Annotated in this window: 57 protein-coding genes and 1 pseudogene (1 of these 58 only partly in view); 20 read left to right on the top strand and 38 right to left on the bottom strand. The window is 69.4% G+C overall.

Annotated features, from left to right (window positions below; genetic code table 11):
• Both Q0R13_RS18935 and Q0R13_RS18940 read right to left on the bottom strand, forming a co-directional pair.
• The coding region (locus Q0R13_RS18935) for an adenylate/guanylate cyclase domain-containing protein (RefSeq protein ID WP_293906879.1) at positions 1-555 on the bottom strand (555 nt) is incomplete at its 3' end.
• Between the two features lie 102 nt (positions 556-657).
• Positions 658-2154 (bottom strand): caspase family protein, encoded by a 1497-nt coding sequence (locus Q0R13_RS18940; protein WP_293906881.1) that lies wholly within the window; start codon positions 2152-2154, stop codon positions 658-660.
• A gap of 238 nt (positions 2155-2392) precedes the next feature.
• Between Q0R13_RS18940 and Q0R13_RS18945 the strand changes: the two genes are divergently transcribed.
• Together Q0R13_RS18945 and Q0R13_RS18950 are read left to right on the top strand one after the other, a co-directional pair.
• The gene (locus Q0R13_RS18945) at positions 2393-3028 is read left to right on the top strand and encodes an OmpA family protein (RefSeq protein ID WP_293906883.1); all 636 of its coding nucleotides are present in this window, start codon (positions 2393-2395) and stop codon (positions 3026-3028) included.
• Between the two features lie 57 nt (positions 3029-3085).
• Positions 3086-3859: an enoyl-CoA hydratase gene (locus Q0R13_RS18950; RefSeq protein WP_293906885.1), complete on the top strand. Its 774-nt coding sequence runs from the start codon at positions 3086-3088 to the stop codon at positions 3857-3859.
• 123 nt (positions 3860-3982) lie between these two features.
• Here Q0R13_RS18950 and Q0R13_RS22665 read toward each other — a convergent pair.
• Positions 3983-4537 (bottom strand): annotated as a pseudogene (locus Q0R13_RS22665) (protein kinase); the annotation flags it as partial.
• 147 nt (positions 4538-4684) lie between these two features.
• Here Q0R13_RS22665 and Q0R13_RS18960 point away from each other — a divergent pair.
• Positions 4685-4924, top strand: a complete 240-nt coding sequence (locus tag Q0R13_RS18960) for a hypothetical protein (protein ID WP_293906890.1) — start codon at positions 4685-4687, stop codon at positions 4922-4924.
• A 78-nt stretch (positions 4925-5002) separates the two neighbouring features.
• On the opposite strand, the gene rpmF is transcribed toward Q0R13_RS18960, so the two are convergent.
• Positions 5003-5185, bottom strand: coding sequence for a 50S ribosomal protein L32 (gene rpmF, locus Q0R13_RS18965; protein ID WP_068875442.1), 183 nt, complete (start codon positions 5183-5185; stop codon positions 5003-5005).
• A 149-nt stretch (positions 5186-5334) separates the two neighbouring features.
• Between rpmF and Q0R13_RS18970 the strand changes: the two genes are divergently transcribed.
• Entirely contained in the window at positions 5335-5742 is a 408-nt protein-coding gene (locus Q0R13_RS18970; RefSeq protein WP_293906892.1) for an MAPEG family protein, read from the top strand.
• A 203-nt stretch (positions 5743-5945) separates the two neighbouring features.
• On the opposite strand, the gene Q0R13_RS18975 is transcribed toward Q0R13_RS18970, so the two are convergent.
• The 3 genes from Q0R13_RS18975 to secG all read right to left on the bottom strand — a co-directional run bounded on the left by Q0R13_RS18975 (position 5946) and on the right by secG (position 8417).
• Positions 5946-6245 carry a DUF1330 domain-containing protein gene (locus Q0R13_RS18975; protein WP_293906893.1) on the bottom strand — a complete coding sequence of 100 codons (300 nt, stop codon included), beginning with the start codon at positions 6243-6245 and terminating at the stop codon, positions 5946-5948.
• A gap of 10 nt (positions 6246-6255) precedes the next feature.
• Positions 6256-7896, bottom strand: coding sequence for a CTP synthase (locus tag Q0R13_RS18980; protein ID WP_293906895.1), 1641 nt, complete (start codon positions 7894-7896; stop codon positions 6256-6258).
• Between the two features lie 62 nt (positions 7897-7958).
• Positions 7959-8417 (bottom strand): preprotein translocase subunit SecG, encoded by a 459-nt coding sequence (gene secG / locus Q0R13_RS18985; RefSeq protein WP_293906897.1) that lies wholly within the window; start codon positions 8415-8417, stop codon positions 7959-7961.
• A gap of 44 nt (positions 8418-8461) precedes the next feature.
• On the opposite strand from secG, the gene Q0R13_RS18990 reads away from it, so the two are divergent.
• Together Q0R13_RS18990 and Q0R13_RS18995 are read left to right on the top strand one after the other, a co-directional pair.
• Positions 8462-9076: a GNAT family N-acetyltransferase gene (locus tag Q0R13_RS18990; RefSeq protein WP_293906899.1), complete on the top strand. Its 615-nt coding sequence runs from the start codon at positions 8462-8464 to the stop codon at positions 9074-9076.
• 24 nt (positions 9077-9100) lie between these two features.
• The gene (locus Q0R13_RS18995) at positions 9101-9514 is read left to right on the top strand and encodes a VOC family protein (RefSeq protein WP_293906900.1); all 414 of its coding nucleotides are present in this window, start codon (positions 9101-9103) and stop codon (positions 9512-9514) included.
• A gap of 154 nt (positions 9515-9668) precedes the next feature.
• Here the strand turns inward: Q0R13_RS18995 and tpiA are convergent, their stop codons facing one another.
• The gene (gene tpiA, locus Q0R13_RS19000) at positions 9669-10412 is read right to left on the bottom strand and encodes a triose-phosphate isomerase (RefSeq protein WP_293906901.1); all 744 of its coding nucleotides are present in this window, start codon (positions 10410-10412) and stop codon (positions 9669-9671) included.
• A 128-nt stretch (positions 10413-10540) separates the two neighbouring features.
• Here tpiA and Q0R13_RS19005 point away from each other — a divergent pair, with 128 nt between their 5' ends.
• The 5 genes from Q0R13_RS19005 (at position 10541) to Q0R13_RS19025 (ending at position 15802) form a co-directional block, all read left to right on the top strand.
• Entirely contained in the window at positions 10541-12466 is a 1926-nt protein-coding gene (locus Q0R13_RS19005; protein ID WP_293906902.1) for a peptidylprolyl isomerase, read from the top strand.
• Entirely contained in the window at positions 12463-13995 is a 1533-nt protein-coding gene (gene trpE / locus Q0R13_RS19010) for an anthranilate synthase component I (protein ID WP_293906904.1), read from the top strand. The genes Q0R13_RS19005 and trpE overlap by 4 nt, the downstream gene beginning before the upstream one ends.
• A 101-nt stretch (positions 13996-14096) precedes the next feature.
• Entirely contained in the window at positions 14097-14447 is a 351-nt protein-coding gene (locus Q0R13_RS19015) for a DUF2946 family protein (RefSeq protein WP_293906906.1), read from the top strand.
• 81 nt (positions 14448-14528) lie between these two features.
• Positions 14529-15443 (top strand): hypothetical protein, encoded by a 915-nt coding sequence (locus Q0R13_RS19020; protein ID WP_293906908.1) that lies wholly within the window; start codon positions 14529-14531, stop codon positions 15441-15443.
• A gap of 20 nt (positions 15444-15463) precedes the next feature.
• Positions 15464-15802, top strand: coding sequence for a copper resistance protein CopC (locus tag Q0R13_RS19025; protein WP_293906910.1), 339 nt, complete (start codon positions 15464-15466; stop codon positions 15800-15802).
• A 71-nt stretch (positions 15803-15873) separates the two neighbouring features.
• On the opposite strand, the gene Q0R13_RS19030 is transcribed toward Q0R13_RS19025, so the two are convergent.
• On the bottom strand, positions 15874-16077 hold the full coding sequence (locus Q0R13_RS19030; protein ID WP_293906912.1) for a hypothetical protein: 204 nt from the start codon (positions 16075-16077) through the stop codon (positions 15874-15876).
• 51 nt (positions 16078-16128) lie between these two features.
• Between Q0R13_RS19030 and Q0R13_RS19035 the strand changes: the two genes are divergently transcribed.
• The 4 genes from Q0R13_RS19035 (at position 16129) to lexA (ending at position 19346) form a co-directional block, all read left to right on the top strand.
• Positions 16129-16719 (top strand): aminodeoxychorismate/anthranilate synthase component II, encoded by a 591-nt coding sequence (locus Q0R13_RS19035; RefSeq protein WP_293906914.1) that lies wholly within the window; start codon positions 16129-16131, stop codon positions 16717-16719.
• 13 nt (positions 16720-16732) lie between these two features.
• Positions 16733-17746, top strand: a complete 1014-nt coding sequence (gene trpD / locus Q0R13_RS19040) for an anthranilate phosphoribosyltransferase (protein WP_293906916.1) — start codon at positions 16733-16735, stop codon at positions 17744-17746.
• A complete protein-coding gene (gene trpC, locus Q0R13_RS19045; protein ID WP_293906918.1) occupies positions 17743-18516 on the top strand; it encodes an indole-3-glycerol phosphate synthase TrpC in 774 nt (257 codons plus the stop codon). The genes trpD and trpC overlap by 4 nt, the downstream gene beginning before the upstream one ends.
• A gap of 140 nt (positions 18517-18656) precedes the next feature.
• Entirely contained in the window at positions 18657-19346 is a 690-nt protein-coding gene (gene lexA / locus Q0R13_RS19050; protein ID WP_293906919.1) for a transcriptional repressor LexA, read from the top strand.
• Here the strand turns inward: lexA and Q0R13_RS19055 are convergent.
• Positions 19327-19620 carry an ASCH domain-containing protein gene (locus Q0R13_RS19055; RefSeq protein WP_293906920.1) on the bottom strand — a complete coding sequence of 98 codons (294 nt, stop codon included), beginning with the start codon at positions 19618-19620 and terminating at the stop codon, positions 19327-19329. The two genes, lexA and Q0R13_RS19055, sit on opposite strands and share 20 nt — an antisense overlap.
• Positions 19617-21653 (bottom strand): ComEC/Rec2 family competence protein, encoded by a 2037-nt coding sequence (locus Q0R13_RS19060; RefSeq protein ID WP_293906922.1) that lies wholly within the window; start codon positions 21651-21653, stop codon positions 19617-19619. Before Q0R13_RS19060 ends, Q0R13_RS19055 begins: the two co-directional genes overlap by 4 nt.
• Positions 21654-21816: 163 nt before the next feature.
• Between Q0R13_RS19060 and gltX the strand changes: the two genes are divergently transcribed.
• The gene (gene gltX, locus Q0R13_RS19065) at positions 21817-23223 is read left to right on the top strand and encodes a glutamate--tRNA ligase (RefSeq protein ID WP_293906924.1); all 1407 of its coding nucleotides are present in this window, start codon (positions 21817-21819) and stop codon (positions 23221-23223) included.
• A 52-nt stretch (positions 23224-23275) separates the two neighbouring features.
• Positions 23276-24559, top strand: coding sequence for a citrate synthase (gene gltA, locus Q0R13_RS19070; RefSeq protein ID WP_293906926.1), 1284 nt, complete (start codon positions 23276-23278; stop codon positions 24557-24559).
• On the opposite strand, the gene lpxB is transcribed toward gltA, so the two are convergent.
• From lpxB to rpsB, 15 genes are all read right to left on the bottom strand, one after another.
• Positions 24556-25701 (bottom strand): lipid-A-disaccharide synthase, encoded by a 1146-nt coding sequence (gene lpxB / locus Q0R13_RS19075; RefSeq protein ID WP_293906988.1) that lies wholly within the window; start codon positions 25699-25701, stop codon positions 24556-24558. The two genes, gltA and lpxB, sit on opposite strands and share 4 nt — an antisense overlap.
• A 20-nt stretch (positions 25702-25721) precedes the next feature.
• The gene (gene lpxI / locus Q0R13_RS19080) at positions 25722-26576 is read right to left on the bottom strand and encodes a UDP-2,3-diacylglucosamine diphosphatase LpxI (RefSeq protein WP_293906928.1); all 855 of its coding nucleotides are present in this window, start codon (positions 26574-26576) and stop codon (positions 25722-25724) included.
• Positions 26576-27373, bottom strand: coding sequence for an acyl-ACP--UDP-N-acetylglucosamine O-acyltransferase (gene lpxA / locus Q0R13_RS19085; protein ID WP_293906930.1), 798 nt, complete (start codon positions 27371-27373; stop codon positions 26576-26578). Before lpxA ends, lpxI begins: the two co-directional genes overlap by 1 nt.
• A gap of 4 nt (positions 27374-27377) precedes the next feature.
• A complete protein-coding gene (gene fabZ, locus Q0R13_RS19090; protein WP_293906932.1) occupies positions 27378-27848 on the bottom strand; it encodes a 3-hydroxyacyl-ACP dehydratase FabZ in 471 nt (156 codons plus the stop codon).
• Complete coding sequence (lpxD, locus tag Q0R13_RS19095; RefSeq protein ID WP_293906934.1) at positions 27845-28861, bottom strand: UDP-3-O-(3-hydroxymyristoyl)glucosamine N-acyltransferase; 1017 nt, start codon at positions 28859-28861, stop codon at positions 27845-27847. Before lpxD ends, fabZ begins: the two co-directional genes overlap by 4 nt.
• A gap of 39 nt (positions 28862-28900) precedes the next feature.
• Complete coding sequence (locus Q0R13_RS19100; protein WP_293906936.1) at positions 28901-29560, bottom strand: OmpH family outer membrane protein; 660 nt, start codon at positions 29558-29560, stop codon at positions 28901-28903.
• 2 nt (positions 29561-29562) lie between these two features.
• Complete coding sequence (gene bamA / locus Q0R13_RS19105) at positions 29563-32001, bottom strand: outer membrane protein assembly factor BamA (RefSeq protein WP_293906938.1); 2439 nt, start codon at positions 31999-32001, stop codon at positions 29563-29565.
• A gap of 29 nt (positions 32002-32030) precedes the next feature.
• Entirely contained in the window at positions 32031-33245 is a 1215-nt protein-coding gene (locus Q0R13_RS19110) for an RIP metalloprotease (RefSeq protein WP_293906940.1), read from the bottom strand.
• 17 nt (positions 33246-33262) lie between these two features.
• Positions 33263-34459: a 1-deoxy-D-xylulose-5-phosphate reductoisomerase gene (dxr, locus tag Q0R13_RS19115; RefSeq protein ID WP_293906942.1), complete on the bottom strand. Its 1197-nt coding sequence runs from the start codon at positions 34457-34459 to the stop codon at positions 33263-33265.
• Complete coding sequence (locus Q0R13_RS19120; RefSeq protein WP_293906944.1) at positions 34447-35325, bottom strand: phosphatidate cytidylyltransferase; 879 nt, start codon at positions 35323-35325, stop codon at positions 34447-34449. Before Q0R13_RS19120 ends, dxr begins: the two co-directional genes overlap by 13 nt.
• On the bottom strand, positions 35285-35980 hold the full coding sequence (gene uppS / locus Q0R13_RS19125) for a polyprenyl diphosphate synthase (protein ID WP_293906946.1): 696 nt from the start codon (positions 35978-35980) through the stop codon (positions 35285-35287). Before uppS ends, Q0R13_RS19120 begins: the two co-directional genes overlap by 41 nt.
• Positions 35981-36087: 107 nt before the next feature.
• On the bottom strand, positions 36088-36654 hold the full coding sequence (gene frr, locus Q0R13_RS19130; protein ID WP_293906948.1) for a ribosome recycling factor: 567 nt from the start codon (positions 36652-36654) through the stop codon (positions 36088-36090).
• Between the two features lie 40 nt (positions 36655-36694).
• On the bottom strand, positions 36695-37432 hold the full coding sequence (gene pyrH, locus Q0R13_RS19135; protein ID WP_293906950.1) for a UMP kinase: 738 nt from the start codon (positions 37430-37432) through the stop codon (positions 36695-36697).
• Positions 37433-37523: 91 nt separating this feature from the next.
• The gene (gene tsf, locus Q0R13_RS19140) at positions 37524-38462 is read right to left on the bottom strand and encodes a translation elongation factor Ts (RefSeq protein ID WP_293906952.1); all 939 of its coding nucleotides are present in this window, start codon (positions 38460-38462) and stop codon (positions 37524-37526) included.
• A 104-nt stretch (positions 38463-38566) separates the two neighbouring features.
• Positions 38567-39538, bottom strand: a complete 972-nt coding sequence (gene rpsB, locus Q0R13_RS19145; protein WP_293906954.1) for a 30S ribosomal protein S2 — start codon at positions 39536-39538, stop codon at positions 38567-38569.
• Positions 39539-39757: 219 nt separating this feature from the next.
• On the opposite strand from rpsB, the gene Q0R13_RS19150 reads away from it, so the two are divergent.
• Complete coding sequence (locus Q0R13_RS19150) at positions 39758-40093, top strand: hypothetical protein (RefSeq protein WP_293906956.1); 336 nt, start codon at positions 39758-39760, stop codon at positions 40091-40093.
• On the opposite strand, the gene Q0R13_RS19155 is transcribed toward Q0R13_RS19150, so the two are convergent.
• The 3 genes from Q0R13_RS19155 to sidA all read right to left on the bottom strand — a co-directional run bounded on the left by Q0R13_RS19155 (position 40090) and on the right by sidA (position 44044).
• On the bottom strand, positions 40090-40404 hold the full coding sequence (locus Q0R13_RS19155) for a hypothetical protein (protein ID WP_293906958.1): 315 nt from the start codon (positions 40402-40404) through the stop codon (positions 40090-40092). The genes Q0R13_RS19150 and Q0R13_RS19155 overlap by 4 nt on opposite strands.
• A 77-nt stretch (positions 40405-40481) precedes the next feature.
• Positions 40482-43925, bottom strand: a complete 3444-nt coding sequence (gene dnaE / locus Q0R13_RS19160) for a DNA polymerase III subunit alpha (RefSeq protein WP_293906960.1) — start codon at positions 43923-43925, stop codon at positions 40482-40484.
• Positions 43926-43954: 29 nt separating this feature from the next.
• Positions 43955-44044 (bottom strand): cell division inhibitor SidA, encoded by a 90-nt coding sequence (gene sidA / locus Q0R13_RS19165; RefSeq protein WP_293906962.1) that lies wholly within the window; start codon positions 44042-44044, stop codon positions 43955-43957.
• 378 nt (positions 44045-44422) lie between these two features.
• On the opposite strand from sidA, the gene Q0R13_RS19170 reads away from it, so the two are divergent.
• Positions 44423-45256, top strand: coding sequence for a PEPxxWA-CTERM sorting domain-containing protein (locus Q0R13_RS19170; protein WP_293906964.1), 834 nt, complete (start codon positions 44423-44425; stop codon positions 45254-45256).
• A gap of 111 nt (positions 45257-45367) precedes the next feature.
• Here Q0R13_RS19170 and Q0R13_RS19175 read toward each other — a convergent pair whose 3' ends face one another.
• From Q0R13_RS19175 to Q0R13_RS19200, 6 genes are all read right to left on the bottom strand, one after another.
• Positions 45368-46054, bottom strand: coding sequence for an ABC transporter ATP-binding protein (locus tag Q0R13_RS19175; protein WP_293906965.1), 687 nt, complete (start codon positions 46052-46054; stop codon positions 45368-45370).
• A complete protein-coding gene (locus Q0R13_RS19180) occupies positions 46047-47282 on the bottom strand; it encodes a lipoprotein-releasing ABC transporter permease subunit (RefSeq protein ID WP_293906989.1) in 1236 nt (411 codons plus the stop codon). Before Q0R13_RS19180 ends, Q0R13_RS19175 begins: the two co-directional genes overlap by 8 nt.
• A 56-nt stretch (positions 47283-47338) precedes the next feature.
• On the bottom strand, positions 47339-48655 hold the full coding sequence (proS, locus tag Q0R13_RS19185; protein WP_293906967.1) for a proline--tRNA ligase: 1317 nt from the start codon (positions 48653-48655) through the stop codon (positions 47339-47341).
• A 102-nt stretch (positions 48656-48757) separates the two neighbouring features.
• A complete protein-coding gene (locus Q0R13_RS19190) occupies positions 48758-49018 on the bottom strand; it encodes a DUF1467 family protein (protein ID WP_293906968.1) in 261 nt (86 codons plus the stop codon).
• Positions 49018-49440, bottom strand: coding sequence for a methylmalonyl-CoA epimerase (mce, locus tag Q0R13_RS19195; RefSeq protein ID WP_293906969.1), 423 nt, complete (start codon positions 49438-49440; stop codon positions 49018-49020). Before mce ends, Q0R13_RS19190 begins: the two co-directional genes overlap by 1 nt.
• Before the next feature lie 37 nt (positions 49441-49477).
• Entirely contained in the window at positions 49478-51751 is a 2274-nt protein-coding gene (locus Q0R13_RS19200; protein WP_293906970.1) for a CoA transferase, read from the bottom strand.
• Positions 51752-51981: 230 nt separating this feature from the next.
• On the opposite strand from Q0R13_RS19200, the gene Q0R13_RS19205 reads away from it, so the two are divergent.
• Entirely contained in the window at positions 51982-52965 is a 984-nt protein-coding gene (locus Q0R13_RS19205; protein ID WP_293906971.1) for an aldo/keto reductase, read from the top strand.
• Positions 52966-53012: 47 nt separating this feature from the next.
• Here the strand turns inward: Q0R13_RS19205 and Q0R13_RS19210 are convergent, their stop codons facing one another.
• The 3 genes in view from Q0R13_RS19210 to Q0R13_RS19220 are tightly spaced (at most 1 nt apart) and all read right to left on the bottom strand, a layout consistent with a single transcriptional unit that may run on beyond the window.
• Positions 53013-54695 (bottom strand): ribonuclease J, encoded by a 1683-nt coding sequence (locus tag Q0R13_RS19210; protein WP_293906972.1) that lies wholly within the window; start codon positions 54693-54695, stop codon positions 53013-53015.
• Entirely contained in the window at positions 54696-55475 is a 780-nt protein-coding gene (locus tag Q0R13_RS19215) for a type III pantothenate kinase (protein ID WP_293906974.1), read from the bottom strand. It lies immediately after the preceding gene.
• A gap of 1 nt (position 55476) precedes the next feature.
• Positions 55477-55662, bottom strand: partial view of a biotin--[acetyl-CoA-carboxylase] ligase gene (locus tag Q0R13_RS19220; RefSeq protein WP_293906976.1) — the 3' end only. Its footprint extends 555 nt past the window's final position; 186 of the gene's 741 nt are visible here — the last part of the coding sequence; its start codon lies off the right edge, out of view — the gene reads right to left on this strand; the stop codon is at positions 55477-55479.

Here is a 55662-nt window from a genome sequence, read left to right on the forward strand (position 1 = left end):
CGCGGTGGGAGTCGCGCTGGCCACGGCGGGGACAGCGGGCGGCGGTGGCACATAGGCGAAGGCCCGCACGGGCTCGATGTTCTTGAGCTTCAGCTCCCCCATGTCGCTGAACTGGACCTTCAGCTTGCGCAGGTCCTCCCAGGCGCGCGCCGAGACGCAGATCCCGCCCGGTTCCGCCACCCCCTCCAGCCGCGCGGCGATGATCACGCCGTCACCGAAGACGTCATTGTCGTCGATGATGATGTCGCCGACGTTGATCCCGATCCGCAGGATGATCTGCTTGTCGCCGGCCACGCCGGTGTTGCGCTTGGCGGCCGCCCGCTGCAGCTTGCGCGCGCACTCGAACGCCTCGACCACGCTGGCGAACTCGCCCAGGAAGCCATCGCCCAGGGTCTTGACCACCCGGCCCCGGTGTTCGGTGACGATCGGCCGGATCACGGTCTGGATCAGCGACTTTATCTGGCGGACCGTGCCCTCTTCGTCCCGGCCCATCAGGCGGCTGTAGCCGACCACGTCAGCCGCCATGATCGCGGCAAGGCGCCGCTCAACCCTCATGACCCCTCTCCCCCGCCCACAACCGTCCAGGGCCGAGCTTACGGGATAACGTGGTTTACAGGAAAGGACATGATCCCAGGGGACGTTCGCCCGGGACGGAGATCAGCCCTTGGGGCATGCCTCGATGGGAATATGCCGGATCTGGGCGTCCAGGCCCAGGATCTGGTTGCTGGCCTCGTTCGCCCTGGTCGCCACCGGCGCGAAGGCCTCGAACTGGCTCTTGATCCGGAACACGAAGCCGCTCTGCCGGCCGTTGTATTCCTGGCCCAGCACATTGAGCGCCGATAGATAGGCGATGGCGATCTCGTTGTTGCGGTAGGCCGTGGTGTAGGCCGGCTTGAACACATTGTTCAGATAGTCGATCTCGGCCTCGACCGAGCAGAACTTGGCCGGCAGGGTCAGCACCGGGACCGCCTCCAGCTGCGGCGGCGGCGGCATCACGTTCTCGCCCAGGCTGGCGATGGTGAAATGCATCTCCACGGGCGGCGGCGCGGCGGCGGGCGGCGGGCGCGACAAGGCCGGGCTGGGGGTGACCGAGGCGACCTGCAGCGGTGGGGCGGCGGCTGGCGGAGCTTCCGCTTGCGGCGCGGCGGCTGGCGGCCCGACCGGCGGGGCGGTGACCTGGGCCGGGGGCGCCTGAGCCGTCGGCGCGGTCGGACCGGGCGTCGGGGCCGGCGAGGCCGCTGCCGGGACCGGCAGGGAGCGATAGACGGCGCCCGGCGGCCCGGTGTTGTCCGCCGCGGCCAGTCGCGCCACCTCCGGAGCCGGCGCCGGCGCGGCCTGCACGGGTGGCGGCGCGGCCGCCGCGTAGATGGGGCGCCCGGTGGCGTTGAAGGTGAAGTCCTCCGCCAGGTCGCCGAACCGTTGCGGCGCCTGGCGGTTGGAGGTCTGGGCCCGCACCTCGCGCAGGATGCTCTGGTAGATCTTCTGGATCGAGGCGTCAGGCACCGACAGGGCGTGAGTGAAGGCCACCGCGAACACGCTGTTCTTGCTGGCCCCGCCGCCCGCATCGACGCTGGCGTCCTCTGCCACGTCGCCCGACGACGCCGAGAACAGCACCAGGGCCCCGACCGGCGGGCTGAGCGCATGGGTGCCGGCCACCGCGCCCTTCACCCGCCGCAGGAACGGATTGTCCCGGCAGGCGTCGAACACCACGATGACCCCGAAGGTCTGTTTGTCGGAATAGAGCATGTCCAGCGGGATGCCCTGGAACTGGACCGCGGTCGGGGTCTCCAGCTTGACGTCCACCGGCAGCATATAGTCGCGCCCGTCCGCCTCGATACCGTGGCCGGCGTAGTAGATCAGCACCAGGTCGCCATCGCGCACCCGGCTCATGAACCCGCCGATCAGGTCGCGCATGCCGCTCTGGCCGAGGTTCTTGTCGCTGGTCACCTGGAAGCCGAGCCCGGTGAGCTTGGCGGCGACCGCGTCGGCGTCGGCCTCGGGGTTATCCAGCACCCCGCCGTTGGTATAGGTGGCGTTGCCGATGACCAGGGCGATGCGGCGGCCCGGCTGGGCCTGGGCATAGGCCGGCGACAGCGCCAGGACCGACAGGATCAGCGCAAGCAGCGCCGAGGCCACGAATTTCGCGGCCAGCATCGATGTCGGCCTTGTCCCCCGTTCCCGGAGCATTGCGCCCCAACCCCCATGAACGCACTCACGCGCCGTCTATACATTACCCTGGCCGACGTGCGTGAAGAAAGCCTGTTCGGTCCTCAGTCCTGATCTCCGGACGCAGTTGCCCGCCCGACGACCTGCTCGCCTCTGCGGCGAGAAGCATTGAGATTACGGCGGCGCGAGCGCTAAGGTTGCGTTGGCTGTTCGGGGGAACATCGAGATGCGGATCACCGGGCTGGTGACACTGTTGGCGTGCGTGGTCGCCGTGGGCTCGGCGAACGCCCAGGGCGCCAGGGCGGATTATTCGGCCGACGACTTCGTCAAGGCCATCCTCACGGGCCCGCAGCCCTGCCCCAAGGGCATGAGCGCGGAAAGCTGCGAGGCCAATCCGAAGACCCGTCGCTTCAGCCTCGCCGGGCCTTCGCCGTCGGGCAGCGCGCCCGCGCACCGCCCAGCGGAGGCCAAACCGCAGCGTGGCGCGCCCCGGCTGATGAGCGCCCTCGCCCAGCCCGCCAAGCTGACCCCCGCCGACGTGCTGGTCACCTTCGCCAAGGGGTCTGCCGAGATCACGCCCCAGGGCCAGGCCAACCTCCAGAGCATCGCCGCCGGCCTCAACAAGCCCGCCCTCGTCGCCCTGCAGTTCGAGATCGCCGGCTTCACCGATGTGTCGGGGTCGGCGGTCCTGAACAAGGCGCTCTCCCAACAGCGGGCCGACGCGGTGAAGGCCTATCTGACCTCGCTCAGTGTCAGCCCCAGCCGGCTGATGGCGGTCGGCTACGGCCCCGACCATCTGATCGATCCCGCCGATCCCACCTCCGAGGCCAACCGGCGGGTGGAGCTTCACCGCCTCAACTGAGGCTGGCCTCCGCGCGACGGCTTGACGGACGCCGCGCCGTCGGCCCATGCCCCGTGCATGCTGCTCGTCGAAAAGCCCCTGGACGGCGTCGCCGTCGTCACCCTGAACCGGCCCGAGGCCATGAACGCGCTGTCCCGCGACCTGCGGGCGGCGCTCCGGAAGGCCATCGTGGCGCTGGACGAGGACCCGGCCGTCCGGGTCATCGTGCTGACCGGGGCCGGCGAACGCGCCTTCACCGCCGGCCTTGACCTCAAGGAGCTGTCCACCGATCCGCTAGGCATGGGGGCCGCCAACGCCACCGACCCGTCCGAGAACCCGGCCCGCGCCGTCCTGGCCTGCTCCAAGCCGATCATCGGCGCGATCAACGGGGTGGCGATCACCGGCGGGTTCGAGGTGGCGCTGGCCTGCGACGTGCTGATCTGCTCAACCAACGCCCGCTTCGCCGACACCCACGCCCGCGTCGGCATCACCCCCGGCTGGGGCCTGTCGCAGAAGCTCAGCCGCTGCATCGGGCCCTACCGCGCCAAGGAGCTGTCGCTGACCGGCAACTTCCTGGACGCCAAGACCGCCTACGCGTGGGGCCTGGTCAACCGCGTGGTCGAGCCCGCCGAGCTGATGCCCGCCGCCCTGCAGCTGGCCGCCCAGATGGCCGACATCGAGGGCGACATGCTGGTCACCTACAAGGCCATGATCGACGACGGCTACGACCTGCCGATGGGCGAGGGCCTGCAGCTGGAGCACCAGCGCTCGGTCGTCCACAACGCCGCCGTCACGCCGGAGATGGTCGCAGCCCGCCGTGCGGCGGTGCAGGCGCGGGGGCGGAACCAGTAGGATCAGGCGCGCGGGGTCGGCGGCGGATGCTCGGTGGCGGCGATCATCCAACGCCGGCGCGTAGCTCAGGTGGCGTGGATCGCCAAGTTGCTCCGGCGGCGCAAAATCCGGGTCGGCATAGACAAAGCCGCCGCCCCGCTCTCCGATGAGCCCGCTCGCGCCGAGGTCCACCAGCACGGGCCCGCCGCGCCCCACGACGACATTCGCCGGCTTCACATCGGCATGCACGAGGCCGGCTTCATGCATGGCGCCGAGCGCTTTCAGGACAGGGCCGAGCAGCTCCCGGAGGGGAGCTTCGCCAAGGCCGCCGGGCCGGGCGGCGATCATGTCCTCCAGCGTCGGGCCCTCGACGAACCGGGTCACGACATAGGCCGTGCCGTCAGCCTCGAAGGCGTCGACCGGCCGCGCCAGGGCCGGATGGCCGACCCGGGCGAGCTTCTCCGCCTCCTGCAGAAACTGATGCAGTAGCTGTTCGGTCGAAACCCCTTCGATGGTCGGCGGGTGGCGCACGCCGGTTTCGCCGCGCGTCGAGGCGTCCTGGACGAAGAATTCCTTCACCGCCACCCGAAGGCCGGTCGCGGCGGACACCGAGTCGTAGACCGTCGCGTAGCGGCCCCGGGCGATGACGCGTCCAAGGATGAAGCCGCCCACCGTCTTGCCCGCGCCGTCGGAGCCCATTCTTGTCGCGGCCTCACTCAGGCGGCGATTGTCGTCCAGGACGGCCGCCCGCGCAAATTGCGGGCGCGGCGCGGCGCGCGATGGTCAGCGACGGCAACCTTGGGCATGCTGCGGCGGGGCTATTCCCCGCCCCGGGGATCTTGAAACATGAACCGCAGACTTCAACTCGCCACGCTCGCTGGCGCGCTGGCGCTGGGCGCCGCCGTTGGCCACGCGTCCGCCGATCAGCCCCACATGCAGGCGGCGCTGGACTCCCTCAAGGCCGCGCGCACCGAACTGATGGCGGCCACAGCCGACAAGGGCGGCCACCGCGTCGCCGCCCTGCGCGCTACGAACGAGGCGATCAAGGAGGTCCAGCAGGGTATCACCTTCGACCGCACCCACTGATCGACCACCCACCAACGCAAAACGCCGGCCGCGGTGACGGCCGGCGCTTCGAATGCGCGGATCGGGCTAGGTCGGAGCCTAGTCTTCCTTCGGCGTCAGGACCTGGCGGCCCTTGTACATGCCGGTCTTCAGGTCGACGTGGTGCGGCCGCTTCAGTTCGCCCGTTTCCTTGTCTTCATGGAAGGAATTGGGGCCAAGCGCATGGTGCGAGCGGCGCATGTTCCGCCGCGACGGCGAGGTTTTGCGTTTAGGAACAGCCATCGGAGGTCTCTTCGGCGGTAGAAATGGATACGGCGGCCGCCAGGACAGAATCCCAGGCCGCCGGTGAGCGCGGGCTTATGCATGAAACCCCGCGCGCGATCAAGCCGCCTGGATTATGCTTTACAGTGTCAGCCAATAGCGGGGCGCTCATGCCACAGGACCTGATCTTCGGACCCATGGGCGCGCTGGCGCTCCTCACCTTCACCGTCCTGGGGTTCATCCCGGCCACGCGGTTCCGCGCGGGTTTCGCGGGCCAGGTCACGTCGGACGACTTCAAGCTCGGCGAATCGGCCCGGGTCCCGCCCCAGGTGGCAGTGACCAACCGCAACTACATGAACCTGCTCGAGCTGCCGATGCTCTTCTATGTGGCGGGGCTGATGTACTTCGTCGCCGGCCGGGTGAACGTCACCGTGCTGATCGTCGCCTGGGCCTACGTCGCCCTGCGCGCGATCCACTCGCTGATCCACCTGACCTACAACAAGGTCACCCACCGGCTGGTGGCCTTCGCCCTGTCCAACGCCGTGCTCGCGGCGCTCTGGATCCTGTTCTTCGTCTAGGGCCATCCTCAACACCGCTCATCCCGGCGAACGTCGGGACCCAGATGGCATGGCTCAGATGTGGCCTCCAGGCGCATTGAGCCCGTCCAGCCCGCCTCCCAGCTATCGAATCCGGGTCCCGGCCTTCGCCGGGATGAGCGGGCATCGTTGCCTATGTCATTGAAATTTCAGAGGTCCGACAGTGTCTGGGCCCTGGCGCGCCGCTAGGGCGCGATGCTGGCGCCGTCCACCAGGATCAGGTTGCGGCTCAGCGCCTTGTCGCGAACCTCGAGCGCCGTGGCGTACTCGGGCGAGGCGTACCAGCGCCGCGCGGTCTCCATGTCCGGGAACTCGACCACCACGATGGCCTTGGGGTCCCAGGCGCCTTCGAGCACCTCGATCGCCCCGCCACGGGCCACATAGCGCCCGCCATAGAGCTTGATCGCCGCCGCCGCTCGCGAACGATACATCTCCCGTTCCGGCGTGTCGTGCAGCACGAGGTCGGAGATGATGTAGGCGGGCATCTGGGACTCCTCAGACCAGCCGGCTGCGGTCCCGCGCCGCGCCGATGAAGCTGGCGAACAGCGGATGCGGGTCGAACGGGCGGCTCTTCAGCTCCGGGTGGAACTGTACGCCGACGAACCAGGGGTGGTCCTGGCGCTCGCAGAGCTCGGGCAGCACGCCGTCCGGCGACAGGCCGGTGAACTTCAGCCCGGTCTTCTCGATGGCCTCGCGGTAGGCAATGTTGACCTCATAGCGGTGCCGGTGGCGCTCGGAGATGGTGGGCGTCCCATAGATTTCCGCCACCCGGCTGCCCGGCGTCAGCACAGCCTCATAGGCGCCGCGGCGCATGGTGCCGCCCAGCTCGCCGCCCACGGAGCGGAATTCCTTCTCGTTGTCGCGCACCCATTCGGTCATCAGCCCCACGATGGGTTCCGAGGTCGGGCCGAACTCCGTGGAGGACGCGGCCTTGATGCCGGCGATGTTCCGCGCCGCCTCGATCATCGCCATCTGCATGCCGAAGCAGACGCCGAAATAGGGGATGGCGTGCTCGCGGGCGAAGCGCACCGCGTCGATCATACCCTCCGAGCCACGCTCCCCGAAGGCGCCCGGCACCAGCACGCCGTGCACCCCGGTCAGCCGCTCGCCGATCAGCGCCTCTTCCTTCTCGAAGGTCTCGCCCTCGATCCAGTCGAACTTGACCCGGACGTTGTTGGCCACCCCGCCGTGGATCAGCGCCTCGATCAGGGATTTGTAGGCGTCGGTGAGCGCGGTGTACTTGCCGACGATGGCGATGTTCACCTCGCCGTCGGGATGGCTCAGGCGGTGGGAGATCTCCTCCCAGCGGGCCAGGTCCGGCTTCGGCGCGGTGTCGCTGAGGCCGAAGACGTCCAGCACCTCGGTGTCCAGCCCCTGGCGGTGGTAGTCCAGCGGCACGGCGTAGATGTTGGACGAGTCCATCGCCTGGATGACCGCGCTGGGCCGCACGTTGCAGAACTGGCCGATCTTCCTGCGCTCGCCCTCGGGGATCGGCATCTCGCAGCGGCAGAGCAGGATGTGCGGCTGGATGCCGATCGAGCGCAGCTCCTTCACCGAGTGCTGGGTCGGCTTGGTCTTCATCTCGCCGGCGGTCTTGATGTAGGGCAGCAGGGTCAGGTGGATGAAACAGGCGTGGCCGCGCGGCAGTTCCTGGCCCAGCTGGCGGATCGCCTCGAAGAACGGCAGGCCCTCGATGTCGCCCACCGTGCCGCCGATCTCGACCAGCACGAAGTCCACGCCCTCGCCCGGATCGGACAGGACGAACTGTTTGATCTCGTCGGTCACGTGCGGGATCACCTGCACGGTCGCGCCCAGGTAGTCGCCCCGGCGCTCCTTCTCGATGATGGTCTTGTAGATCTGGCCGGTGGTGATGTTGTCGGCCCGCGTGGCGTTGACCCCGGTGAACCGCTCGTAGTGGCCCAGGTCCAGGTCGGTCTCGGCGCCGTCGTCGGTGACGAACACTTCGCCGTGCTGGGTGGGGCTCATCGTGCCCGGGTCGACGTTGAGATAGGGGTCGAGCTTGCGCAGGCGAACGCCATAGCCGCGCGCCTGCAACAGCGCACCGAGCGCGGCGGACGCCAGACCTTTACCCAAGGAGGAGACCACGCCGCCGGTGATGAAGATGTACCGGGCCATGGGCGTCCAGAGTAGCCGCGATTCGCTCAGGCGCCCCCGGACGATTCGCCGCTATCCACCGATTACTTCCTGGCCGGAGTGGCCGGGGCCGCCGCCGACGGGGTTGGGACTTGGTCGCCCGCCGGGATCGTGCCGAACGGGCTGTTGATCGTCGGCGTCGGGGCCTGCAGCGGCGCGGGCGCGCTGCCGGCGGGGCCGGGTTGGGCCGTGCCGGCCGGCGGCTCGGCCGGTTCCTTGGTCAGTTCCGCCGGGTTGATCGCATTCACCTTCAGCCGGTCGACAACCGAGGCGGCGCCACGCTCGCGGCCGGCCACGATGGTCAGCAGCAGAGCCAGGACGAAGAAGATGGCGCCAAGGATCCAGGTCGTCCGCGTCAGCAAGTCGCCGGCGCCGCGCACCGACATCAGCGATCCGGTGCCGCCCGTGACCAGCCCGCCGCCCTCGGAGCGCTGCAGCAGCACCACGACGACCAGGAAGAAGGCGACGATGACCTCGATCACCAGCAGCAGGTTCAACAGCATAGGCGGACTTTCCGGACCTGACGGGCGGACTTAACCCCGCCGAAATGAAGCGCGCGCTCTATCACCACACCCGCTCCAAGGCCATAGCTAGTGCGCCGCACCCCGCCGACCAAGACCCGATGATTCTCGACCTCCACCGCCTACCGATCCTCGAAACCCAGCGCCTGCGGCTGGAACCGCTGACCGTGGCGGCGGCCGGCGACCTCTACCCGCTGATGGGCGACCCGGAGGTGATGGCCTTCTGGGATGTCGCAGAGATCGACGATCTGGATCTCGTCGTCCAGATCGTCTGGGCCCAGGTCGAGCGGATGGAGGACGGCCTGGATGTCCACTGGGCTATTCGCACCCTGGATGGCGGCGCGTTCCTGGGGGTCTGCGACCTCTCCGACATTGATCGCTGGCACCGCCGCGCGGAGATCGGCTTCATGCTCGGCCGCGACGCCTGGGGCCACGGCTACGCGCAGGAGGCGATGCGCAACGTGATTGCCTTCGCCGGCGCCAACGGCCTCCGCCGGCTGGCCGCCCGCACCCACCTGGGCAACCGCCGCTCCGATGTCCTGCTGCAGAAGCTGGGCTTCTCCGAGGAGGGCCTGCTGCGTGGCCACATCCTCAAGGACGGCGAGCGCCGCGACTGCCGCCTGTTCGGGCTTCTACTGTAGCCGGTCGGCGCCTATTTTCCCCGGATGACCAACCCCATTGCGATCACCGGGTTCGACCACATCGTCCTGCGGGTCCGCGACAAGGACGCCATGCTGGGGTTCTACGTGGACGTCCTCGGCCTCAGCGTCGACTGGGACCGCCCCGAGCTCGGCCTCACCCACGTCCGCGCCGGCCCCCAGATGATCGACCTCGTCACGCTCGACGGAAAGCTGGGCCGGCTGGGCGGCGCGGCGCCGGGCGCCGAGGGCCGCAACCTCGACCACTTCGCGCTGCAGGTCCGTCCCTTCGACGAAGCCGCCATCCGCGCCCACCTGACCGCCCACGGCGTCACCGTCGTGGAGGAAGGCCCCCGCTACGGCGCCGACGGCGACGGTTTCTCACTCTACATCCGCGATCCCGAGGGCAACACGGTCGAGCTCAAGGGACCGAGCGTCTAAACCTGCATCATTCCCCGCTCATCCCGGCGAAGGCCGGACCCAGATCCGAAGCGGGGACGCGGGTCGGGGGGGCTCAGCGCGCCTGGAGCCCACATCTGAACCCTTCACTCTGGGTTCCGGCCTTCGCCGGGATGGGCGGCATGGCGCACGGATTCTAGACTGCCCGGATGATCCCCAGGAAGTCCGCCGCCTTCAGGGACGCCCCGCCCACCAGGGCGCCGCCCACTTCGGCGGCGTGCAGGATTTCGGCGGCATTGGCGGGTTTCACCGAGCCGCCGTAGAGGATCGGGACCGCCCGCCCCGCGTCGCCGAACAGCGCCACCAGAGTGGCGCGGATCGCCCGGTGGACCTCCTCGATCTCCGGGGTGGTCGGGGTCAGGCCGGTGCCGATGGCCCAGACCGGTTCGTAGGCGACCGAGAACGCCTGGCCGGCCAGTTCCGCCGGCAGCGAGCCGCGGACCTGTCCCGTCACCACGCCCAGGGCCTCGCCGGCCTTGCGCTGCGCCAGGGTCTCGCCGACGCAGACGATCGGCTCCAGGCCGGCCCGCAGCGCCGCCCGGGTCTTGGCGGCCACCAGGGCGTCGGTCTCGCGATAGCCGGCGCGGCGCTCGGAGTGGCCCACGATCACCAGCACCGCGCCGGCGTCCGCCAACTGCTCGGCCGCCACATCGCCCGTGAACGCGCCGTCAGGTTCCGCGTGGCCATCCTGGCCGCCGACCAGCACCGCGGTTCCCGCAAGCGCCTCGCTCATCCGGTGGATCAGGGTCGCGGGGGGGCAGATCGCCACACGCGCCGGCGTCGCCCCCAGGCCCGCGGCCACCGCCTTCGCCTCGGCCAGCGAGGCGGCCAGCCCGTTCATCTTCCAGTTTCCGGCGATCAACGGCCGTGGCGCGGTCATGCCCCCTCCTGGGATGTCAGCGTGAGCCCGGGCGGTTAAGCCAAGCCGCTGCGGCTGTCACGCGCTTGCCCCAGCGAAGCCCACTCCACTATACCGGCGCGCACGCTTCGCCGCAGGACTGGACCCGAATGCTCTCTTCTATCCGCAACTTCGCGAAATCCTGGCCCGCCAGGATCCTGATGGCCATCCTGGCCGTCAGCTTTGTCGGGTGGGGGATCAACCGGACCGGCTTCCAGGCCGTGAATGGTGACGAGGTGATCCGGGCAGGCTCGCGGACCACGGACTCCTTCGTCTTCAAGCGCGAATACGACAACTACAAGAAGCGTCTTGAGGGGCAGCAGCAGGGCCAGCCGATCCCGCAGGATATGGCCGAAGCCAACCACCTCGACACCGTGGTGCTGAACGGCCTGGCCACCCGCGAGGCCTTTTCCGAACTGCTGTCGCGCTCGGGCATCCACCCGTCCGACAAGCTGATCCTGGCGCAGCTGGAGAAGATCCCCGCCTTCTTCGACCCGATCACCGGCCGCTTCGACAAGAAGACCTACCAGCGCCGGCTGGCGGACAACAGCATGACGCCCAAGATGCTGGACGCCGAGATCCGCGACGGCATGGCGGCCCAGAACTGGGGGGCTGGCCTGCAGAACGGTCTGGCCGTGCCGCGCGCCTACGGCGCCCTGGGCTCGGTGTTCGCGCTGGAGACCCGCGACCTCAGCTACTTCCTGGTCACCCCGCAGAGCGTGCCGCAGCCGCCGGCGCCCACCGACGCCCAGCTCGCCGCCTTCGTGGCCGAGAACCGCAGCCGCCTGAGCCTGCCGGAAATGCGGCTGATCACCGTCGTGGCCTTCGCCCCGCCTCCGCCCGAGTCGCTCGGCCCGGTGGACCCGGCCGCGCTCAAGAAGCGCTACGACTTCCGCAAGGACACGCTGTCCAAGCCCGAGACCCGCACCCTGGTGCAGATCCCGGCCAAGACCCCGGCGATCGCGGACCAGGTCGTGGCCCGCCTCGGCCGCGGCGAGGCGCCCGCTGCGATCGCCAAGTCGCTGGGCGTCGAGCCGGTGGAGTTCGCCGACAAGCCGGTCACCGCCATCCCCGACCGCAAGGCCGGCGTGGCGGCGTTCAAGATGATGCCGGGCCAGGTCGGCGCCGTGCAGGGCGACCTGGGTTTGACGGTCATCAAGGTGGTCTCGGTGACCGCCGGGCGCGAGATCACGCTGGAGGAAGCCCGTCCCATGCTGGAGGCGGAGCTGCGCAAGACCATGGCCGCCGAGAAGGTCTACGCCCAGGCCCAGGCCTTCGACGACGCCCACCAGGGCGGCGCGACCCTGGCCCAGGCCGCCGCGAAGGCCGGCGCCGAGGCCAAGACCCTGGGCCCGATCAGCGCCCAGGGCGTCGACGCCCAGCACCGCCAGCTGCAGGGGTTCCCGCCGAAGATCCTGCAACTGGCCTTCTCGCTGCCGGCCGGCGGCGAGAGCGAGATCACCGAACTCGGCAACGGCGTCTCCTTCGCCGTGCGCGTCGAGAAGGTGATCCCGGCCCATGTGCCGCCGCTGGACGAGATCCGCGCAGACGCCACCCGCGAGTGGCAGCTGCGCGAGCTGGTCAAGGCCATGGAGACCCGCGCCACCGCGCTCAGCGCGCGCATCGACAAGGGTGAGGCCCTGGACGCGGTCGCCGCCTCAGCCGGCTATGCCCCCGTGAAGGTCGCGGCGCTGTCGCGCCAGACCGCCCAGGCCCATCCCGAGGTCCCGCGCGAGATCCTCGGCCGAGCCTTCGGCTCGAAGCCTGGCGAGGTCTGGACCACCCGCGCGCCCAACGCCCTGGCCGTCGGCCGGGTCGAGAACGTGCACATGGACCCCAGCCCCGAGGCCGCGCGCCTGGCCGAGACCAACCGAGCCGAACTGAGCGCGGCGGTGTTCCGCGAGATGGCCGAGTCCGCCCAGGCCTATTCGCGCACCAAGCTGAAGGTGAAGGTCGACGCCGCCCGCGCCCGCGCCGCCGCCGGCTTCGGGCCGCTCTCCAAGGACGGCGCCAAGCCCGCGGAGAAGAAGGGGTGAAGACCGAGCCGCCGCTCGAGGCCTTTCGGACGACCTATGACGGCGGCGCCCCCCAGGTCGTCTGGACGCGGCTGATCGACGACCTGGAGACGCCGGTCTCGGCGTTCCTGAAGATCGGCCACGGCAAGCCCTACGCCTTCCTGTTCGAGTCGGTGGAGGGCGGCGCCTTCCGCGCGCGGTACTCGATCATCACGCTGAACCCGGACCTGGTCTGGCGCTGCCGCGGCGATCAGGCCGAGGTCGCCACCGGGGCGGACATCGCGGCCGGCCGGTTCACGCCGCAGGTGGGCGGGGCCTTGGACAGCCTTCGCGACCTGCTGGCCGCCTCGCGCATCCAGCTGCCGGACGGCCTGCCGCCGATGGCGGCCGGCGTGTTCGGGGCCCTGGGCTACGACACCATCCGGCTGGTCGAGCGGCTGCCGAACGTCAATCCCGACCCGCTGGGCCTGCCCGACGGGATCATGGCCCGGCCGTCGATCGTCGCCATCTTCGACGCCATCGCCCAGGAGATCGTCCTGGTCACCTCGGTGCGTCCGAACGGCGCGCCGGCGGCCGAGGCCTATGCCGCCGCCGAGGCCCGGCTGGCCGCGGTGATCGCCGACCTGCGCAAGCCGACGCCGCCGCTGCTGGGCACGGCGCTGCCCGAGCCCGACCGCTTCACCACGCCCGTCGACCGCGAAACCTACCGGGGCATCGTCGAACGGGCGAAGGAATATGTCCGCGCCGGCGATGTCTTCCAGGTGGTGCCCAGCCACCGGTTCCGCGCACCCTTCCCGCACGACCCGTTCGCCCTCTACCGGTCGCTGCGGCGGACCAATCCCTCGCCATTCCTGTTCTTCCTGGACTTCGGCGACTTTCACCTGGCCGGGTCGTCGCCGGAGATCCTGGTCCGCCTGCGCGACGGCAAGATCACCATCCGCCCCATCGCCGGCACCCGTCCCCGCGGCGCCACGCCCGAGGAGGACCGCCGCCTCGAGCAGGAGCTGATCGCCGACCCCAATGAGCGCGCCGAGCACCTGATGCTGCTGGACCTGGGCCGCAACGACGTGGGCCGGGTGGCCATGCTGAAGCAGAAGGGCGCGAACGAACCGCCGCCGGCCAGCCGCGCGCCCCGCGTGCGGGTCACCGCCAGCTTCTTCGTCGAGCGCTACAGCCACGTCATGCACCTGGTCTCCAACGTCGAGGGCGATGCGCCAGACGGCCTGGACCCGGTCGACGTGGTGATGGCCGCCCTGCCCGCCGGCACGCTATCGGGCGCGCCCAAGGTCCGCGCCATGGAGATCATCGACGACCTGGAGAGCGAGAAGCGCGGCCTCACCTATGCCGGCGCAGTCGGCTATTTCGGCTCCGACGGCTCGGTCGACACCTGCATCGTGCTGCGCACCGCGCTCTTCAAGAACGGCATGATGTACGTCCAGGCCGGCGGCGGCGTGGTGGCCGATAGCGACCCCGACGCGGAATACAACGAGACCCTCCAGAAGGCCCAGGCGCTGCGCAGCGCGGCAGAGGAAAGCTGGCGGTTCATCTGACGGCGCGGAACGGAATTGACCTCCGCGATGCGCGATGCGAAGCCGGAACCATGCGCGGCCGAGGCTTGAGCACGATGTCGGGACGGGCGCGGCGCCTGGGCGTGGCGCTGCTTGTCCTCGCCGCCGTCATGCTCCGCGCGGCCACGCCCGCGGGCTGGATGCCCAACCCTCAGGGTGCGACGGGCGCGCCGTTCGTGATCTGCACGGGGACCGGCAGCCAGCTGCTTGAGCTTGACGGGCAAGGCAAGCCCACCACGCCCGAATCCGGCAAGCATCGCGAACTCTGCGCGTTTGCCGGCCACCATTCGGCGCCCGCTCCAACGCCGGACCTGGACTCCGACCGGGTCACGTTCGTCAGCTTCACAGCACAGCCCGCGGCGCGCAGCGCGCCGCGGGCCGCCGCCATCCGCCATCGGGAACAATCCCCGAGAGCGCCCCCCACCACAGTCTGAGCCTGGCCGCGCGCGTCCCGCCAGTCGCCTATGCGCCGCTGGGCGGGATGCATCGACACTTCTCGGATCTCTGGAGCGCCCATGCGCAATCTCATTCTGCTGGCCTGCTCGGCGGGCCTCACGGCCACGCTCTGCGCCGGCTCCGCGACGGCCCACGCCGTGGCCGGCAACCGCTTCTTCCCGGCGACCCTCAAGACCGACGACCCTGGCGTCGCCGACGAGCTTTCGCTGCCGACGATCTCGTCATTCAAGACCGGAGACGACCCGATGCAGCGGCAACTGGATGTCTCCGGCGAATATTCAAAGCGGCTGACCCCCAAGCTTGGCATCTCGGTCGGCGAGACCTGGACGCAGCTCAAGACCAGCGGCCTCGGCAAGGCCCAGGGCTTCCAGAACCTGGAGGTCACGGTGAAGTACCAGGCGATCACCAGCGCCGAGCACGAGACCATCGTGGCGGTTGGCCTGAGCACGGAGTGGGCTGACACGGGCGCCGACAGGGTCGGCGCGGAACATCACTCGACGTTCACGCCGAGCGTCTATTTCGGGAAGGGTGGCGGCGACCTGCCGGACAGCCTGACCTGGGCGCGGCCGCTCGCCCTCACCGGCGTCGTCGGCTACGCGATTCCGGACCGGTTGCACGATGGCGCGGACCGCAATCCCAGCGTCCTGCACTCCGGCTTCGCGCTGGAATACAGCCTTCCCTATCTGGCCTCGCACGTGAAGGATTATGGCCTGCCCGATTTCCTGAACCACCTGACTCCCCTGGTGGAAGCCGACTTTGAAACCCCGGTCGCCCACGCCTCCGGCTCCCGGACGACCGGAACCATCAATCCCGGCGTCATCTGGGCGGGCCGCTACTACCAGCTGGGGGCCGAAGCGACCTTTCCCATCAACCACGACAGCGGCCGCGGCGTCGGCTTCGTCGTGCAACTGCACGTCTTCCTCGACGACCTGTTCCCCAGGTCGATCGGCAAGCCGGTCTGGTCTGGACAATGACCCGGGCCGCCCTCCTCCTCGTGACCGCCCTGGCTCTGGGCCCGACCCAGGCCGGCGCCCACGCACGGCTGCTGCACGCCTTGCCGAAGGTCGGAGCGACCGTCAGCCGCGCGCCGGCCGAACTGCGGCTGTGGTTCAGCGAGGCCATCGAGCCGGCGTTTTCCACCATCACCCTCTCGGGCGCCGACGGCCGCCCCGCGACGACCGGCCGCCTGTCCCTCGACCCGCAGGATCGCCGCGTGGCAATCGTGCCGATCCCGGTCGCCTTGCCGCCCGCCGCCTATCGCGTGCGCTGGCGGGTGACCTCGACCGACAGCCACCGGACGGAGGGCGACTTCACGTTCACGATCAAACCTTGAGACGATAGCGATGCGGCGGGAGCGCGGAGTGGGGAGGGCAAGCCCCAGGCGCTGAGTCGTGGGCGTGCGCCCTACCCCGGTGCGCTCGCGGCCACGTGCTCGGTCTGCAGCGGCGGGGCGAGCACCGCCACCGCCGCGAACATCACGGAGGTCAGGGCCAGGGCCGTCGCCGCGACCAGCGCCGGCCATAGCGGGTCGCGGCGCCGGGGCGTGCGCAGCAGCCCGCGGGCCCGCTCAATAGCGATAGGATCGAGGGTCGAGTCGCTGAACCGCATGGCCGCAGCATCCCGCTTGGCGCGCGGCGCGGCAACGCCTAGAGAAGCCACATGATCCTGGTGATCGATAACTACGACAGCTTTACCTACAACCTCGTCCACTACCTGAACGAGCTGGGGGCGGAGACGGTTGTCCATCGCAACGATGCGATCACCGTGGAAGACGCCCTGGGTCTGCGGCCCGAAGCCGTCCTGCTCTCGCCGGGACCTTGTACGCCGAATGAAGCCGGGATCTGCCTCGGACTGGTCAGCCGGGCTCCGGAATCCCTGCCGATCCTCGGCGTCTGCCTGGGCCATCAGGCGATCGGCCAGGCGTTTGGCGGCGCGATCGTCCGCGCCCGCGCGCTCATGCATGGGAAAACCAGTCAAATCCATCACACCGACACCGGTGTGTTCGCCGGGTTGAAGAACCCGTTCACAGGCACGCGATATCACTCGCTTTCGGTCGAAGCGGGCGATCTGCCGCAGGTGCTGGAGGTCAACGCTCGCACCGACGACGGCGAGATCATGGGATTCCGCCACCGCACCCGGCCAATCCACGGCGTCCAGTTCCACCCGGAATCCATCGCCACCGAGTGCGGCCACCAGCTGCTGGGCAACTTCCTGGACCTGGCCGGCGTGAAGCGGCTCGCCCAGGTCTGACGCACGCCACCCGATGTCCGATGCATTCAAGCCGCTGCTGACGCGCCTGGCCGATGGCGGGACGCTCTCCGAGGACGACGCCGGGGAGTTCTTCGCCGCCTGCCTGCGCGGCGAACCGACGCCGTCCCAGGTGGGCGCGGCGCTCACCGCCATGCGCATGCGCGGCGAGACCCTGGGCGAGATCGCCGCCTGCGCGCGGGCCATGCGCAAGGCGGCCATCCACCTGGACCCGCCCTACCCGACGCTCGACGTCTGCGGCACCGGCGGCGATGGCCTCCACACCCTGAACATCTCCACCGCCGTGGCCTTCGTGGCGGCCGGTGGCGGCCTGAAGGTCGCCAAACACGGCAACCGGGCGCTCTCCTCCAAGTCCGGCGGAGCCGACGTGCTCACGGAACTGGGCGTCGCCATCGACCCCGGGGCCGAGCGCCAGCTCCAGGCCCTGGACCGGGCCGGAATCTGCTTCCTGTATGCGCCGGCCCACCATGGCGCCATGCGCCACGTCTCGCCGATCCGCGCGGAGCTGGGGTTCCGGACGATCTTCAATCTGCTGGGCCCGCTGACCAATCCGGCCGGCGCCCAGCGGCAGATCGTCGGCGTGTTCGCCGAGCGCTGGGTCGCGCCCCTGGCCCGGGTGCTGGGCGCGCTGGGCTCCGAGCGGGCCTGGGTGGTCCACAGCGGCGGCATGGACGAGATGTCCACCACCGGCGAGACCAGCGTCGCCGAACTGCGCGAAGGCCAGGTGCGGCTGTTCACCGTCACCCCCGAGGCGGTCGGCCTGAAGCGCGCCGCTCTGGCGGACCTGACCGGCGGCTCGCCCGCCCAGAACGCCGCGGCGCTTCGGGTGCTGCTGCAGGGCCAGCCGGGCGCCTACCGCGACATCGTACTCCTGAACGCCGCCGCCGCCTTCCTGGTGGGCGAGAAGGTCGAGACCCTGCGCGAAGGCGTCGACCTGGCCGCCCAGGTCATCGACGACGGCCGCGCTCAGGCCGCGCTCGACCGGCTGGTGGAGATCGCCGGCCGATGACCGACATCCTGGAGCACATCGCGGCCTACAAGCGCCAGGAGGTGGCCGTCCGCAAGGCCGCCGCGCCGGTCGCCAACGACCGCGCCTCCGCCCCCCGCGGCTTCCGCGCCGCCCTGGACCGCGCCCATGCGCCCGGCCGCTTGGCCCTGATCGCCGAGATCAAGAAGGCCTCGCCCTCCAAGGGCCTGATCCGCGCGGACTTCGACCCGCCGGCCCTGGCGCGCGCCTACGCGGTCGGCGGCGCGGCGTGCCTCTCCGTGCTCACCGATGGCCCCAGCTTCCAGGGGGCCGACGCCTTCCTCACCGCCGCCCGCGAGGCCGTTGCCCTGCCCTGCCTTCGCAAGGAATTCCTCGTCGACCCCTGGCAGGTGGCCGAGAGTCGCGCCCTGGGCGCCGACGCCATCCTGGTGATCCTGGCGATGGTCGACGACACCCTGGCCGCCGAGTTGATGTCCGAGGCCCGGCGGCTCGGCATGGACGCCCTGGTCGAGGTCCACGACGCCGCGGAGATGGCCCGCGCCGGGCGCCTGGGCGCCGACCTCGTGGGCGTCAACAATCGCGACCTGCGGACCTTCGTCACCGACCTCGCCGCCACCGAGCGCCTCGCCGCCGCCGCGCCGCCCGGCGCCCTGCTGGTCACCGAGAGCGGCATCGCCACCCGGGCCGATGCCGCGCGCCTCGAGCGCTCCGGCGCCGCGGCCATGCTGGTGGGCGAGAGCCTGATGCGGCAGTCGGATGTCGCCCAGGCGACTCGCATCCTGCTCGACTGAGTCGCCGCCGCGCTCGGCACGCGGCTCCAACACATTGGATTCATGTATGTTTTGGCGCCAAACGCCTGTAACTTGACATTAATGCGGAACACCTAGAGAACATCGGCAAGCGTTTGCGCTTTGTTCTTCGAGGTTCCGAGATGCTCACCCGCAAGCAACATGAACTGCTGATGTTCATCCATGAACGGATCAAGGAAAGCGGCGTCTCGCCGTCCTTCGACGAGATGAAGGAGGCCCTGGACCTGGCGTCGAAGTCCGGCATCCACCGCCTGATCACCGCCCTGGAGGAACGCGGCTTTCTGCGTCGCCTGCCGCACCGCGCCCGGGCGCTGGAGGTGATCAAGCTGCCGGAACAGGCGACCGCCGCCGCCCCGCCGCGCGGCCGCGCGCCCTTCAAGCCGCAACTGGTCGACGGCGGGCCCACCCAGCCGGCCGCCGCCAACGACAGCCGCGACCTGCCGATCCTCGGCAAGATCGCCGCCGGCACGCCGATCGAGGCGATCCAGCAGGAACGCGACCGCATGCCGGTGCCGGAGAGCATCCTGGGGGCCGGCGAGCACTTCGTCCTGGAGATCGCCGGGGACTCGATGATCAACGCCGGCATCCTCGACGGCGACTTCGTGGTCATCAAGCGGACCGACAGCGCCGTCTCCGGCGACATCGTCGTGGCCCTCGTCAACGGCGAGGAGGCCACCCTGAAGCGCCTGCGCAAGAAGGGCGCCTCCATCGCGCTGGAGGCCGCCAACCCGGCCTATGAGACCCGCATCTTCGGCCCTGACCAGGTAGCCGTGCAAGGCAAGCTGGTGGGGCTCATCCGCCGCTATCACTAGCGCCCACGAACACGAAATCCACGATGAACACCCGCTCGCCGCGCCCGTGGCGGGCGGTTTTCATGAGCGCCGCCAGGGAGCCGAAGCCGCCTTCGCGCGCCACGGCTTCGGTCACGTCATCCAGGTCGACCTCCTGCAGCCGCGTGACCTCGATATGGCCGTCCAGCAGCGGGTAGCACCCGCCGACCTTCACCTGCGGCCGCTGCCAGATCCGCACGCTGGTGGCGATCTCGCCGGAGCGCACCCGGGCGCGCAGCGGCCTGGCGAACATCATCGCGGGTCGTAGCCCCAGGTCCACGGCCGGTGGCCGCGCAGGTCCTGCGCCCAGACGATCCGCCAGCCGGCGCCTTGCCGATAGAGCTCCGCCGAGCCGCCGGCCGCGAAGTCCACGCCCGTCAGCACCCTGGGCGCGGCGCAGCTCTCCGGCGGAAAGTCGTTGCGCAGGATCACCAGCTCCGCGCCGGCGCAGATCGCCGCCAGCCGCCCGTCCTTCAGCGGCCGCTTGAGGTTCCACGCCGCCGCCAGCCGGACCGGCGCGCCCGGCCCCGGCGCGCAGCTCCAGTGATCGCAGTCGAACCGGGCGTCGCGCGCCGCCTCGGTCTCCAGCGGCGTCAGGCCCCGCCGCCGCGCCCACAGCTCGGCGCCGAACAGCTTTACGTCCGGCCGTAGCAGGACGGCGTCCTTGCCCTCGCGCATGGCCACCGCGGCCCCGTCGGCGCTGACCCAGACGTCGGGCGTCGGCGGCCGCGGAACCCACAGGATGGTCAGGGCCAGCGGCAGGCCCACCCAGCGCAGCCGACCGCGCCACAGGCAGACGAACAGCAGCCCGAGGAAGCTCGCCGCCAGCGTCCAGTCGGGGCCGCTCGCCACCACCACCTGGGACATCGGCGCGGCTGCCGCCCAGGCCGCCACCTGGTTGATCAGTCCGATCGACCAGCCGGCCAGCTCCAGCGGCGCCTTGCCCAGCCCGAACGGGGTCAGCGCCGCGCCCACGGCCAGGCCCGGCATCATCAGGAAGGACGAGATCGGCGCCGCGGCCAGGTTGGCGAACAGGCCCCAGGTGGAGACCCGGTTGAAATGCTGGATCGCGAACGGCCCGGTGGCGAGGCCCGCCACGAAGCTCACCGCCAGGCTGGCCGCCGTCCAGCCGACCCCGGCCTGGAACAGCCGGATCGGCAGCGGGACCTGGATCTCCTTGACCGCCCGCGGCCAGATCTCGGCCAGCGCCACCAGGGCCGCCGTCGCTGCGAACGACATCTGGAACCCCGGCTCGGTGACCGCCTCAGGCTGCAGCAACAGCACCACCATTGCGGCCAGGCCCAGGGCATGCAGGCTGATGGCCTGCCGGTCGGCCAGCACCGCCAGGAAGGCGATGGAGGCGGTGATCGCCGCGCGCTGCGCCGGCGGTGGCCAGCCCGACAGCACCAGGTAGCCCAGCACGGCGGCGAGGCCGAAGGCGGCCGCCAGCTTCTTGCCATGCACCCTGAGCGCCAGCCACGGCCACGCGGCCACTGCCAGCCGCGCCACGCCAAAGGCGAAACCGCCGACGATGGCCATGTGCAGGCCGCTGATCGAGATGATGTGCGCCAGCCCCGCCGCGCGCAGATTGTCCACCTGCTGCTTGGGGATGTAGGCCTCGTGGCCCGTGGTCATGGCCGCCGCCAGGCCGCCGGTTTCGGGCCCCAGGGCTTCGACGATCCGCTGGGTCAGCGCCCAGCGGACCGCATTGACCTTCATGTCCAGCGCCAGCCGCCACGGCGGCGGCGGCTCGGTGGCCACGGGTTCCGGCGGCTGCAGGGCGAGACCCACGCCGCCCACACTCTGAAAATAGGCGTCGCGGGCGAAGTCGTAGGAGCCGGGACTGGCCGGCGGTGGTGGCGGATTGACGATCGCCAGCACCCGCACCGCCTGGCCCGGCGCCGGCAGTGGCGTGCCGGGCCGCAGCGTGACCCGCATCCGGACCGGCGTCGCAGCCGGCGCCCAGTCGCCGACCCGGATCGGCGCCAGCAGCAGCCGCTGGCCGCCCTGCCCCGGTGGGGCGATATCGACCACCCAGGCCTCCACCGGCTGCGGCCGCGCCCCGGCCTGGGCCACCGGCGCCTTGACGCTCTCGGCGCGCAGCTTGGCGACCGCGAAGCCGCCCACCGCGCAGGCCGCCAGCACCAGGGCCATGGTCGTCGCCCGCCAGGCGCTCCAGCGGGTGGCGGCCAGCAGCGCCGCGGCGAGCGGCAACAGCGCCCAGGCGATCCACGCCTGCGGCTCGCGCGCCAGCGCGAAATAGGCTCCGCATCCGCAGCCGAACGCCACCGGCGTCCACAGCGTCCAGCGATCCGCCTGCGCCTCAGCCTGGTCGGAGGCCCAGGCCCCGATCCGCGCAAAACTAGGAAGCCTCGGAAGCCGCGTGCTAAGAGGCGCCGCCGCGGCCCCCGCTGCGGGCGCCCCAGCCCCTTCGAGCTCTCCCGTTCCAGTTATGTCAGACCGTCCCGTCCGCACCCGGATTGCCCCCTCGCCCACCGGCATGATGCACATTGGCACGGCCCGCACCGCGCTTTTCAACTGGCTTTATACACGTCACACGGGTGGTCAGTTCCTTTTGCGCGTCGAGGACACCGATCGCGAACGCTCCACCGAGGCGGCCGTGCAGGTGATCTTCGATGGCCTGGCGTGGCTGGGCCTGGAGTCGGACGAACCGCCGGTGTTCCAGTTCGCCCGCGCCGACCGCCACCGCGAGGCCGTGGACGACCTGCTCGCCCGGGGCCAGGCCTACCGCGACTACATGCTGCCGCAGGAACTGGAGGCCGAGCGCGAGCGCGCCCGCGCCGAGGGCCGCGTGGTCCGCTCCCCCTGGCGCGACGCCGACCCCGCGACCTGGCCCGCCCGCGGCTATGCGGTGCGCCTGAAGAGCCCGCTCGACGGCGAGACCGTCGTGGCCGACGCGGTCAAGGGCGACGTGACCTTCCAGAACGCCGGCCTGGACGACCTCATCCTGCTGCGCACCGACGGCAACCCGACCTACAACCTCGCCGTCGTCGTCGACGACCACGACATGGGCATCACCCACGTAATCCGCGGCGACGATCACCTGAACAACGCCGCCCGCCAGACCATCATCTACCGGGCCCTGGACTGGGAGGTCCCGGTCTGGGCCCACCTGCCGCTGATCCATGGGCCGGACGGCGCCAAGCTGTCTAAGCGCCACGGCGCCCAGGCGGTCGGCGAGTTCGACGACATGGGCTATCTGCCGGAGACCCTGCGCAACTACCTGGCCAAGCTGGGCTGGGGTCATGGCGACGACGAAATCTTCTCCGACGCCCAGGCCATCGAATGGTTCGACATCAGGGATGTGGTCAGCGCCGCCGCCCGTCTGGACTGGGCCAAGCTGAACCACCTCAACAACCACTACATCCGCCAGGCCGACCCGGCCCGCCTGGCCGCGCTGGTCGCAGCCATCCTGAAGAGCCGCGACGTCACGCTGCGCCAGGGCGACGAGACGCTGATCGCCCACACCGTCCCCTTCGTCCGCGATGGCGCCAAGACCACCCTGGAACTGGCCGACGCGGTCCTGTTCGTGCTCAAGACCCGGCCGCTTGAGCTGCCCGAAAAGACCCGGACCCAGCTCGACGCCGAGATGCTCGGCCGCATCGGGCGTCTGCGCACGGCCCTGGCCGACGTCGGCGAATGGGCCGTCCCGCCGCTGGAAATGGCCATGCGCGCCTTTGCGGACGCCGAAGGCATCGGCATGGGAAAGTTCGGACCGCAGTTGCGCGCCGTGCTCGCGGGCGGATCGCCCGCCCCCGACCTCGCCGGCGCCATGACCGCGCTCGGCCGCGACGAGAGCCTGGGCCGTATCGACGACGCGCTTTCGCTTGTCACCTAAAGGGGTATAAGCCGAAACGGGTGTTTCAATCGGTGGGTTCGAAGGGGGTCATATGAGCGACGATACGGCAAAATTTGAGATCAACGGCAAGACGGTCATCCTGCCGGTGCTCAAGGGCACCGACGGTCCGGACGTCGTGGACATCCGCAAGCTCTACGCGGAAGCCGACGTCTTCACCTACGACCCCAGCTTCACGTCTACCGCGTCCTGCGAGAGCAAGATCACCTTCATCGACGGCGACAAGGGCGTGCTGCTGCATCGCGGCTACCCGATCGCCGAACTGGCCGAGCAATCCAGCTTTCTGGAGGTCTGCTACCTGCTGCTGCACGGCGAGCTGCCGACCGCGCCGCAGTTCGCGCAATTCGAGCAGAACATTATCTACCACACGATGCTGCACGAGCAATTCGACAGATTTTTCCAAGGCTTCCGTCGGGATGCTCACCCGATGGCGATCATGACCGGCGCAGTCGGCGCACTGTCGGCCTTCTACCACGACAGCACCAACGTCAACGATCCGGAACAGCGGATGATCTCCGCGCACCGGATGATCGCCAAGATGCCGACCATCGCAGCCCGCGCGTTCAAGTATTTCCGCGGCCAGCCCTTCGTCTATCCGCGCAACGACCTCTCCTATGCTGAGAATTTCCTTCGCATGTGCTTCTCGGTCCCGGCCGAGGACTGGAAGCCGAACCCGGTCCTGACCAACGCCATGGACCGAATCTTCATCCTGCATGCCGACCATGAGCAGAACGCCTCGACCTCGACGGTGCGTCTGGCCGGCTCTTCGGGCGCCAACCCTTTCGCCTGCATCGCCGCCGGCATCGCTTCCCTCTGGGGCCCCAAACACGGCGGGGCCAACGAGGAATGCCTCAACATGCTGGCCGAGATCGGCACCGTCGATCGCATCCCCGAGTTCGTCCAGGGGGTGAAGGATCGTCGCTACATGCTGATGGGCTTCGGCCACCGCGTGTACAAGAACTATGACCCGCGCGCGACGGTCATGCAGAAGACCTGCCACGAGGTCCTGAAGGAGGTCGGGGCCGAGAACGACCCGCTGCTGCAGGTGGCCATCGAGCTGGAGAAGGTGGCGCTCAGCGACCCGTTCTTCATCGACCGCAAGCTCTATCCGAACGTCGACTTCTACTCGGGCATCACGCTCCGGGCGCTCGGCTTCCCGGCCGAGATGTTCACCGTCCTGTTCGCGCTTGCGCGCACGGTCGGCTGGATCGCTCAGTGGAAGGAAATGATCGAGGATCCCTCGCAGAAGATCGGCCGCCCGCGCCAGATCTACACCGGCGAGGGCCCGCGCACCTACGCGACCATCGACAAGCGCTAAGCGCGCTTCGCGACCAGTTCCAGGATTGCATCCGCGGCGGCTTCGTTTGGATCGGGGCCGCCGCGGCCCATTTTCAGCAGCGCCGCGTTCTGTCGTGCGATCTGGCGGCGGCGCAGGTCGGGGTCATCCAGGCGGAGCGCCACCTCGCGCGCCAAGGCCGGGCCGTTGCAGTCGTCCTGGATCATCTCCGGGGCCACGAAGTCCTGGGCGGCGATGTTGAACAGCGTCACCCACTTCGTGCGGATCAGCCGTTTCAGGATCGCGTGGGTCACCGGCGCGAGGCGATAGGCCACCACCATGGGGCAGCCGGCCAGCGCCAGTTCCGTCGTCACCGTGCCCGAGCAGGCCAGCGCCACCGTCGCCGCCGTCATGGCGGCGCGCTTGGCCGCCTCGCCCTCCACCACATGCGCCCGGTGCGGCCAGCCGGCGACGCGGGCCTTGACCAGCTCGGCCACCGTGGGCGCGGCGGGGACGACCACGTGCAGGCCGGGACGTTCGGGCTTCAGCCGGTTCACCGCATCCTCGAAGGCCGGCATCACCCGCTCGATCTCCACCGGCCGGCTGCCGGGCAGGACCAGCAGGATGGGATCGTCCGGTCCCGCGCCGATCTCGCGGCGCAGGCCCTCGGCGTCGGCGGCGGCGAAATCGATCGCCAGGGTCGCGTCGCCCACGAATAGGGTCTCCAGCCCCTCGCGGCGAAATGCCGGCGCGTCGAAGGCGTGGATGGTCAGCAGCAGGTCGAACCACCTGGCCGCGGTCTTCGCCCGGCCCGGCCGCGAGGCCCAGACCTGGGGCGCAACGTACTTCACGATCGGCAGCCGGGGGTCCAGCCGGCGCAGGCGGTGCGCCACGCGCAGGGTGAAGCCCCAGGAGTCGATCAGCACGGCCACGTCCGGCCGCTCGCGCGCCGCCACCGCCGCGGTCTGGTCGGCGCGACGCAGCACCTTGGCGTAGGCGAACAGGCCCTCGGTCAGCCCGAAGATCGAGAGGTCGGCGATGTCGAAGGGGCTCTCGACCCCCTCGGCGGCCAGCTTCTGGCCACCGACGCCCACGAAGCGGACACCCGCGCCCAGCCGGCGCTTCAGCGCCCGGGCCAGGCCCGCTCCACGATCGTCGCCCGAGGCCTCGGCCGCCACCAGCATCACGGTGAGCGGCCCCCCGCTCACGGCCCGCCCTGTTCCAGGCTTGCAGGCTCCACGCCCAGGATGAAGACGCCCAGTTCGTCCGCCAGGGCGATCACAGCCTCGCGGTCCAGCACCAGCAGCCGGCCCGCCTCGCCGACAATGCCCGCCAGACCAGCCCGCGCCACGCCCTGGACGGTGGCCAGGCCGATGGTCGGCAGGTCCACACGCGTCTCCTGGATCGGCTTGGGCGCCTTGCCCAGCACGCCGGCGCCCGCGCCCGGCCGGCCCTTCAGGTGCCCTGGCAGGTCGGCCACGCGCGCCAGCATGGCGTCGGTCCCCTCCTGGGCCTCCACCGCCAGCACCAGCCCGCCCGAGACCACCGCCGCCTGACCTACGTCGAGCCGCCCGATGGCCCGCGCCACCTCCAGCGCCCGGGTGGCGTCGGCCAGTTCGTCGGTCGTCGGCGCGAGCTTGCCCAGCGGCCCGGCCGGCAGGGTCAGGTCATCCATGACCTGGTGCGCGCCCTCGACCTCGAAGCCTTCCTTCTCGAACTCGCCGACCAGCAGACGCAAGAGAGCGTCGTCGCCCTTCCGTGCGCTGGCGATCACCTTCGGCAACAGCATCAGGCCGCGCAGGTCCGGCACCAGGCTGGCGAAGTCGGGGCGCGACACCTGCCCGGCGAGGCAGATCGAGCGGCAGCCGGCGCGCTTCAGCGCTTTCAGGCACTTGCCGATCTCCGCCAGCCCGACCTCGGCGCCGGCATAGTCGGCCAGGCCGCTGCCGGCGAAGCCCTTCAGCCGGATCACGAACAGCGGACGGCCCGAGCGTTCGCAATGCTGGGCGATCTCCAACGGCAGACCGCCGCCGCCGGCGATCAGGCCCAGCTTGTTCATCAGACCTCGCGGTCCGGCAGGCAGAGCGGCCGGCTGGCGTCGGCGCGGATGAAATCGATGATCTCCATCACCGGAGCGCACTGGCCGAAGGCGGTGGCGGTGTCGTCGATCCGCTCCTGGAACGTTCCCTCCTCGGCGAACAGCAGCCGGTAGGCCGAGCGCAGTTCGCTGATCGTCTCGCGGCCGAAATCGCGTCGCTTCAGCCCCACCAGGTTCAGGCCTTCGAGGTGGGCGTGGTTGCCCCACACCAGGCCATAGGGGATGACGTCCTTGGTCACCGCCGCCAGGCCGCCGATGAAGGCGTAGCGGCCCACGCGGCAGAACTGGTGCACCGCCGCCAGCCCACTCACCGTCACGAAGTCGCCGACATGCACGTGACCGCCCAGGGTGGCGGAGTGGGCCAGGACCACATTATCGCCGACCACGCAGTCGTGACCCACGTGGCTGGTCGCCATGTAGAAGCCGTCGTTGCCCACCCGCGTGAAGCCGTCGCCGCCGGGCGCGGCGATGTGCATGGTCACGTGCTCCCAGATCTTGTTGCGGTCGCCGATGACAAGCTCGGTCGGCTCGCCCTTGTAGCCGGTGTGGTGCGGCGGCCCGCCCAGGTTCGAGAAATTGCGGACCGAACAGTCCTCGCCGATCGTGGTGCGGTTCTCGACGACCACATGCGCCAGGATCTGGGTGCGAGCGCCCACCTTCACGTGCTCGCCGAGGATCGAATAGGGGCCGACGCTGACGCCGTCGGCCAGTTCCGCCCCCTTGGCGACCAGGGCGGTCGGGTGGATATCGACGCTCAAGGCCTCAGGTCTCCACCACCATGGCGGCGAACTCGCACTCGGCGGCGACCTTGTCGCCCACCAGCGCCTGGCCCGCGAACTTGAACACGTCGCCGCGGTGACGGACCACCCGCACCGGCATCCGGATCACGTCGCCCGGCCGCACCGGCGCACGGAAGCGGCAGTTGTCGGCCGACATGAAGAAGATCGCCTTGCCGCCGACGTCGACTTCCAGCGACTTCGACATCAGCACAGCGCCGGTCTGGGCCATGGCCTCGATCAGCAGCACCCCGGGCATCACCGGATAGCCGGGGAAGTGACCCTGGAAATAGGGCTCGTTCACCGTCACGCATTTGATACCGACGATCGACTCCGAGATCTTGTACTCCTCGCAGCGATCGACCAGCAGGAACGGATAGCGGTGCGGGATCCGCGCCAGCACTTCGGTGATGTCGATCTCGGTGGGGTTGTCCGCCACCGGCGCCTTGCGCGTCATGTCTCTCCCCCACCCTTGCGGCTCGCCATCCGGGCCAGCCACGCGGTCTCTTTCAGCCACTGACGGATCGGCCGCGCCGGCATGCCGCCCCAGGTCTCGCCGGCGGGAATGTCCTTCATCACGCCGGCCGCGGCGCCGACGCGTGCGCCCGCCCCGATCGTCACATGGTCCGCCACCCCGGCCCGGCCGCCGAACTGGGCCCCGTCACCGATCGTCACGCTGCCCGAGACCCCGGTATGGGCGGCCATCACGCAGTTGCGGCCCACGCGGACGTTGTGGGCGATCTGTACAAGGTTGTCGATCTTGGTGTTTTCGCCGATCACCGTGTCCTCGAAGGCCCCCCGGTCGATCGTGGTGTTGGCCCCGATCGACACCCCGTCCTGGATGATCACCCGGCCCAGCTGGGGGATGTCGATCAGCCCCTTTGGCCCCGCGGTGGCGCCGAACCCGGGCTCGCCGATCACCGCCCCGGCCAGGATCTTCACCCGGTCGCCCACCAGGGCGAAGCCGATGGTGACGTTTGGCGCGATCTCGCAGTTGCGCCCGATCGCCACCCCCGGCCCGATAACGCTGCCGGCGCCGATCCGCGTGCCGCGGCCGATGCGGGCGGCGGGGCCGATCACCACCCCGGCGCCCAGGATCACATCGGCCTCCAGCTCGGCATCCGCCGCCATGGCCTGGCTCGCGCCCGGCCGGGGCCGGTGCAGGCGCTGGGCGGCCAGGGCATAGGCCGCCTGCGGGTTGCCGACGCTGAGCACGGCGCAGCCGGCGGGCGCATGTCCCACCAGGGCCGGCGACTGGAAACAGGCGCCGGCGCGGCCGTTGGCCAGCTCGGCGCCGTACCTGCGGTCGGCCAGGAAGGTGATGGTGTCCGCGCCGGCCTGGGCCAGCACCGCCACCCCATAGACCAGCCGCTCGGCGTCCCGCGGATCGGCAAGCTCGGCTCCGGTCAGGGCGGCGAGCTCGCCAAGGCGCACGGGGCCAAGGTCCTCGAAGAATCGCGGATCGGGCATGGGCCGGGTTTTAAGCGCTCGGCCCGCGTCCGTCGCGGCCTAACGGCGCGGAGCCGCCGCGGCCGCCGGCGCCGGCGCCTGGTCCAGCCGTTCGCGATCGAAGGCGAACTGGGTGATCTTGGCGTTCAGCGCGGTGGTCACGGCGCCGGTGATGTCGCCCGCCGGGTTGGCCACCACGATGGCCTGGCGGTTCAGCAGCACCGAGCAGACCTTCTGCTGATAGACTTGGCTGATGAAGGGCTCCATCTCGTCGTAGACACGGCTGATCGCCTTGTCCCGGGTGGCCTCCATTTCGCGCTGGCGCTGCTGGGCCTTGCGCTGGAAGGCGCTGGCGCGGACCTGGACGGCGGCGCCGCGCTGCTCGAAGGCGTCCTGCGCCAGGGTGGCGCGCTGGGCGTCCAGGGCCTTGGCGTCGGTCTCGATAGCGGTCTGCTCGGCGGTCAGCTCGGCGTTCACCTGGGCGGCCAGCTGCTGCAGGCGCGTCTGGACGTATTTGCCGACCGTCGAGGAAGCCAGGACCTGGTCCGGCGAAACCATACACAGGCCGGCGATGGGCGGGCCGTGCGTGACCTGGGGCGTCGGCCCGGCGGCGGGGGCGGCGGGCCGCGGGGCGGCGGGGGCCTGGGCAAGGGCGGCCGTGGCGCCGGAGAGCGCGAAAACCGAGGCGCAACCGGCCGCGGCGAGGGTCTTGAGGGTCATGTCTATTGGAACCTGGTTGAGGTGGAGAATCGGAAGGTTTCTTTTTGGTCGTAGGGCTGGTGGGCCAGGACCTTGCTGAAATCGAACCGGATCGGGCCCATGGGCGACTTCCAGAAGATGCTGATGCCGGCCGAGGCGCGCAGCGAAAGATCGTCACGAATGCAGGTGTTGCGCGTTCCGGGCGTCGCCAGATTGGGCAGCGTCATGGTCGGATCGGCCGGGTTGACGATAGTGGGGTTGGTGCAATCCACGTCGCCGGCGCGATAGTTGCGGTCGGCCTTGTCCAGCTTGCCCAGGGTGCCGAAATCGCTGAACAGCGCGGCCTTGATCCCATACTGGTCGGGCAGGAAGGTCGGCACGGTCAGCTCCACGGTGCCGATGGCATAGGCCTTGCCGCCCAGGGCGTCGGTCCGGCCCAGCGACAGGTCGCGCGGCCCGATCCCGGCCGTCTGGAAGCCCCGGAAATCCAGGCCGCCCTTGTAGTAACGGTCGTTGATCCGCACCGTGTCGCCGGCCCAGCCGGTGACATAGCCGGTGAACCCGGTGACCGAGAAGATGATGTCCTTGGTGAAGCCGTGGAACCAGCCGCCCTCGAGGTCGGTCTTGATATAGTTCACGTCGCCGCCCAGGCCGGCAACGTCCTGGTTGAAGTCGACGTAGAACCCGCGCGTCGGGTTCAGGTAGTCGTTGCGGCGGTCCCACCGCACGCCGTAGCCGATCGACGAGGTCAGCCGGCTGCCCACCTGGTCGCACAGCGCCGAGGACAGCACCTGGCCCTGGGTCGGGTCGCAAAGCAGGCCGTCGATCTGGATATCGTCCTGGCGCAGCGTGTAGCGCACGGCGCCGCGGATATCGATGCTGAGCGGGAAGCTGGCACGCAGCGTGGTGCCGAAGGTCGTGGTCTTGTAGGCCGAGTATTGCGACAGGTCGTAGCGGTAGCCGTAGACGTCGATGCCCGCCGCCACGTCGCGATCCAGGAACCGCGGCTCGGTGAACGAAAAGTCCAGCTGCTGGCGCAGCGACCCAACCGACACCCGCGCTCGTACGTCCTGGCCACGGCCACGGAAGTTGCGCTGGGTGATGCCCAGGTCCAGCACCAGCTGGTCGACCGACGAATAGCCCGCACTGAACGAGAGCTCGCCGGTCGGCTGCTCCTCGACCTTGACCTGCAACGCCGTGCGGTCCGGCGCCGAGCCCGGAATCTCGGTGATCTCGACGTTCTTGAAGAAGCCCAGCGCCCGGATCTGCCGCTTCGAGCGGTCGACAAGGGCGCGGTTGTAGGCGTCGCCTTCCACCACGCTCATTTCGCGGCGGATCACATAGTCCAGGGTCTGGGTGTTGCCGACCACGTCGATGCGGTCGACGTAGACGCGGGGCCCTTCGTTCACCTGGAAGGTCACGTCGACGACGCCCTTCTCGCGGTTCGGCACGTATTTCGGACGCACGTCCACGAAGGCGAAGCCCGCCGCGCCGGCGGCGAAGGTCAGGGCGTCGGTCGACTCCTCGATCTTGGTGTCTTCGTAGAGCTGGCCCGACTTGATCGGCACCAGGGCCTCAAGGACGGTCTTGTCCAGCTTCTGCAGCGTGGTCTCGACGCTGACCTTGCCGAACTTGTATTTCGGCCCCTCGTCGATCGTGTAGGTGATGACGAAGCCGTTCTTGTCCGGTGCCAGTTCCGCCACCGCCGAGGAGACGCGGAAGTCGTAGTAGCCGCGGTTGCGATAGTGCTTGCGCAGCTGCTCCTTGTCGTACTCCAGCCGGTCCGGGTCGTAGTTGGCGTTGTTCGAGAAGAATTTGTACCAGTGGGTCTCCTCGGTCACGACCACGTCGCGCAGGTCGTTGTCCGAGAAGGCGTGATTGCCCAGGAAGTTGACCGAGAGGATGCCGCTCTTCGGGCCCTCATCGATCTTGAAGATCAGGTCGACGCGCTTCTGCGGCAGTTCGATGATCTGCGGCGTCACATTGGCCGAGATGCGACCGGAGCGCCGATAGAGCTCGACGATTCGCTGGACGTCGCCCTGCACCTTGGAGCGGGTGAAGATGCCGCGCGGGCGCACGGTCACCTCGTCGCGCAGCTTGTCTTCCTTGAGGCCATGATTCCCTTCGAAGATCACCCGGTTGATGATCGGGTTCTCCACCACGGTGACGATCAGGTCTCCGTTCTGGAAGTCGATCTTCTCGTCCGAGAACAGGTCGGTGCGGGCCAGCGCCTTCAGCGCCAGGTCCAGCTTCGCCGAATCGATGGTCTCCCCCGGCTGCACCGGCAAGTACGAAATCACGGTCGACTGCTCGATCCGTTCGTTGCCCTGCACCAGAATCCGCTGGATCACCCCGCTCTGCACCTGAGCGAAGGCCACGCCAGGCGCGACGAGTGCGGTCGAGCCCAACAACAGGGCAAGGCCGGTAGCAAGCGCGGCGCGAGAGACGCGGGTTTGAAACATCGAATCAGCCGTTTGAGGGACGTACGGGCCTAGGAGAATAGGCGACCGAACAAATTGAACACACGCAGGCGCTGCAAGTCGTTCCAGGTGGCGAACAACATCAATCCGAGAACGAGTGCAAGGCCCACGCGGTACCCTGCCGCCTGAACCTTGGCGGCAAGAGGGCGCCTCGTAACGGCTTCGTAGCCGTAGAACAACAGATGGCCGCCATCCAGCACCGGAACCGGCAGCAGGTTCATGAACCCGATGCCCACCGAGATCACCCCGGCCAACTCGAACAGCGTGATGACGCCGTTCAGGGCGAAGGTGGCCAGGTTGGGCGAGACCTCGGCCGCCTTCTTGGCCAGGTCTCCGGACAGCTGGGCCATGCCCAGGGGGCCGGCCAGCTGGTCGGCGTTCTCGCGACCGGCGAACAGGCGGCCGACGTAGGTGATCGTCGTGGTGATGGTCCCGACGGTCCGGTCCACGCCGCCGACGATCGCCTGCGGCAGGTTGTAGTGCCGGATGCCGATATCGCTGCGCCGGGTGATCTGACCCAGGCCCAGCTTGCCCAGCTTCTGCGGCCGGCCCAGGTTGTCTATGATGATCCCGCGCCGGGGCGTGGCCGTCAGGGTCACCTGCTGGGGTCCGCGCTGGACCAGGAAATTCATCGGCGTGCCGGTGCTCAGCACGACCTTGCGGGTCAGGGCGGAGAAGCTGTCGATGGACTTGCCGTCCACCTGCAGGATCACGTCACCCTTGTGGAAGCCCGCCTGCTCGGCCGGGCTGCCGCGCTCGACGCTGTCGATCCGGCCCGTGCCGGTCGGCTCGCCCAGCGTCAGCAGCAGGGTGGCGAAGATGGTGATGGCCAGCAGGAAGTTTGCGACCGGCCCCCCCGCCACGATCAGCGCCCGCTGCCAGATCGGCTTGAAGTGGAAATAGCGGTTGATCTCCGCGCCCCGGCCCTCGTCGATCAGCTGCCGGCGCATCGCCGCCAGGTCCTCGGCGTCGGGGATGCTGGCGGCGTTCTCGTCGCCGGCGAAGCGCACGTAGCCGCCGATCGGCAGCCAGCCGATTCGCCATTCCACGCCGGACTTGTCGGTCCAATGGGCGATGGCGCTGCCGAAGCCGATCGAGAACCGGTCGATCTTGGTGCCCAGCGCCTTGGCCGCCAGGAAGTGACCCAGCTCATGAATCGTGACGACCATGCCCAGCACGAGCAGGAACGGGATCACGTAGAACGCCAGGTTCATCAGCAGCGGCATGGGGCGGGTCTACTCCGTCAGGCGGCGGCGAGGCCGATCACGACCTCATCCGCCACGCGCCGAGCCTCGGCGTCGGTGTTTCGGGCGCTCTCGACGGGATCGTTGTCGAGGACGGCAGGGGTCGCCGCGCGATCCATGCGTTCCAGAGTCTCCGCAACCACGTTGGGGATATCGAGAAAGCGGATGCGTCGGTCAAGGAAAGCCGCCACGGCGCGCTCGTTGGCCGCATTCATCGCCGCCGGCGCCCGGCCCCCCCTGGCCAGTGCCTGCTTGGCGATGGAGAGCGACGGAAACCTCTGTGGATCGGGGTGCTGGAAGGTCAGCGGCCCCGCCGTCACCAGGTCAAGCCTGGGCGCGGGCCAAGGCAGCCGGTCGGGCCAGGCGAAGGCGCAGGCGATCGGCGGACGCATGTCCGGCGGCCCCAGCTGGGCCAGCGTCGAGCCGTCGGCATATTCCACCAGGCTGTGGATGATCTGCTGAGGGTGAACCAGGACCTCGATCCGCTCCGGCGGCATGGCAAACAGGTAGGCGGCCTCGATCACCTCGAGGCCCTTGTTCATCATGGTCGCCGAATCGATCGAAATCTTGGCGCCCATCGAGAAGTTGGGGTGGGCCAGCGCCTGTTCCCGCGTCGCCGCCGCCATCTGGGCGTGGGTGGCGTCCCGGAACGGGCCGCCCGAAGAGGTAAGGATCAGGCGCGACACCTGGCCGGCGAGGGCCGGGTCCAGCACCTGGAAGATCGCCGAATGCTCCGAATCGACCGGGATCACCGCCCCGCCCGCCAGCTTGGCGGTCCTCAGCAGGGACGGCCCGGCGCAGACCAGGCTCTCCTTGTTGGCGAGCGCGACTATCGCACCGGCCTTGGCCGCCGCCAGGGTCGGCGCCAGGCCCGCGAAGCCGACGATGGCCGACATCACCCACTGGACCTCGGCCGCGGCCACATCGGTCACCGCCTGGGCGCCGGCCGCCGTGCGGATGCCGGACCCCTGCAACCGCTCGCGCAGCTCCGGCAGCGCGGCCTCGTCCTCGATCACCGCCACCTGTGGACGCCAGCGCAGCGCCTGCTCGGCCAGCCGCGCGGCGTTGCGGCCGGCGGTCAGCGCGAATATCTCGACCTCGACCCCGGCCAGTTCGAACAGCTCCAGCGTCGACATCCCGATGGAGCCGGTGGAGCCCAGGACGCTGACCGTGCGCGGCAGATTCAATGTCCCCATCCCAAATGGTTGGCCAGCCGCAGCGCGGCCATCACCACCACAGCAAACATCAGGCCATCGACCCGGTCGAGCAAGCCGCCATGACCGGGGATCAGATCCCCCGAATCCTTGACCCCGAACCGCCGCTTCAGCGCCGATTCCCACAGGTCGCCGGCCATGGTCGCCAGGCCCACCGCAAGGCCGATGAGGGCGGCGGCAAAGACGTTGAGTTCAAAGGGGCGCAGGATCGGCCAGACCCCCTGCAGGAGGTCGGGAAGCGTCTCCACGCCGACCGCCGCGAGGGTCGCCGCGAGCAGGCCGCCGAAAAAGCCCGACCAGGTCTTGTTGGGCGAGAACCGGGGCCAAAGCTTGGGCCCTTTCAGGATGCTGCCGACCGCGAATGCTCCGATGTCCGCGCCCCAGGTCGCGGCGAATAGCATCATCATCCACCACTCGCCCTGGTTGGTGCCGCGCAGCCAGACTAGGCAGAGCGCCGCCGGCGCGATGTAGAGCACGCCGTAGGCGGCGTCCGCCGGGCGCTCCGCGACGCCCCGCGCGACGACAGCCGCGGCGGCGGCTGAAGCCAGGATCGCCGCCCACGCCCAGTGGAAGTGTCCGCGGTAACCCACGAAAACCGCTATCAGAACCGCCGCCGCCACCGCCGCCGCCACCCGGGTCGGCGAGACCGGCGCGCTCATCCCGCCCCACTCGATAGCCAGCAGGGCCACGCCGATGGCGATCAGCACCAGATAGGGCCAGCCGCCGAACCACGTCGCCGCCAGGGCGGCAGGTCCGATCACCGCGGCCGACGCAACGCGCAGGCCGAGGTTGGACCAATCGAACCGCTTAGCCGGCGGCGAGGACGTCATCGGCAACGTTTGCGCCATAGCGCCTGTCCCGGGTGGCGAATTCCGCCAGCGCCGCCTTCAGGTGCTCCTCGCCGTAGTCGGGCCAGAGCACGTCCTGGAACACCAGTTCCGCATAGGCCGCTTCCCAGAGCAGGAAGTTCGACAGCCGCTGTTCCCCCGACGGCCGCACGATCACATCCGGCGCCGGCGCGCCGGAGGTGGCCAGCAGGCCGGCGAACATCGCCTCGTCGAGGTCGGCGGGGGACTTGCGTCCGGCCGCCACCTCCTCGGCGAAGGCCCGCGCCGCGTCGGCGATGTCGGCCTGGCCGCCGTAGTTGAAGGCGATGTTGAGGTGGAAGGCGCGGTTGCGGTCGGTGCGGACCTGGGCGTCCTCCACCAGCCGCACCAACTCCTTCGACAGCCCCTCGCGCCGGCCGATGACCCGGACCCGCACGCCCTCGCGCTCCAGGCGGCCGATGTCGCTCTCGAAATAGCGCTTCGGCAGGGCCATCAGCTCGGCGACCTCGGCCGCGGGCCGGCTCCAGTTCTCGGTGGAAAAGCCGAACACCGTCAGCCAGCCGATGCCCAGGCCCGGCGCCGCCGACACCGTGCGCTTCAGCGCCTCGACCCCGGCGCGGTGGCCTAGCGATCGCGGCAGGCCCCGCTGCTTCGCCCAGCGGCCGTTGCCATCCATGACGATCGCCACGTGCAGGAGCCGTTCAGACCCTTCTGACGTAGACGAACCCGCGAACGGTAACTTCTCGGCGGCGGCCATAACTGAGCGAAAATCCTGCGCGAGCTTCAGACGTGCATGATCTCTTGTTCTTTTGTTTTCAAGGCTTCGTCCACGCGCCTGATGGCTTCGTCGGTGATCTTCTGCACCTCGGTCTCCATGCGCTTCTCCTCGTCCTCGCCGATGACGCCGTCCTTCTTGGCCCGGCGGCAGTCCTCGTTGGCGTCGCGACGGATGTTGCGGACGGCGACGCGCTGCTGCTCGGCGTACTTTCCGGCCAGCTTGGCGAGGTCCTTGCGCCGTTCCTCGGTGAGCGGGGGGATCGGCAGGCGCAGCGTGGTGCCGTCCACGACCGGGTTCAGCCCCAGGTCCGACGAGCGGATCGCCTTCTCCACCGAGATCACCAGGGCCCGGTCCCAGACGCTGACCGTGATCATCCGCGGCTCGGGGACGCTGACCGCCCCCACCTGGTTGATCGGCACCGACGAGCCGTAGGCGTCGACCCTGATCTGGTCCAGCAGGCCGGCGTTGGCCCGGCCGGTGCGCAGGGAGGCGAACTCGTCCATCAGCGCGCCGACGGACTTGTCCATGCGCTCCTTGTACTTCGAAAGCACCGGCTTCTCGGTCGTGGCCATGGCGGCGTCTCCGTCTTGACGTCTCTGGGGACTGTAGGCTTCAGGCGATGGTCGTGAAGACGCCCTCACCCTTCAGCACTTTCAACAGATTGCCCCGTTCGCGGATATTGAACACCACGATCGGGATGTGATTGTTGCGCATCAGGCTGACCGCGGAGGCGTCCATGACCTTCAGGTCCTGGCCCAGCACGTCCTGATAGCTCAGGGTGTCATACCGCTTGGCGGCAGGATCCTTCTTGGGATCGGCCGTGTAGACGCCGTCGACGCTGGTGCCCTTGAACAGGGCGTCACAGCCCATCTCGGCGGCGCGCAGGGCGGCCGGGGTGTCGGTGGTGAAGAACGGCGCGCCCAGGCCGGCGGCGAAGATCACCACCCGGCCCTTTTCCAGGTGCCGCAGTGCGCGGCGGCGGATGTAGGGCTCGCAGACCGCCTCCATCGGGATCGCCGACTGCACGCGGGTGAAGACGCCGATCTTCTCCAGCGAAGCCTGCAGCGCCAGCGCGTTCATCACCGTGGCCAGCATGCCCATGTAGTCGGCGCTGGCCCGCTCCATCCCGGCCTCGGCCAGGGCCGCGCCGCGGAAGATGTTGCCGCCGCCCACGACGACACAGACCTGGATGCCCGCCTGGATCACCTGGGCGATCTCCTCTGAGACCGCCGCCAGGGTCTTGGGGTCGATCCCGAAGCTGTCACCGCCGACGCCGGCTTCCCCAGAGAGCTTGAGGAGGATGCGCTTGAAGCGGGGCACATTCTTTTCGGTCAATTGGACTGCGGCCATCGGTGAGTCCTGAAAGCAAGCGGGGAGAACATACAGCAAGGGCGCGGCGCGTCGAATGCGCCGCGCCCTCTGGGAAGTCAGGCCGGAAAGGCTAGGACTTGCCGGTCATCGACGCCACTTCAGCGGCGAAATCGTCGACCTTCTTCTCCACGCCCTCGCCCAGGGCGAAGCGCACGAAGCCCTTCACCGTCACCGGCGAGCCGAGGTCCTTGGCCGTGTCAGCCACTAGTTGCTCTATGGTCTTGTCGGGATCCATCACGAAGGGCTGCTTCAGCAGCACGACCTCTTCCTGCCACTTGCGGATCCGGCCCTCGACCATCTTCTCGGCGATCTCGCGGGGCTTGCCCGATTCGACCGCCATCTGGGTCTGGATCTCGCGCTCCTTGGCCACCACCGCCGGGTCCAGCTCGCTGGTGTCCAGCGCCAGTGGCGGGGTCGGGGTGCCCGCTACGTGCAGGGCGATGCGGCGCGCCACCTCCTTCAGCGTCGCCTGGTCGCCGGCGCCTTCCAGCGCCACCAGCACGGCCAGCTTGCCGACGTCGTCGGCTTCCTTGTTGTGCAGATAGAGCGCAACGGCCCCTTGGCCGACCGAAAGGCGAGCCGAACGGCGCACGCGCATGTTCTCGCCGATCGTGGCGACCAGGTTGGTGACCTTCTCGCCCACGGTCTCGCCTGAGGCGGTCTTGGCCGCGGTGATCGCGTCCACGTCGCCGTCCACGCCCAGCGCGATCTCCGCGATGTCGCGCGCGGCGCCCTGGAACGTCGCGTTCTTCGAGACGAAGTCGGTCTCGGCGTTCAGCTCGATGACCACGCCGGTCTTGCCGTCCTGGCTCACCTTGCCGGCCACCAGGCCTTCGGCCGCGGCGCGGTCGGCCTTCTTGGCGGCCTTGGCCAGGCCCTTGGTGCGCAGCCAGTCCATGGCCGCGTCCATGTTGCCGTCGGTTTCCACCAGCGCCTTCTTGCAGTCCATCATGCCAACGCCGGATTTTTCGCGCAGGTCCTTGACCAGCGCAGCGGTGATTTCCGCCATGGTCAGCTCCTTCAGGGTGTTTGAATCACGCCGGTCCCCTGGATGGGAACCGCCGTCGGGGTCAGGTGTCGGCCGGACGCGAACGGCGCCCGGCCGGCCAGTTGCTACTCGCTCGCCGCGCCAGCGCCGGTTTCAGCCGTCTCGGCCTCCGCGGCGGTGGTATCGGGCTCGGTCGCCGGGGCTTCCACCACCGCTGCAGCCACCGGAGCCTCAGCCACGGGGGCTTCAGCCGCGGGGGACGCGGCCGCGCCGGTCATCTCGGCTTCCAGGGCCGCGGTTTCCGGGGCGGAGACCTCGGGTTCAGCCACCGGCTCCGGGGTCAGCTTGCGCGCCAGGGTCGGCTCCATGGGAGCTTCCGAGGCGCCCAGGTCGACGCCCGAGGCCGCCTGCCCGGCCGCCAGGCCATCTAGGACCGAATCGGCCAGCAGGTCGCAGTAGAGCTGGATGGCGCGCGCGGCGTCGTCGTTGCCGGGGATCGGATAGGTGATCCCGTCCGGGTTCGAGTTGGTGTCCAGGATCGCGATGACCGGGATATTCAGCTTGCGGGCTTCCTGGATCGCGATGGCTTCCTTGTTGGTGTCGATCACGAACATCAGGTCGGGGATGCCGCCCATGTCCTTGATCCCGCCCAGGCTGAGCTCCAGCTTGTCGCGCTCGCGGGTCAGCTGCAGCAGCTCCTTCTTGGAGCGGCCCTGGTTCTCGCCGGCCACCAGGGCGTCGACTTCGCGCAGGCGCGCGATCGATGCCGAGACGGTGCGCCAGTTGGTCAGCGTGCCGCCCAGCCAGCGGTGGTTCACATAGTACTGGGCGCAGCGCTTGGCGGCCGTGGCGATCGGCTCGGAGGCCTGGCGCTTGGTGCCCACGAACAGGATGCGACCGCCGCCGGCGGCGATCTCGCGCACCTTCACCAGGGCCTGGTGCAGCAGCGGGATCGACTGGCTCAGGTCGATGATGTGGATGTTGGAGCGCGAGCCGAAGATGTACTTGTCCATCTTCGGGTTCCACCGGTGCGTCTGGTGGCCGAAGTGGGCGCCGCTCTCGAGCAGCTGGCGCATGGAGAATTCAGGCAGAGCCATAGTCTGTGTCTCGTCTTTCTTCCGGTTGAACCTCCGCGGGCAAACCCTCCCGAAGGAGGACCGGAACGGACACTGGCGGGATGTCTCCCCGCCAAGCCGCACACCCGCGTGTGGATTGAAGCGGCGCGTGTAGTTGGAACCGCCGGAAAAATCAAGCGCACTGACGTGGAGCCGCCACATTGGGCTGGCTGGATGGCGGCTTCGGCTGGAGGTTTTCCGATGCGTTGTGTGGCTCCGTTCGTCGTGCTCGCCGTGGCTTCCGTCCTGCCGGTCGCGGCCTATGCCGGCCATCGCGCCCGGCCGCCGGCCGCTCCCGCGCCGTCCGCGGCGAGAACCGGGGCGGCCGCAGCCGTGATGGGGCCGCTGGACGCCGCGCTCGCCGGCGCGCCGGCGACCGTCGGAGGCGGCTCGAAGAGCGCGGCGGGCGACGGCCTGACGGTGTCCACCGCCTCCGGCCGGCCCGGCGCGCTTACGAAGGGCAACCTCGACGTCGCGCCCCGAAGCATTCCGTTGCCGGCGATGGACGTCGCCGTCCGCAGCGGCCCTAGACCTTAGCGGCGCGGCTTGGAGTCAGGTCCAAACAGGCTGGTCGTCGTCGGCTTCGGCTTCGGGGCCGGCTTGTAGGGGTCCGGCTGGTCGTCCGAGGAATAGGTCGACTGGCCGTGGAACGGCTTGAAGGCCGGCGGCGCGTGGGGCTCGCTTGGCGGCTTCGGCGCTTCGGGCGCGCGGGGCGCGGCCTGCGGGGCCCAGTGCGAGCTTGGCGCCGCGTGGGAGCCGGGCGCGAAGGTCCCATAGCCCTGGGCGGTCGCCGTACCGCCAAGCCCGGCCACGGCCACCGCCACGATCAGTCCAAATTGCAGTCTCAAAACCCACCCTCCCAGATTGCTGCGACTATCGGCGTCGACAGAGGCCGGCCCGTCAAGGGCCAGGCCACCGCCGCGCCTCAAAGATCCTCGACGAACACCACGCCCGGCGCGGTCTTGATGGCGCCGCGCACCGCCCCGTCCAGGGTGAAGCGGCCGGGTAGCTTCATCTCGACCTCGCGACCGCCCTCCAGCCCCGCCACCAGCACGATCTCGCCGCCACGACTGTTGACGACGCCTTCCAGCCGCCGCTTCAGGGCCTCGATCTCGGCGCTGCGCGGGGCCAGGTGGACGCGCAGCCCGGCGACCACGTTCTCGATCGCCTTCTCCACCGGTTCCACATCGTCGCCGAAGAACCGCACCTCGCCGTCGCTGGCCTTGGCGCGGACCCGGATCGACACCGCCCGGCCGGGCTCCAGCAGGTCGCGGCACTTCTTCAGCGACTCCGGCGGGAACAGCACCTCATATTCCCCGGTGGGATCCGATAGGGTGACGAAGGCGAACTTCTCCCCGGTCCGCGACGGCCGCTCCTGCTTGCGCCGGATCACCCCGGCCATCCTGAGCGCCTCCGCCCCGGCCAGGGCCTTGGCGATGGCGTCGGTCAGCAAGTCGGTGCGCTTGCGCCGCAGCGCCTCGACCATGTCGTCCAGCGGGTGGCCCGAGAGATAGAAGCCCACCGCCGCCAGCTCCTCGTCCAGCCGTTCCGTCGGCGTCCAGGGCTCGCGCTGGGCCAGCCGCTTCTGGACGTTGGCGCGGGCGTCGACCTTGTCGGACGCGAACAGGCCGGCCTGCTCTGAGGTCTCGCGCGCGTTGACACTCTGGCCGTGCCCAACCAGCACGTCGGCGGCCTCGAACAGCTGGGCGCGGTTGGGATAGATGGTGTCGAAGGCGCCGGCCCGGGCCAGGGTCTCGAAGGTGCGTTTATTGACCTGGCGGGGGTCCACCCGCTCCACGAAGTCGAAGATGTCGGTAAACGGCCCGCCCTCGCGGCGCACCTGGGCCACGTGCTCCATCGCCTGCAGGCCGACGTTGCGGATCGCGCCCAGCGCATACAGCACCTCGCCGGCCTCGACCTCGAAATCGGCCGCCGAGCGGTTCACGTCCGGCGGCCGGATCTTCACCCCGAACCGCTTAGCGTCCTGGTAGAACACCGCCAGCTTGTCGGTGTTGGCGATGTCCAGGCTCATCGAGGCGGCGAAGAACTCCACCGGGTGGTTGGCCTTCAGCCAGGCGGTCTGGTAGCTGACCACGGCATAGGCCGCGGCGTGCGACTTGTTGAAGCCGTAGCCGGCGAACTTGTCGACCAGGTCGAAGATCGCGCCCGCCTGCTGCGCCGAGACGGCCTTTTCGGCGGCGCCGGAGATGAAGCGCGCCCGCTGCTGCTCCATCTCCTCCTTCTTCTTCTTGCCCATGGCGCGGCGCAGCAGGTCGGCCTCGCCCAGGCTGTAGCCGGCCAGGATCTGAGCGATCTGCATCACCTGTTCCTGGTAGACGATGACGCCATAGGTCTGCTTCAGCACCTCTTCCAGGCTGGGGTGCAGGTAGTCGATGGGCTTGCGGCCGAACTTGCAGTCCACGAACAGCGGGATGTTGTCCATCGGCCCCGGCCGGTAGAGCGCCCCGATGGCGGTGACATCCTCGATGGAGTTGGGCCGCAGCTGGCGCAGGGTGTCGCGCATCCCCTGGCCTTCCAGCTGGAACACCCCGATGGTCAGGGCATTGCTCATCAGGTCGTAGGTGGCCTGGTCATCCAGCGGCAATGCCGCCATGTCCACCGACGCCCCGCGCTTCTCCAGGTGCTTCACCGCCCGGTCGATGACGGTCAGCGTCTTCAGGCCCAGGAAGTCGAATTTCACCAGCCCGGCGCTCTCCACCCACTTCATGTTGAACTGGGTGGCCGGCAGGTCGGAGCGCGGATCGCGGTAGAGCGGCGTCAGTTCGGTCAGCGGCCGGTCGCCGATCACCACCCCGGCGGCATGGGTCGAGGCGTTACGGTAGAGGCCCTCTAGCTGCAGGGCGATCTCCAGCAGACGCGCCACCCCCTCGTCGCGCTTGCGTTCCTCCTGCAGCCGGGGTTCGACCTCGATCGCCTGGGCCAGGGTCACCGGATTGGCGGGGTTGGCCGGCACCATCTTGGCCAGCCGGTCCACCTGGCCTAGCGGCAGTTGCAGAACCCGGCCCACGTCGCGCAGCACCGCGCGCGCCTGCAGGGTGCCGAAGGTGATGATCTGCGCCACCCGGTCGCGGCCATAGCGGGCCTGGACGTAGGAGATCACCTCCTCGCGCCGCTCCTGGCAGAAGTCGATGTCGAAGTCGGGCATCGACACCCGCTCCGGGTTCAGGAACCGCTCGAACAGCAGGCCATACTGCAACGGGTCCAGGTCGGTGATGGTCAGCGAATAGGCCACCAGCGAACCTGCGCCAGAGCCCCGACCGGGACCGACAGGTATGCCGCGCGCCTTGGCCCATTTGATGAAGTCGGCCACGATCAGGAAGTAGCCGGGGAACCCCATCTGGGTGATCACCTGGATCTCCCGCTCCAGCCGCGCCTCATAGTCGGCGACCGGGAAGATGTTGGCGCGGCCGGCGGCGATCCGCAGCCTAAGGCCCTCGCGAGCCTGATAGGCCAGTTCCTCGGCCTCGGTGCGGCCGTCGCTGCCGGGGAAGCGCGGCAGCAGCGGATCGCGCTTGGCGACCATGAAGGCGCAGCGCCGGGCGATATCCAGGGTGTTGTCGCAGGCCTCCGGCAGGTCGGCGAACAGCGCCCGCATCTCCGCGGCCGACTTGAAGCCGTGCTCGGGTGTGACGCGCCGCCGCTCGTCCTGGCCGACGAAGGCGCCGTCGGCGATGCACAGCAGCACGTCGTGCGCGGCATAGGTCTGGGCGTTCTTGAAATAGACGTCGTTGGTCGCCACCAGGGCCACATCGTGGTCATAGGCGAAGCCCACCAGCCCGCCCTCGGCCGCCGCCTCGCCCGGGGTCCCGTGCCGCTGCAGCTCGACATAGAAGCGGTCGCCGAACACCCGCTTCATCTCCGCAAGGGCGGCGCGGCCTTCGGGAACCTTGCCCGCCGTGAACAGCGGATCGACCGGCCCGTCCGGCCCGCCCGACAGCAGGATCAGCCCCTCGGCGTGGGCGCAGACCTTGTCCCAGTGGACGTTGGGGTCCTCGGTCGCCTCGACCTCCAGATAGGCCATCGACGACAGTTCGCAGAGGTTGAGGTAGCCCCGCTCGCTCTGGACCAGCAGCACGATCGTCGGCGTCTTGGCCCAGCGCTCAGGCGCCCGATCGCCGATCCCGGTGACCGGCAGGGCGCAGCCCACGATCGGCTGCACCCCCTCGCCCTTGGTGGCGACGGAGAATTCCAGGGCCCCGAACAGGTTGGCCCGGTCAGTGATCGCCACCGCCGGCATGCGGTCGGCCCGCGCCAGCCCGCCGATCTTGTCGGCCTTGATGGCGCCTTCCAGCAGCGAATAGGCCGAGCGCACCCGCAGATGGACGAAGCCGCCGTCGTCGTCCGTCACCCTGGCCGCCTCTCCCATGCGCATGGCCGTCAGCCCAGATGCATGGCCACGGCGCAGACCATCCAGACAAAGCTCGCCACCGACGCAAAGGCCAGTGATTCCCGGGCCAGACGAACCATCTCGCGCATCCTCCTGTGCGGGCCCTGTGGAGAACCCAAAGTCGTTCCGTTTTCGTTCTTATTCCCCTTTTGTTCTGACAGTCAACCCCGTCGATGCGTGGGCCCCGGCGGCGAAGGTGATCCATTGTGCAGGCTCGGACGCCTCTTCTTGTTACGCCCATTCCGAGACGGCCCGCCCTTGGACTGGTTGCAATGGGAGCACGCCCGCTTCAGTCGACCCGGTTGCCGGGCCTTGGGAGAAGCCGCGCCTGTCTACAGCGCCGACCTTCCCTTGTTGGGCGAACGGCATTGCGCAATGGTAAACGCGGTATTTGCGCTGAATCCTCGGGGCAAGCAGAACGTCCCACGCATTAGGATCGTTTAGGGAAGGAACGAGACGTGAAACTGAAAACGCTACTCCTGGCGGCGTCGTTCGTATCGACGGCGGCCATCGCAATATCCCTCGCGACGTCGGCACAGGCCGGATCGGTCGCCGTCTACGTCGGCTATTTCGATGGTCTGCGCGGCGGCATCGATTTCCCGAACCCTGCCGGCGTGGGCGGAACATTCACGACGGGCGGACACACCTACACGATCAGCAATCTGCTCGGCGATGTGAACGACGCCATGGATGCGGGCGGTGTCATGCTGCTCAACACGGGCGCGACCTCCGTCGTGGTCAACAACCTGGATGTCAGCAACGTAGGCGCCGCTCACGCAGACTTTCAGCTCTGGACGGGTGGCGGCGCGCTGCAACTGGGTAGCGGCCTCAACCTGGCCGCCGGCTCTGGCGCCATTTTCACGTCAACCGCGAACTACAACTTCGACACCAGCGATTTCTCCGGTGCAGCCCTCCAGGCTGGCTTCGATCCCGATACGAATAACTGCAGCGTCGGGGCGATCGCTTCGACCTTAGCGTGTACCTCCACAGCGGCTGCCGTGACCTTCACCATCGATGGCATCGCCTCGGCGCTTGGCGATACCGGCCACGTGCTCGATACGGGCGGCTATGACACCGCGAACTACAGTCACATCCACACCGGTGGTGGCGGGGTGCCGGTGTCCAACACCAACGAGTCCCTCAACTGGCGGCTGATCGGCACGACGGGCGTCAACGATCCGGGCGGCACTGGGGGCGTGCCGGAGCCTGCGAGCTGGGCGTTGATGCTGGTGGGCTTTGGCGGCCTGGGCGCCATGCTGCGCCGCCGGCGGCGGGTCGCGCTCACCGCTTGATCCCACCCGATAGGACGATGGAGCCCCGGCGTTGTTAGAACGCCGGAGCTTATTCATGGGTCGAATGCCGTCGCTTTAAGTTTGCCGCTCTGGAGCGCGAACGCCGCGCCGCTACCGCCGCTGTTCTTCCAGCCGCCCGTCCTTCAGCGCGAAAACCCGGTCCATGTGGCGGGCGAGTTCCAGGTTGTGGGTGGCGACCAGGGCGGCGACACCCTCGCTACGCGCCAGGCCGTAGAGGTTCTCGAACACGGCGGTCGAGGTGGTGGGATCGAGGTTGCCGGTGGGCTCGTCGGCCAGCAGCAGGCGGGGCGAATTGGCCAGGGCCCGGGCCACCGCCACCCGCTGCTGCTCGCCGCCGGAGAGCTGGGCCGGCTGGTGGTCGAGCCGTTCCGCCAGGCCCAGTTCGGTGAGCAGGGTCCGCGCCCGGTCCCAGGCCGCCTTGCGCCCCTGGCCGGCGATCATCAGCGGCAGGGCCACGTTGTCGAGAGCCGAGAACTCCGGCAGCAGGTGGTGGAACTGGTAGACGAAGCCGATGGTGGCCAGCCGCACCCGCGTGCGCTCCCGCTCGGCCAGGTTCGAGCAGTCGGTCCCCAGGATCGATATCCGCCCGGCGTTCGGGTGCTCCAGCAGGCCGGCGGCATGCAGCAAGCTGGACTTGCCCGACCCCGACGGCCCGATCAGGCCGACGATCTCGCCCGGCATCACGTCCAGGTCGACGCCCCGCAGCACGGTCAGCGACCCCGCCGCGGTGACATAGGTCCGCTCCAGGCCGCGGATCGACAGCACCGGCTCACTCATAGCGCAGCGCCTCGACCGGATCGAGACGCGAGGCCCGCCAGGCCGGCGGCAGGGTGGCCAGGAAGCTGACCGCCAGCGACCAGAACACGATCAGCGCCACCTCGGCCCAATCGGTCTTCGCCGGCACATGCGACAGGTAATAGACATCCGAGGAGAACACCGCCTGGCCGGTGACATATTCCACGACGTCCTGGATCTGGTCGATATAGGTGCAGAACAGGATGCCCACCGCCAGGCCCGCCGCGGTGCCCAGCACGCCGACGCTGGCGCCGGCCATGAAGAAGATCCGCAGGATGGACCCCTGCCCCGCCCCCATGGTCCGCAGGATGGCGATGTCGCGGCCCTTGTTTTTCACCAGCATGATCAGGCCGGAGATGATGTTCAGCGCCGCGATGGCCACCACCAGCATCAGGATCAGCCGCATCACCGCCCGCTCGACCTTCAGTGCCCCCCAGAACGAGGAGTCCCGCTGGGTCCAGTCGCTGACCACGGCGGCCGGCCCGGCGGCCCGCGCGATCGGCGCCTTCATGCGCTCAGCGTGGTCGGGATCGGCGACCCGCACCTCGATGGCGTCGGCGGTGTCCTCGCGGCCAAAGAACAGCTGCGCCTGCGGCAGGGCCATGTAGATATAGGCTTGGTCGTACTGGCTCATACCGACACTGAACGTCGCGCCGACCGTGTATGGCTTCTGCAGCGGCGTGCCGCCGAACGCGGTGCTGCCGCCGGAGGGCGAAATCAGGATCAGGGTGTCGCCGACGCCCACGCCCAGCTGCTGGGCCAAGCGTTCGCCCACCACCACCACGTCGCCGCCATAATCGCCAGCCCCGAAACCCCTGAGATTTCCGTGCTTGATGTTGCCGGAGACCAGCGGCGTGGCGCGGAGGTCGCCCGCGCCGATGCCACGCACGATGGCGCCGGTGATCTGGCTCGGGCCGATGGCGATCGCCTGGGCCTCGACGATCGGCGCGGCCTGCAGTACGCTCGGAATCTTGAGAATCCGCGCCGCCGCGGCGTCGCGCTCGGACCCGTCCAGCACCCCGCCGGTGACGAACACATGGCCCTGGAAGCCCAGGATCCGGCTCAGCAGCTCGGTGCGGAAGCCGTTCATCACCGACATCACGATGATCAGCGTCGCCACCGCCACCATGATGCCGACGAACGAGATCAGCGAGATCAGCGCCACGCCGCCCTGGCTTCGCTTGGCGCGCAGGTAGCGCCCGGCCAGCATCCGTTCCCACAGTCCGAAGGGCGGCGCGCGCCCGCCGATCACCGCGCCCGGTTGGCTCACCCGGTGATGGCCCTGAGCGCGGCGTCGAGCGGCAGGGTCTGGCGCTCGCCGCTGCCGCGCGCCTTCAGTTCCACCACGCCCTCGGCCAGGCCCTTCGGCCCGACGATCAGCTGCCAGGGGATGCCCACCAGGTCGGCGGCCGCAAACTTGGCGCCAGGCCGGTCGTCGCGGTCGTCGTAGAGGGGGTCGAGGCCGGCCGCCGTCAGCGTGGCATACGCCGTCTCGGACGCCGCGTCGCAGGCGGCGTCACCGGCCCGCAGGTTCAGCACCGCCGCCCCGAAGGGCGCCACGCTGGCCGGCCAGATGATCCCGCTGTCGTCATGGCTGGCCTCGATGATCGCCGCCACCAGCCGTGAGACGCCGACCCCGTAAGAGCCCATCTGCACCGGCGTGTCCTTGCCGTCCGGCCCGGTCACCAGGGCCTTCATCGGCTTCGAGTACTTGTCGCCGAAATAGAAGATGTGGCCGACCTCGATGCCGCGGGCGGTCATCCGCTTGTCTTCCGGCATCGCTTCGAACCGGGCCGCGTCGTGCATCTCGTCGGAGGCGGCGTAGAGGCTGGTGCGCCGGGTGACCTCGGGCTCCAGGTCGCCGTCCCAGTCGATGTCGGGTCCGGGCGCACCCATCTCGACCAGGTCGCGGTGGGCGAACACCTGGCTCTCGCCGGTGTCGGCCAGGATCATGAACTCATGGCTGAGATCGCCGCCGATGGGGCCGGGGTCGGCCTTCACCGGGATCGCCTTGAGGCCCAGCCGGGCGTAGACGTTGAGATAGGCCAGGAACATCCGGTTGTACGACCGCCGCGCCGCCGCCTCGTCGATGTCGAACGAATAGGCGTCCTTCATCAGGAACTCACGCCCGCGCATCACCCCGAACCGGGGCCTCTGCTCGTCGCGGAACTTCCACTGAATATTGTAAATATTCTTCGGCAACTCCTTGTAGGATTTGATATATCCTCGGAAGATGTCGGTCACCACCTCCTCCGCCGTGGGGCCGTACAGCAGGTCCCGCTCGTGGCGGTCCTTGATGCGCAGCATCTCCTTGCCGTAGTCGTCGTAGCGGCCGCTCTCGCGCCACAGGTCGGCGAGCTGCAGGGTGGGCATCAGGATCTCGATGGCCCCGGCGCGGTTCATCTCCTCGCGCACCACCTGCTCGATCTTCTTCAGCACCCGCAGTCCCAGCGGCAGCCAGGCATAGATCCCGGCCGCTTCCTGGCGGATCATCCCTGCCCGCAGCATCAACTGGTGCGAGACGATCTGGGCGTCAGCCGGCGCCTCGCGAAGCGTCGGCATGAAGTATCGCGATAGGCGCATGGGATTCGGCAGCTTTCAGCTCAGGCGAAGGCGCCCTGATAGCCTTGCCGCGAAGACCTTGGCAACGATGAGGCGCAAGCCGCGCAGGGCGCGCCGGGGCCGTCAGTACCCGCTGGGCAGGTGCGGGAGCTTCACGAGGTTGAAGTGGATGACCACCAGCACGATCAGGAACAGCACCGTCGACACCCAGGTGGTGGTGAAGAACTTCTTCTTCAGCTTCGGGTCCACCGGCGAGCCCGGGTCGGTCCCGTCGCCCCGGTCGATGCCAGCCTCGGCGTGGCTAATGACGCCGATCGGCAGCACGGCGAACAGCACGGTCCACCAGATGGTCAGGTAGATCGCGCTCCAGGTGAGCGGGCTCATCAGTGGCTACCCTTCGGCGTTTCCATGAGCTCGACGAGGACGCCGCCCATGTTCTTGGGATGGACGAAGATCACCGGCGCCTTGTGGGCGCCGATCCGCGGCACGCCGCCGTTCAGGACGGTGGCGCCCTTGGCCACCATGTCGTCGCGCGCGGCGATGATGTCCGGGACCTCGAAGCAGACGTGATGCTGCCCGCCGGCCGGGTTCTTCTCCAGGAAGCCCTTCAGCGGGGAATTGTCGCCATAGGGCTCGATCAGCTCGATCTGGCTGTTCGGCACGTCGACGAAACAGACCCAGACCCCCTGTTCGGGCAGGGCGAATTTCTCGCCGATCTGCGTGGCGCCCAGCATGTCGCGATAGACGGCGACGGACTTTTCGATGGAGGGCGTGGCGACGCCGACGTGGTTCAATCTTCCGATCATCCGGGCGGTATACGCCGCTGCGGGGCTCGGCGCGAGATCACGATGCGGAACCGCGCGCGGCGATTCCGCCGAAGCCGTCGGAGGCGAACACCGCCCCGCTGGCCAGCAGGCCGGCGATCCGCGCCGGCGCGATCCCCCACTCGGCCAGAACCTCCGCCGAATGCTCCCCCAGGTCCGGCGTGGGCCAGCGGAATCCGCCTGGCGTGCGCACGAAATCGGCCACGCCGCGCACGCTGATCATCGATCCCAGCCGCCGGTGCGCCCACATCTCCAGCAGGCCGTTCTCGGCCAGCCAGGGATCCTCCAGCGACTCGGTCCCGCGCAGCGCCGGCGCCGCCGCGACCCCGGCGGCCAGCAGCGCGTCCAGCGTCGCCGCCCGCGCCCGGTCCGCGAACGCCGCCTCCAGGCGCCCGGCCAGCGCCCCATCGCGGGTTTCCGCCAGCGGCTCGGCGCCCATCGCCACGCCCAGTACCCGGCCGAGCGCCGCCGCCTCGGCGTCCGTCTCGCACACCAGCCCCAGCCAGCCGTCGGCGCAGGCGTAGTAGCGGTGCAGCGCGGAGACCCCCAGGCAGTCCTCGCCACCCAGGTCCGGGGCCGGCCGGCCGGCATAGGTCACCGTCTCGCCCAGCTGGAACAGCAGGCTCTGGGCCATCAGGCTGGTGACGATCTCCTGCCCCTCACCGGTCCGCTCGCGGGCGTTCAGCGCCGCGATCACCGCCGCCGTCACCGAGCCGGCCGTGGCCACGTCGTTCACCGCGATGGTGTGCAGGATCGGGTCGCCCTCGCCGCCCTGGGCCGCCATCATCCCGCCCTCGGCCTGCAGCAGCGGATCGAACCCCGGCAGGGCCGCGCGGACGCCCCGGTCGCCATAGGCGTTGATCGAGCACGAGATGATCCGCGGATTAACCGCCTTCAGCGCCGCATAGTCGATCCCCAGCCGGCCGCGCACGCCCAGCCGGTAGTTGTCGATCACCACGTCAGCGGTCTTCGCCAGGTCCAGGAACAGCTCGCGCGCCGCCGGCTGCTTGAGGTTCAGGCCCAGGGCGCGGACGCCGCGATTGTAGACCAGGAACCCGGGGCCATCCGACCGGAACGGGTCCGCCTCGGGCGGCTCGACCTTGACCACCTCGGCCCCCAGGTTGGCCAGCAGCGTCCCGGCATAGGCCCCGGCGATCACCGTGCCCAGGTTCAGCACCCGCACACCGGCCAGCGGCGCAGCGGTCGAGGGCGTCGCCGCCCCGGCCGGTCGCGCCGTCCAGGCCGGCGGCGCGGCCACCGCCTGCGGCAGGGCTCGGATGCTGGGCGGCGTCGCGCGCAGCAGGGCCGGCGGCCCCGGCATCGCCACCTCGCCGAGCTCGGGGTGGACGAAGGTCTTGCGCAGCCCACCCTCCGCCACCGTCGGCCCCGCGAACCAGGCCTCGCGGCGGCTCACCGGGCCGCATGGCACATCATTGGCCTGCAGGTCGGCCAGCCACTCGGCCCGCGTCCGGGTCGAGAACATCTCGATCAGCAGGTCGCGCGCCGCCACCTGATCCAGGTCAAGGGCGTCGAACAGGTCCTCCAGCCCCAGCACCGCGAAGGCCTTGCGGTAGAAGTTGGTGAACAGGGTCCCCAGGAAGAACCACTCCCCGTCCGCGCATTGGTAGAGGCGATAGCGCGGGTTGGCCCCCGGCGGGATGCCGCGCGGCAGCGGCGGCACGTTCAGGAGGCGCAGCGGCCCGTTGACCTCCGAGGTCCCGTGCAGCCCGCTGACCGTCACCGCCTGGCCCAGCCCGCTGCGAGATCGCTCATAAAGCGCGGCGCCGATCGCCGAGGCCCCCATCACCGCCTGGCCGTACCAGAGCAGCGGCAGGACCAGATGCACCGGCTGGTCGGCATAGGCCCCCTGCCGGAACGCCGTGGCGGTCATGCCGGCCAGCAGGCTGTGGTGCGGCTTGAGCTGGCTCCAGCGGCCGCTGGTCCCGTAGGGCGGCATCCAGGCGTGGACCAGCGACGGGTGGGCCTGGGTCAGGCTCGTGCCATCCAGCCCCAGCGCCTCCAGCCTGCCCGGCGTGTGGTCGAACAGCGCCACGTCGGCGCCGGCGATCAGCGTCCTGGCCGCGGCCAGCCCATCCGGCGTCTCGAGATCGAGGGTCACCACCTGCTTGTTGCGGTTCCAGGCCAGGTAGCCCGGCTGGTCCTTCGCCCGATCCCCGCCCGGCGGCTCGACCTTGACCACATCGGCGTCAAAATCGCCCAGCAGCATGGCGGCCATCGGGCCCGCCAGGCCTTGACTGAAATCGGCGATCCTGACGCCCTGGTACGCGGACATTCCGCCTGGCCTCCCCAGCCTGAAGCCGCGCGGGTTCCCGCGTCTGGCCGTGGGCATGAAAGCCGCTGAACAGCGGCGCGGCAAGCCGACGCGTGCTAAAGCGATTGGCGGTTCGCTTGAACCGCCAATCGCTCAAGACTTTTGCTTAGGGACAGACCATTCGCCGTGCTGAGACCGGTCCAACCAAAGCGGCGAATGGTCTAGCGTCGGGAAATGTTCGGAGACAGAGTATGAAGAGCGTCACCCTGGGACCGTTGGGCCAGGTCAGCCGGCTGACACTGGGCGGCGGCGGCATCGGCCAGCTGTGGGGCGAGACCACCTGCGACGAAGCGCTGGCCACCCTGACCGGCGCGCTGGACGCCGGGATCGACTTGCTGGACACCGCGCCGATGTACCTCAACTGCGAGGCCTTCATCGGCCAGACCTTCGGCGGCCGCCTGCCGGCCGGGGTGAAGATCACCACCAAGTGCGGCCTGGGCACGCCGCCGCCCGGCGAGGCCGCGCGCCGCCTGACCGCCTCGCTCGAGGCCAGCCTGGCGATGATGCGGCTGGAGCGGGTGGACGTGTTCTTCCTGCACTCGAACCTGCACGCCGACGGCTATGCCTACGCCCACGGCAACGACCGGCTGGACGCCATGTCCACCAGCCTGTCGATCTACCGCGACGAGGTGGTCCCCGCCTTCGAGGCCCTGAAGGCCCAGGGCCGGATCGGCGCCTGGGGCATCACCGGCATCGGGGTGCCCAGCGCGGTGCTGCCGGCCCTGGCCGACACGCCGAAGCCGGACGTGGTGCAGGTGATCTCGAACCTGCTGGACAGCGCCGGCGCGCTGCGCCGCTTCGCCGAACCGGCCCGCCCACGCGACATCGCCGCCGCCGCCAAGGCCGCCGGCGTCAGCGTCATGGGCATCCGTGCCGTCCAGGCCGGGGCTCTGACAGCCGCGGTGGACCGCACGCTGTCGCCCAACAGCCCGGACCGCGCCGACTTCACCCGCGCCGGTCCGTTCCGCGAGCTCTGCGCACAATGGGGCGAAGATCCCGCCGCCATCGCCCATCGCTACGCCCTGTCCATGCCCAACATCGACACCCTGGTCCTGGGCGTAAAGAACCGCCACGAACTTGCCCAGTGCGTCGGGGCGGAAGCCGAGGGCCCTCTGGACCCGGCCCAGATGGCCGCGATCGACGGGCTCGGGTTGGCGGCGGCGGCGGCAACCTGACCCGCTCATCCCGGCCTTCGCCGGGATGAGCGGAGGAAGGATAGGGGCTAAATCCGCAGCACCGTGGTTTCCACCACCGGGCGGCGGCCCCAGATGCGTTGGCTGGCTTTTTTCACGCCGCGGGAGATGGCCTTTTCGATGCTCTCGTCCAGCTCCAGGTCGTCGCCTTTGAGCCGCTTCAGCGCGGTCTCGGCCTCGTCGGCCAAGTCGTCCAGGACGTCGTCCAGGTGTTCCTCGTTCGCGGTGGGCAGGCCCAGGGCACGGACCTGCGGGCCCGAGACGATTCTGCCCCGACCGTCCAGCACCACCGACACCGCGATCACTCCGTTGAACGCCGCGTGCCGGCGCTCGCGCAGCGCGTCGCCGTTCTCCGGCACCACCACGCCGGCGTCCACATAGAGCCGCCCGGCCGTCACCTCGTCGATGATCTCGGCGCGGCCCGGGGCCAGGCGCACCATGTCGCCGTTGCGCGGCGTCACCTGCTGCGGCACCTGCAGGTCCCTGGCGAAGGCGGCGTGCTCCATCAGGTGGCGGCGCTCGCCGTGGGTCGGCACGGCGATCTCCGGCCGCGCCCAGCTGTACATCTCCGCCAGCTCGTCGCGGCACGGGTGGCCGGAGACGTGGATGCCCGGGTGGTCGCGCTCGGTGTAGAGCCGCACGCCGCGCTCGGTCAGCTTGTTCTGCAGATTGCGGATCGGGATCTCGTTGCCGGGGATCACCCGGCTGGAGAACAGGCAGGCGTCGTTGGCGCCCAGGTTCACGTGCGGGTGGGTCCCCTCGGCGATCCGCGACAGGGCCGCGCGCGGCTCACCCTGGCTACCGGTGCACAGATACAGCACCGCCTTGGGCGGCAGGTGCTTGGCCTCGTTGTCGTCCAGGAACGGCTTGATGTCCTGCAGCATGCCCACCGACTTGGCCGCTGCCGCCATCCGGTGCATCGAGCGACCGACCAGGCAGACGCGCCGGCCGTTGGCCTCGGCCGCGCGGATCACGCTGTCCATCCGCGCCACGTTGGACGCGAAACAGGCCACCGCCACCTTGCCCTTCAGGGTGCCGATCAGCGGGATCAGCTTGTCGCGCACCTCGGCCTCGGACCCGGCGTGGCCGTCCACGAAGACGTTGGTCGAGTCGCAGACCATCGCCAGCACGCCCTCGTCGCCCAGCTTGCGGATGAAGTCCGAGTCGGTCGGCCCGCCCAGCAGCGGGTCCGGGTCGATCTTCCAGTCGCCGGTGTGCAGGATCACCCCCAGCGGGGTGCGGATCGCCAGGCCGTTGGGCTCCGGGATCGAGTGGGTGAGGGTGATCAGGTCGATCTTGAACGGCCCCAGCTCGATCGAGCCGCCCAGCGGCACCTCTGTGATCGAAACCTCGTCCAGCAGGTCCTTCTCCCGCAGCTTCTCGCGCAGGATGAAGGCCGTGAACGGCGTCGCGTAGACGGGCGCCTTCAGCCGTGGCCACAGCCAGGCCACCGCGCCGACGTGATCCTCGTGGGCATGGGTCAGCACGATGCCCAGGATGCGGTGGGCATGCTCCTCGATGAACGCGGGGTCGGGCAGGATCAGTTCGACGCCGGGCGTCGTCTGGTCGCCGAAGGTGACGCCCAGGTCCACCACGATCCACTTGCGATCGTGCGGCGGCCCGAAGCCATACAGGTTGAAGTTCATGCCGATTTCGTTCGACCCGCCCAGCGGCAGGAATACGAGTTCGTCGTCTTGACTACGCTTGGCCATCTATCCCTTCGCCGTGTTCCGGCGGTAAATCTCGAGCATGCCCCGGATCGTCAGATCCGGATCGAAGTGGTCGATGGCGTCCGTTGCGCCATGGAAAAGCGAGGCCACGCCGCCGGTGCCCACGACCGTCATCGGCTTGCCCCATTCGGCCTTGATCCGCGTCACCAGGCCCTCGATCAGGGCGATATAGCCCCAGAAGACCCCCGACTGCATCGAGGCCACCGTATCCTTGCCGATCGCGGTGTTGCCGCGCGGCCGCTGGATCGCCACCCGCGGCAGCTTGGCCGCCGCCTGGTGCAACGCTTCCATGCTGAGGTTGATCCCTGGCGCGATGGCGCAACCCTCCATCCCGCCGTCGGCGGCGATCACGTCGAAGGTGGTCGCCGTGCCTGAGTCGATGACGATCAAGTCGCCCGGATAGACGATGTGTGCGCCGATGGCGTTGACCAGGCGGTCGGCGCCGGCCTCGGACGGCTTCTCGATCCGGATCTCGATGCCCAGGTCAACGTTCTCGCCGATCACCAGCGGCTCCACGTGCAGATACCGCCGCGCCAGGTTGCGCAGGTTGAAAATCGACTGCGGCACCACGCTGGAGATGATGCAGCCGGTGAAGGCGCCCAGCGCCAGACCGGCCATCCCCAGAAGTTGCGACAGCCACACCGCATATTCATCGGCCGTGCGGCTGGAATGGGTGGCCGCCCGCCACTGGGCGATCCACACGGTCCCGTCGTGCACCGCGAAGAGGGTGTTGGTGTTGCCCTGTTCGATGGCCAGCAGCATCTCACACGCCTCCGAAGAACACGTCGCCCGCGGTTATTCGCTCCAGCCCGCCGTCGTCCAGCCGAAGCCGCAGCGCGCCGTCCGTATCCAGGCCTTCCGCCACCCCGGCCAGCGTCCGGTTCGGCAGCCGCGCCTCGCAGCGTTGTCCGATCCCGGTCGCCCGGGCGCTCCAGCTGGCCGATATGGG

The sequence above is a fragment of the Phenylobacterium sp. genome, from assembly GCF_025351295.1.
Taxonomy (GTDB): domain Bacteria; phylum Pseudomonadota; class Alphaproteobacteria; order Caulobacterales; family Caulobacteraceae; genus Phenylobacterium.

Coding starts and splice junctions, on each gene's coding strand:
- Q0R13_RS18940 (WP_293906881.1), bottom strand. CDS start 2,154: ATGCTGGCCGCGAAATTCGTGGCCTCGGCGCTGCTTGCGCTGATCCTG.
- Q0R13_RS18945 (WP_293906883.1), top strand. CDS start 2,393: ATGCGGATCACCGGGCTGGTGACACTGTTGGCGTGCGTGGTCGCCGTG.
- Q0R13_RS18950 (WP_293906885.1), top strand. CDS start 3,086: ATGCTGCTCGTCGAAAAGCCCCTGGACGGCGTCGCCGTCGTCACCCTG.
- Q0R13_RS18960 (WP_293906890.1), top strand. CDS start 4,685: ATGAACCGCAGACTTCAACTCGCCACGCTCGCTGGCGCGCTGGCGCTG.
- rpmF (WP_068875442.1), bottom strand. CDS start 5,185: ATGGCTGTTCCTAAACGCAAAACCTCGCCGTCGCGGCGGAACATGCGC.
- Q0R13_RS18970 (WP_293906892.1), top strand. CDS start 5,335: ATGCCACAGGACCTGATCTTCGGACCCATGGGCGCGCTGGCGCTCCTC.
- Q0R13_RS18975 (WP_293906893.1), bottom strand. CDS start 6,245: ATGCCCGCCTACATCATCTCCGACCTCGTGCTGCACGACACGCCGGAA.
- Q0R13_RS18980 (WP_293906895.1), bottom strand. CDS start 7,896: ATGGCCCGGTACATCTTCATCACCGGCGGCGTGGTCTCCTCCTTGGGT.
- secG (WP_293906897.1), bottom strand. CDS start 8,417: ATGCTGTTGAACCTGCTGCTGGTGATCGAGGTCATCGTCGCCTTCTTC.
- Q0R13_RS18990 (WP_293906899.1), top strand. CDS start 8,462: ATGAAGCGCGCGCTCTATCACCACACCCGCTCCAAGGCCATAGCTAGT.
- Q0R13_RS18995 (WP_293906900.1), top strand. CDS start 9,101: ATGACCAACCCCATTGCGATCACCGGGTTCGACCACATCGTCCTGCGG.
- tpiA (WP_293906901.1), bottom strand. CDS start 10,412: ATGACCGCGCCACGGCCGTTGATCGCCGGAAACTGGAAGATGAACGGG.
- Q0R13_RS19005 (WP_293906902.1), top strand. CDS start 10,541: ATGCTCTCTTCTATCCGCAACTTCGCGAAATCCTGGCCCGCCAGGATC.
- Q0R13_RS19020 (WP_293906908.1), top strand. CDS start 14,529: ATGCGCAATCTCATTCTGCTGGCCTGCTCGGCGGGCCTCACGGCCACG.
- Q0R13_RS19030 (WP_293906912.1), bottom strand. CDS start 16,077: ATGCGGTTCAGCGACTCGACCCTCGATCCTATCGCTATTGAGCGGGCC.
- Q0R13_RS19035 (WP_293906914.1), top strand. CDS start 16,129: ATGATCCTGGTGATCGATAACTACGACAGCTTTACCTACAACCTCGTC.
- trpD (WP_293906916.1), top strand. CDS start 16,733: ATGTCCGATGCATTCAAGCCGCTGCTGACGCGCCTGGCCGATGGCGGG.
- trpC (WP_293906918.1), top strand. CDS start 17,743: ATGACCGACATCCTGGAGCACATCGCGGCCTACAAGCGCCAGGAGGTG.
- lexA (WP_293906919.1), top strand. CDS start 18,657: ATGCTCACCCGCAAGCAACATGAACTGCTGATGTTCATCCATGAACGG.
- Q0R13_RS19055 (WP_293906920.1), bottom strand. CDS start 19,620: ATGATGTTCGCCAGGCCGCTGCGCGCCCGGGTGCGCTCCGGCGAGATC.
- gltX (WP_293906924.1), top strand. CDS start 21,817: ATGTCAGACCGTCCCGTCCGCACCCGGATTGCCCCCTCGCCCACCGGC.
- gltA (WP_293906926.1), top strand. CDS start 23,276: ATGAGCGACGATACGGCAAAATTTGAGATCAACGGCAAGACGGTCATC.
- lpxB (WP_293906988.1), bottom strand. CDS start 25,701: ATGCTGGTGGCGGCCGAGGCCTCGGGCGACGATCGTGGAGCGGGCCTG.
- lpxI (WP_293906928.1), bottom strand. CDS start 26,576: ATGAACAAGCTGGGCCTGATCGCCGGCGGCGGCGGTCTGCCGTTGGAG.
- fabZ (WP_293906932.1), bottom strand. CDS start 27,848: ATGACGCGCAAGGCGCCGGTGGCGGACAACCCCACCGAGATCGACATC.
- lpxD (WP_293906934.1), bottom strand. CDS start 28,861: ATGCCCGATCCGCGATTCTTCGAGGACCTTGGCCCCGTGCGCCTTGGC.
- Q0R13_RS19100 (WP_293906936.1), bottom strand. CDS start 29,560: ATGACCCTCAAGACCCTCGCCGCGGCCGGTTGCGCCTCGGTTTTCGCG.
- bamA (WP_293906938.1), bottom strand. CDS start 32,001: ATGTTTCAAACCCGCGTCTCTCGCGCCGCGCTTGCTACCGGCCTTGCC.
- Q0R13_RS19110 (WP_293906940.1), bottom strand. CDS start 33,245: ATGCCGCTGCTGATGAACCTGGCGTTCTACGTGATCCCGTTCCTGCTC.
- dxr (WP_293906942.1), bottom strand. CDS start 34,459: ATGGGGACATTGAATCTGCCGCGCACGGTCAGCGTCCTGGGCTCCACC.
- Q0R13_RS19120 (WP_293906944.1), bottom strand. CDS start 35,325: ATGGCGCAAACGTTGCCGATGACGTCCTCGCCGCCGGCTAAGCGGTTC.
- uppS (WP_293906946.1), bottom strand. CDS start 35,980: ATGGATGGCAACGGCCGCTGGGCGAAGCAGCGGGGCCTGCCGCGATCG.
- frr (WP_293906948.1), bottom strand. CDS start 36,654: ATGGCCACGACCGAGAAGCCGGTGCTTTCGAAGTACAAGGAGCGCATG.
- pyrH (WP_293906950.1), bottom strand. CDS start 37,432: ATGGCCGCAGTCCAATTGACCGAAAAGAATGTGCCCCGCTTCAAGCGC.
- tsf (WP_293906952.1), bottom strand. CDS start 38,462: ATGGCGGAAATCACCGCTGCGCTGGTCAAGGACCTGCGCGAAAAATCC.
- rpsB (WP_293906954.1), bottom strand. CDS start 39,538: ATGGCTCTGCCTGAATTCTCCATGCGCCAGCTGCTCGAGAGCGGCGCC.
- Q0R13_RS19150 (WP_293906956.1), top strand. CDS start 39,758: ATGCGTTGTGTGGCTCCGTTCGTCGTGCTCGCCGTGGCTTCCGTCCTG.
- sidA (WP_293906962.1), bottom strand. CDS start 44,044: ATGGTTCGTCTGGCCCGGGAATCACTGGCCTTTGCGTCGGTGGCGAGC.
- Q0R13_RS19175 (WP_293906965.1), bottom strand. CDS start 46,054: ATGAGTGAGCCGGTGCTGTCGATCCGCGGCCTGGAGCGGACCTATGTC.
- Q0R13_RS19180 (WP_293906989.1), bottom strand. CDS start 47,282: ATGCTGGCCGGGCGCTACCTGCGCGCCAAGCGAAGCCAGGGCGGCGTG.
- proS (WP_293906967.1), bottom strand. CDS start 48,655: ATGCGCCTATCGCGATACTTCATGCCGACGCTTCGCGAGGCGCCGGCT.
- Q0R13_RS19190 (WP_293906968.1), bottom strand. CDS start 49,018: ATGAGCCCGCTCACCTGGAGCGCGATCTACCTGACCATCTGGTGGACC.
- mce (WP_293906969.1), bottom strand. CDS start 49,440: ATGATCGGAAGATTGAACCACGTCGGCGTCGCCACGCCCTCCATCGAA.
- Q0R13_RS19200 (WP_293906970.1), bottom strand. CDS start 51,751: ATGTCCGCGTACCAGGGCGTCAGGATCGCCGATTTCAGTCAAGGCCTG.
- Q0R13_RS19205 (WP_293906971.1), top strand. CDS start 51,982: ATGAAGAGCGTCACCCTGGGACCGTTGGGCCAGGTCAGCCGGCTGACA.
- Q0R13_RS19210 (WP_293906972.1), bottom strand. CDS start 54,695: ATGGCCAAGCGTAGTCAAGACGACGAACTCGTATTCCTGCCGCTGGGC.
- Q0R13_RS19215 (WP_293906974.1), bottom strand. CDS start 55,475: ATGCTGCTGGCCATCGAACAGGGCAACACCAACACCCTCTTCGCGGTG.